Origin of the sequence: Paraburkholderia tuberum STM678 (assembly GCF_902833905.1) — a bacterium.
Taxonomy (GTDB): domain Bacteria; phylum Pseudomonadota; class Gammaproteobacteria; order Burkholderiales; family Burkholderiaceae; genus Paraburkholderia; species Paraburkholderia tuberum.
In genome coordinates, this window is record NZ_CADFGP010000043.1 from 1 (window position 1) to 56,419 (window position 56,419).

Here is a 56,419-nt window from a genome sequence, read left to right on the forward strand (position 1 = left end):
GGTGATCCAAAACCCTTCATCTGGACCGCTAAAGCTTCCGACATTCTGGCGAAAGTCACGCGTGCCCGCACCAAGCTGAATAAGATGCAATCCGTTTGACGCAGACCACTAGATTGGGCGTCGGCAACCCAGAATACGTCGGCCTGGGTCGTTTTCAAACCGAGCAGCGCCTGTACATCGCCGTAAAGATCGGCGCTGATCGCCGCCAGCTTGCGTTCGCGCGCTGAACGCCCCGTGGCGAGAAGCACGCCGGCCGAATGGGCGGTCGCTCCGTCGCCTACCCTGTATCGATCGACGAGCACGATACGCCATCGCGGGTGGCGTAGAGTCGCCAGATACAAGGTCCATGCGCCGACTATGCCACCGCCGACAACCGCCAGATCGTATCTGTCAGTCATCATGCCCACCACACGGAGAAAATCTGCGCTTCGATACCACCGTTATTCCTCGCGAAGTGAGGCTTGCACGATTCGAAAAATACCGCTCGCCTGGCACTCACGCGATGCCATGCATTGTCGTAACAGACATCGACGGTACCCTCGGAGATGAACCAGATCTCCCGGACCGCATGCTCGTCTTCCAGCGTCCTGCAACCGGGTAGGATCGTGAACCGCGAAGTGCGTAGCGGCGCACCGGCCAACCCGCCGGCGAAGCTGTGCATGAACAGCTTCACGCCTTCAATATCCACGGCTTCCTGCCATTCCGGTATGACGGGAAACGGTGCCACCACCGCGTCCGTCGTTGCATCTTCCATGTGATTTTCCATAGCTATCCTTAATCTTACTGTGTCACATAATTAGTTGCGCGCTCTATTGCCGTACGGGAAGAGAGCCATCGTTGCATGAGCCTTAGTCCAAGCAGGATGCGCAACGTGGTAATGGAATCAGGAACGTGGCGTTGAGCGCGCTGGACTGCCCCGGGGGATGTAATCCGGGGGAAGGGCAGACAGCGCGCGTTCAAGGAAGTTTTTTTTATCGCGTCCATCTGATTGCATTCGGAGTCGCTGAGCCATCAGAAACCCATACGCAGCGATACTCAGGGTGGCGTGGTGGTGAAAGCCACGCCAGCCTCGCCCTTCATAATGACCGAGCCCGAACTCCTGTTTCAGGTCCTGATAGTCGCGCTCGATGCGCCAGCGCATTTTGGTCACGAACACAAGCTGCTCAAGTGTCGCCTCCTCGGGCGCGGTAGTGAGAAAGTATTTGAGCGGCTCCGGATCGCCATCAGGCCATTCAATAAGCAGCCACTCTTCGTCGCGAACGGTGCTTCGCCAATAGTCGCGATGTGCGGGACGAACCCGTACGGCGGCAAAGCGCGAGGAAAGTGCTGCGTTGCTGCCTTCGCGCCAGGTTACGGATTGCCAGGCGCTTACGGGTAATTGCATGGCCAGTTCCTTCACGGCGATCGGCTCGTGGCCGGGCGCACGGCGCAACAATGTCGGTGGCTTGCCGCGCCCGCTCCAGGGCTTGGGCGGAAGCGGCGCCGTACCTGGTGCCCACACAGAGGTGCCCGGCCGGATCCCTACCGCGTACAACAAACCCAGTTCCGTTACGCCTTCCCGGAAAGCGGTTTCGTCGCCATACCCGGCATCGGCCAGCACGATGCCCGGTGCAATGCCGGATGCCATAGCCTCGCGAAGCTGGGCCAGCGCAATCTGAGGCTTGGTCTCGAAGGCCAGATCGTCGGGAATGCCCGCACGACGGGCACGTTCCCGGTCGTCAATCCATTCCCTGGGGACATACAGCTGCCAGGCAATCGGCAGGCTGCCGCGTTGCGTCGCGATCGACAGGCTCACTGCAACCTGGCAGTTGTCCTGCTTTCCGAGTTGCCCACAGTACTGACGTGCCACCCCGACCGAATGACGTCCCTTCTTTGGAAAGCCGGTGTCGTCAATGATCCAGTAGTAGCCGTTTTCTTCAGCAGCGTGCGCGTCTAACGCTGGTATCACCCATTCGCGTACCCGCTGCAGAAGCGCGCGGTCAGACCATTCTGCCTTGGCCACAAAGTGATGGAGTGACTGGTGCTTCGCACTCGCGTGAAGTGGGTCAATGTGCGCGGCCATCGGCTCGACGCTCTTGCGCGACAGCGGCAACACCAGGCCCGAACAGTAACCCTTGAGGCCGGCATGGCGATCGGCGTGCCCTAACGCCTGCCCCAGATGATCCAGATACGCGTCAAATTCGTCGACATCTCCACTCATCGCGATCGCCCGAAGTCTGTATTATTCAATACTACCAGGCATCACCTTGCTGCAAATGAATTTTGTGACACAGTAAGACTAATGTCATGAGTTGGAAATTCATTGTATTTCCCAGATCGCTGATTGTCATTCGCACATCGTCCTTTCCCGGCCAAGAGGCGATAATGGAGCATCATGGGGATGATACGCGGGGCCTGCAAAATTCGCCGCAATTGACGTTGCCCCTGTTTCGCGAATCCCATAGCTGAGAGATTTACGCGGCTCGTCCCTGTCGAGCTGCGAGCCAATTTTTCTCGAACGTCATGGGGCTGACGTAGTCGAGCGTCGAGTGTAGCCGGCGAGAATTATAAAAGCCAAGCCAGTCGAAGATTTCATCCATTGCCGCACGCCGGGTCGCGATGTGCCGGCCATGCAGGCGTGCAACTTTCAACGAACCCCACAAGCTTTCGGTCGGTGCATTGACCCAGCAGTCGCCGCGCCGACTCATCGACGAGCGCATGCCGTAAGCCTTCAGCGCGTCCTGGAACAGTCCGCCGCATACTGGCTACGTTCCGAAGTCTGGACATTATGACTATAGTGTCAAAAGAGCTCCCACGCGTGCGACAATCGCGATGACACATGCTCCTACCCGTTCCACGATGAAACCATGACGACGATCCTGATCGCGCCGCGCCCGCTCGATGCGCTGGACCTGCCGCCCGACCTTGACGGTCGTCACGGCATGAACCGGGCGAACGGTCGCCAGCAAATCGCCGCAGCTGACGACCTGAGCGCGATCCGCGCGTGGCTGGCACGCGTCGTCGACACGAAGACCACGTTCGACAACTACCGTAAGGAAGCTGAGCGACTTCTCTTATGGTCCATTGTGCAGCTGGGCAAACCTCTGTCATCACTCACGCATGAGGACCTGCTCGCCTACAGGATATTTCTTGGCGATCCCCAGCCGCGTTCGCGCTGGATGTCGGATGGCGGGCGAAAGTTTCCGCGTCACGATCCGCGCTGGCGACCGTTTTACGGGCCGCTCGCAGTCTCAAGCCAGCGTCAGGCGATGGTCATCCTCAATGCGCTGTTCTCATGGCTTGTGGAAGCGGGCTACCTTGCAGGCAACCCGCTGTCCCTGTCGCGCCAGCGGTCCCGCCGACAGGCGCCGCGCATCACCCGCTACCTGGAACGCGACCTCTGGCAGGAGGTGAAGGTTTATATCGACGGCCTGCCGCGGGATAGCGACCGGGAACAGGAACGTTATTGGCGCGCGCGATGGCTCTTTACCCTGCTCTACCTCGGCGGCCTGCGGATCTCGGAGGTCGGTGGCAACACGATGGGCAAGTTCTTCTGCCGGCGCGACAACGAGGGGAACGAACGGTGGTGGCTGGAGGTGCTTGGCAAAGGCGACAAGGAACGACTCGTCCCCGCATCCGCCGAGATGATGGTCGAACTCGCGCGGTACCGGCGCGCGCGCGGGCTCGCACCGTTGCCGTCCGCGCACGAGGACACGCCGCTGGTGTTGCCGCTCGGCAAATCGACGAAGCCACTCACGCGTGCCGCGCTGCACTCGATCATTAAAAGTATCTTTGCTGGCGCAGCGGACAAATTGAGGCTTCGCGGAGAAGACTATGCCGCGCGAGCGACGCACCTGGAGCGTGCATCCGCACACTGGCTGAGGCACAGCGCCGGATCGCACATGGCCGACGGCAACCTCGATCTGCGACTCGTGCGAGACAACCTCGGACACGCATCGATTTCGACGACGAGCATCTATCTTCATAGCGACGACGACACCCGTCACCGGGAGACGGAAGAAAAACATCGGCTGGACTGGTGATGATGGATTTCACTACCGGCTGCGATTTTGCGCAGAGAGAGGCGGTTCCGCCCGGAGGTCCGCGTTTGCCGCTGCTGCATCAGTATGTTTGAGCGTAATCACCTCAAGTTCGATAGCACGAGCAACGCACATATCATTCGTTATCCATAACAACCACCGCCGAGCGATGGGCCGTACGAGTTGGGCGATCGGTCTAGGGGCTGCCCGAGTGCACTCGCCTGCTGCTACATACCGGCTTCTCAGTTCGTCAGAAAATTTACGGCAACTCCGTTCTCCAGAGAGAGCCTGCGTTGACACTCACACGGCAACAACAGATTTCGGATCGCCTTCAACGGTGTTCGCGGGGGTGAAGACCGGGCAAGCGTCGTATCGCGGCAGCACAGCCGAAACGCTGTATCCCGGTGCTGTCGGCTGATTGACGTGCTCTGGAGGTCGAGGCGAAAGAGACGAAACCGGTCCGTCGCCCGCATTCCCGATAGCGAGCAAAAGCCCTGCATGATGTTCTTCATGTGCAAGGCCGCCGGGTGTGGTGCTGGGCAAAACGCGGATACCTCGCTTGAGCTGGAGCGACATCAGTCGGAATTGTGCGGGATCATCGGGCCGGTCACGGCCCCCCGCGACCACTTCGCGCTGCGGGAAGTCATGGACGGGAAACGGCCACCACACAATGCGCTCATGACTGCGCGCCTGCTGCGCTTCATGGAGGAAAGTATGAAAACTGTCGAGACATGCGATTGCGAACAGATGCAGCGTGAGCCATCGGCTCGTTGACTCGCTCCATTCGCCAGGCGCGATCGGCGCATAACGCGACAGCCAGACGACGATCCCAAGCGGACCGTGCAGCGGTGGATGCAGCAGCGCCTCGGGAACGCCAAAGCCTTCCCATTTCGTGCGCCACCGCAACACAGCCTGTGCGACCGGACAGAACGGCGGCGTCGAGCGGCCATCCATCCTCCTGCGTAGATGGTGGGTGGCCGACGCAATGCACACGTGATGCTGGCCGCCATACTCGCGCATGACCCAGCGCCTGATGGCCTTGTAGCAACTGCGCGCTCCCGCCAGGAGTTCATCGTCACCGGCGGTTGCGTCAGGGAACATCGTACACGATGCATACCCGCTCAGTTCCCTTTCCTCGGGCCGGCGTACGCTCCATACGCCGTCCATGGGATCCGTTTGCGGACCACCTTGTAGGACACGACGCTGGCCGGCGGCCCACCGGGAAAGCAGACGCCGATACGCACCGTCGACCCGCAGGTCATCAAGACCGCGCGACGGTGCAATCCACGGCGTGCCGCAGGATGGACAGCAGAACGGCGCCCTGAAAACGTCTGGTCGCAGCCGGTAGGGAATCTCAAGGGCACACTGGGGGCAACACTCCTCCAGCGGAGTGTGGTGCACGGGGCACGAACGACATGTTCGCAGCTGGAACACCGTCAGGTGGACGCCCTCACGCGCGCACCGTGCGCACCAGCGCAGCGTCGGCACCGCGATCACGTGCGCCAGATGCGACGGCATGACGAACGCGCACGCGATGTCTTCCAGGGGCAGGCGAAGCACATCCATCAGGCGACGGACATCAAATTGCCGTGCGTCGCGCAGGTCCATGCTCCCCGATACCGACCGCCGCCCTTCACGACGGCCGAAACAGTCCGCGAGGCCGGCGCATGACAGCGCGTTGAGCCGCTGGAATTTCGCGAGCAGTGCGAACGCAGATTGCCCGGTGGCGTGCCAGTCATCACGCCAGCACCAAAGGCCGGGCGTTTCCGGCTCATGTTGCGGGACCAGGATATCAAAGCGCCGCGTCATGATCCGTATGCAGCCTCGTCGACAAAGATGATGCGTAACTCCTCAAGTGCGGCGACGAAATTCGATTCCTCCACCGCCTGCGACCAGCTGGCCTGGCTCAGTGCGAAGTCTGCAGCGTCGTGCTGCATGTTGTCCGTCAGCGCGATCTCCACCGTGCGGGCCAGATATTCCGTCGGTATTTCCATCGTGAAATCGAACCGCGCGCGCCGATGCGCGGCATCGAACGCCTCCCACAACACCCCGTGCTGCTTTCCCAAGCGGAAACCCGAATCGAATGCACGTTGCAGAAAAAAGCGCGTATAGGGCCATTCACTGCGATCCGGAAAGGTCGAAGTGTCGTACGCGCCGAGCGACATCTTCAGATCGTCGGCGGAACGGAAGCCTTCAAAGCGCAACTCGTCAATCATGAAACGGGATACGATCTGAGATGTGTCGACGCTTTGCCGGAACGAGCTCTTGCGGTTCAGGATGCCCGGTTGACCGACGAGAAACGTGAACATCCGTACGCCTCGGCGCTCCAGTTCGTCCTGCACATCACGGAGCCATTCGTAGTGCTCAAGTTCCAGACGCTGCGCCTCGTCGACGAACACGATTAGTCTGTTGCCAGCGGCGCGTTCTACCAGTTCAGCCAGCTTGTGATAAAGACGCAGCCGGCGCTGTAACGCCGTGCCGCTATCCGGGCGCTCATGTTGTGCCGCCTTCAGCAGCATGCCGAAAAACAGGGCTTCCGAACGCGACGGATTGCGCGGCATGCCGATCGTCAGGATCGCCGCGCGAGGCAGCTCCAGACGCAGAAGCCGGACGCAGTACCGGATCGCGTATGTTTTGCCCCAGCGGGTGTGCCCATAGATCAGGGCGCCGGCGACGCCACGCCGGATACACTGGCGCACATGCGCGTACATCGCCGCGATCGCCGGCGTGGGCACGATGTACGTCTGGTTCGCGAGCGGATGTTCGGAGGGATCAACAGGACGTGGCAGCGAGTCAGGCATCGGTCACCCGAACGTGAAAATCTGCGTCAGCCACGGTGGCCTCGGTGCGGTTTTCGCAGGCGGTTCCGCCGTCTGCGCTTCACGGGTTACCGCTGCGCTCGCATCGGCGACGTCGGGCGCAGGCAATCCCTGATGCAACTTCGCACGGTCCGACAGCATGCGCGCCAGGTCGTTTGCATCGCGCGTATGGCTTCGCGCCTGATTCTTCTTGTAGACAAACCATGCGCTAACGGGATCGCTGCCCTCCCGGACCGCCAGCTTTCGCTGATGGATCAGCGAAAAGATTTCCTGCCGCACACGCAGCGAATGTGGCGTAAAGCACCAGGGCCGCGCTGCGGTCAGCACACCAAGTTCAGATCCGTCCATATGGAACGCGTGCAGATGGCGGATATCCTTGACGTTGAAATAGATGCGGAGCTGCTTGCCGATCAGTCCCGCGATGCCCGACAGCACGCGGCTGTCATAGCGCACGTGTTCGAAATTGATGTGCGGGCGCTCGCCTCGGCTCACGTTGCCGCGAATGGTGACGACACGAGCCTCCTGGAGAAGACACAAGGTACTGCGCCGGGCTAACGGTAGCGTGCGCAGCAGTCCGTCCTCTCTCGCGAGCAGGAACTGCATCGCCTCCAGCGGGGTTCGCCCGCCCAGTCCTCCGTGCGGTTCGCCGTTGTAGTCGGCGAGAACCACGTCGATCACATCCTCCAGTTCGTCGAGGGTCATCATCAACGAGGTTTTGCCACTGACATCGTTGAGTGCGCGTTCGACTGCGCGCGGATCACGACCCGTGGTGGCCGGCAATCTGTGCGCGAAGTGCGACGCTATCCGGTCAAAGAAGCGCTCGATCAGCGCACGTTCATTCTTCTGGCCGAGTGGCCCGTTGTCGGTCGCGCAGCCGACAACCTGGGTCAGACGCTCGAGCGTCGCAGTTGCGAAGTGGGACCTCGCGGCGTCGAAGCGAAACGTGCCCCAGCATGCCCACGCCGTTTCGGGAATCACCGCGGACGGGAACCCTCCGCCCGGCCGGATAGTCAGCGCCGGAATCTTCGACGCGCGTGCTGTGTGTGGCATCAGGCTGGCCTGCAGGGCCACAGCAATGTCGTCCTTGTTATATTCGTGGCCCAGCGAAAGCGTATAGCCAATCACGGCGCGCGTTGCCACGTCGAGCAGCAGCAGGATCCAGATCCTGTGCAGCACAAGCAGCGTTTCGAAACCAAACGGGTCATCGATGCGCAGTGTCAGGCGCACGTCGACCTTGTGACCGTCGAACTCGACTACCTCGTAGGGACGGGTCGCCGGTTTGCGCACGGTTTCGGGATCGTCGCGCCAACGATGGCCAATCTGCCGGGCACCTGCTGCCCGGGCCGCAGCGTCGAAATTCCGGTTCGCCAGCGTGCGGACATACGTGGCAAGCGATCGCTCGCCGAGGTATTTCTGGTTGAATGGATATTCATGTGCCGGAATGCCCGCCTGCCGGCACTCCGCAAGAAAGCCCCCGTGCAGTCGCCACAAATGGCGGTGCACTTCGGTCGGCTCCGCGTGCTTCCGGCTTCGTTCAGTGACCTTGCGTTCGATCCAGCGCGCGAGGTCCGGATAACGCTGCAGCAATTGGGTGAAGGCGCCGCTGGCGTTACTTGCGACGTCTTGACGGGATGGCTTGACCAGCGAGCGGCGATCATAGGGCCGTGTATGCTGATAGGGAATCAGCGCGCGGCAACCGAAGATGCGCCCGTCCTCGTGCTGCGTGATGCATCGCTCGAAGACACGATACAGGTCGTTAAAACCAATGCCGGTTTGCCGGCTGATTTCGCGCAGGGGAGTGTGCCCATCGACAAACAGTGTCATCGCCCTGATCCGGCGCTGCAGCAGCTCGCGCCCCTCGTCAGAGAGCGCATTGTCGTCAGCGGGTGGCCACTGCCCGACATCCATCAGAGCCTGCGGAATGGACTGGCGATCGAACCGCAACGCACCGAATGCGATCGTTTTCACGGCAGCTCCAGCCGGGTGTGCGGCCCCAGCGGCTCGAGTCCAAGTGCTGGACACCGCATCTCACCGCGCAACACGAGTCTGAAAACCGCCGAGCGCACGAGCATCGGGTCGATGGGCGCTAGCCGCCGCTCGAGTTCGGCCAGAGTCAGGCCGTGATGTAACTGGTCCTGGACGCCACGGATCAATGCCCCGACAGGAATCGAATGAGTGCCCGCGAGGTGCTGCAGCATCGTCATCCTGTTATCGCGCAACACCGGCGGGTCGTCCAGATGCTGTGGATGAATGAGGTCGAGCTGCATCGAAGACGCCCTGCTCCATTTCTCGAATGCAGGAAACAGGCTATCGCCCCGCGCGGCTGCAGTCGACTCCGACGGACGCAGCACGACGCATAATTTCTCTTCATCAGGTGTGCGGACCCAGAAATCGACGGTCCGCGCTGGGTTCGTGCCGGGAATACTCAGGGGCCTCTCACAGTATGCGAATACGTGGGCATCCGATTCGAGGCGGATCCACAGATCCAGCGCACATCGCCCGAACAGTGTTAGCGGGCGCCCCACCTTCGGTCCGAACACGTCGTAACGATGCGCGCCGTAAGGACGCGTGCTGTTGACGGCCCGCACGAAACGTGGTTCGATCATGGTCAAGGCTCCGGTTTTGCCCGATCACCATGTTTTAGTACAAAAACACCGGGTAATCCGCCCTTCCGACGGCCACGCCGTCGAATTCCCCTGCATTCGGCGCCCCATTACAAAATACGTATCAACCACTACACTTCGTCCACGCTCGCATAGTGCATATGCATTTTACGCTTGACTCTGCTGGGGGCCCGCTCGCGGATTACGTCTCATCGTGAAACAATCAGGGTAAAAACAAGCCCGATTGCCGTCAAAGCCCCACCAGTGCTGGGTTCCGTTCGGTCGGTATGTATAACACCTATGTTTCACAAAACGTTCGTTGATCCCGGCCTGCCCGTATTCGACATTTCAGACTTTCTCTTCCGTTCTCTGGCATTTCCGTCTTTCACTTCCTGACGCGAAGAAGCGAAAGTGAAAACGGCACTCCCGGAAACCAGCCTCCGTTCGGTGACGGGCTAATCGGAGGTGCTGCAACTTTCGCTTCAATGCACGACAGTCCGCAGCTCGCCATATCGGCCTGCAGCACCTCGCATTCTTCCGCGGCTATCTGGAGGGGCTCGATCTGGCAGAGCTGGCCGATCAGTATCTCGAGTTCGGCCGGGACGCGCGGAAAGCCACGGCCACGCGCAACTGGCTGGTGACGGCGTTCGTCGCTGCGGCCCGCAAGCGGCAGGATTTTGCGACCGCGCGGCTGCTCGCGATCCGGCCGACGGCGCTGGCCACCGCCGAACCGGCCGCGGCCGCGCCGTCGCTGGAAGATTTCGCCGCGCAGCACGACCCGGACGGCTTCCATACCGAAAAGGAACTCCTCGATCTTTTCACCGCGCACCACGCGGGCCCGGGCGCGGACTTGACCGCGACACTGCGCCGGCAGCAGCGCAATGCGCGACTGCGGATCCGGCAGATGGCCGCGCTCAATGCGCTCGCGCGCCTCGTGGTAGAGGATCCGAAGCCTGACCATCACGTGCTTGGCTGGTTCGACACGGCGGTGGCGCTGCGCCTCTCAGACGTTGGCATCACCACGATCGGAAAGCTGGTCGAAACCATCAACGCTGTCGGCTACCGCTGGTACCGGAACGTGTCACGTCTGGGCGAAACGGGCGCCCGCCGCATTTCAGCGTGGCTCGAAAACTATCGCGACGTCGATGGGCTCAGCATCGCGCAGGAGGCGCTCACTCACCCGTCTGATCAGCGCCTGCCTGTGCCGCGGTTTCGACGTGAACCGGTCACAGCCATCGTACCTTTGGAATATTTTCTGGCGCCGACGGATCTCGACGGCTCGCGCGGCGCGAACCGCAATCTGATCAAAAACAACAGCGGTGCGGAGAATGACCTGCAGGCGATCGCCTTCTGGCTGGCCGACTACGAGAATCCGAACACGCGTGACAAATACCGCGCCGAAGCCGAACGGCTGCTGCTGTGGGCGATCTTTGCGAAGGGCAAACCGCTATCGGGTCTCGACATCAACGACGCGCGTGAGTACATCAACCGCTTCCTCGTTGATCCTCAGCCGGCCGCGCAGTGGGTCATGAACCGGGCCGTACCGCGCGGCGAACCGGAGTGGCGCCCTTTTCGTGGCCCGCTATCGGTCAAGAGCCGCCAGGATGCGCTTGCCGCCCTTAAGAAGTTCTTTGGCGATCTCGTCAACGCGCAGTATCTCGACCACAACGCGTTTGCCAAGATCAAGGTTTTCCTCGGCAGCGAAACTGACGAGGCTGGCAATGAGCGCCGGGTTGCCGCGAAGCCACGGGTGCAGGTGGAGCGCAGTCTGACTAGGGAGGCCTGGTCGTTTGCGATGCGCGTGCTCGACTCCCTGCCCGACTCCGCCGCCGCCGCCCGCATGCGCTTCGTCCTTGCCCTTACATATAGCACCGGCCTGCGCCGCGCCGAACTGTGTGGCGCCTTCACTGACGACATTAGCGTCCGTTACGCCGGCGCTGAGCTTGGCTCGATCCATCTCCTGCGCGTGGTGGGGAAAGGCGCGAAGGAGCGCTTCATTCCGCTCGTGCCCGCCGTGCTGGAGGCGCTCGGCGACTACCTGGAGACGCGGGATTTCCCTCGCGATCCCCTCGTCTGCCCTGTCGGCACTCCGCTTATCCCCGCCCTGCCCGACAACCAGGACATCGGCCGGGTGCGGCGTGAAGCGGCCGAGCGTGGCGACGATGTTCACCAGGCGCTGGCCGCCCTCGCCCGCCAGGCTGGGCCGATCCATCACGACCAGCTCTACAAGGCAGTGAAGCGGTTTTTTTCCGCCGCGACCGCGGCCGCGTTGCGCGAGGACTCGCCGCATGCCCGCGCATTCGCACAGGTCAGCCCGCATTGGTTGCGACACACGTTCGTATCGCATGCGGTCGCGAACGGCATGAGTCTCGAGAGTGCGCGAAATTTTGCGGGCCACGACTCGCTGGACACGACCTCGATCTATGCGACTGCAGAGATTGCCCGTCAGTACCGGGAGGCCGAAGTCTTCCTGAGGCGAGCCGGTGCGTAACACGCTATGCGAGGTGGCCGACCACACGGACATAAGCTAATGCCCTCGTGACCTCGGTACATCCCGTTGGTCGGCCGGCCCTCTAGGGCCATAGTCTTGACAAGCTGGGTTCGGGTGCGCAGCGGCCTTCACGCCCCGCTGTCTTCGTGTAATTCAGTATATTCATTTTCTAACCGAATACCCGGCTGATGATTGACCTTCACATTTTGGAACGGGTTTGCCACCAAGTACCGATGCGCGATGAGATCGTTAAAGCACTTTTTCACTATGTGGAGAGCTTTTTGGCGACTTTCGTCCGAGAGCGGCCCGCGAAAGGGACGCCACGTCGGCTCGTCGCGTGAGCGTCGCCCCCTCATTACCCACACAGATGATGGCTGTGGGTCCAACGTAAATCGATTGATGTACTCGTTCGCATCGTTCACATCGATGCTCGACAGCGGCTTGCCTTTTGCGAAAAGTGCCCATAACAGCAGCCGCTCCAATTCATTTTGATATCTGTTCTTGGTCGCCGGGCTTGTGTACTCGGACAGCCAGCGCTCCAGCGCGGCGCGATCGTCGTCAATCCCTACGGGTGGCATGGCTGTGTCGCGGTTTGTTCCCGCAGACCCGGACAGGTGGGGCGGTACCGAAAGACGAGAAAGGGGAGCTGGTCTGTCAAGCCGCTGCTTCTGTGCAAGATATGGTCGAAGCCGTTCATCCCGCGGCACAATGGCGGCGCTGCCGACCTTCGAACCGCTTCCAAATTCCAGGTTCACTAAGCCCACGAGCGTCTCAAGCCTTGATTCGCTTTCCGGATCCGAAGGGTCAAGATATAGCTCGACGAAAAGTCCGCCTGAACGACCATTTTTCTTCTTCCCACGCCGCACCTTGACTTGAACCGGGGAGCAGTCAATTCCTATAAGGCGACTCAACAAGCGTTGAGGGCTGAGTCGTGGGACGATGTTTTGAACTGAGATCGCTTCTTCGCGAATGACTTTTTCCCCGCGAAGCGCTACTAAGTCGACAAGGGCGCGACCTGTCTCGAAAGTCAGGCCTCCGGTGGGGAGAGCATTCAGTAACTCCTGCGGCAACGCGGCAATAGCCGACGCCATCGTCAGCCTGGAATGCGACATACCCATCGCGTCCGCCGCCTGTCGCACTGTTGACCATAGGCCGGAACGACATCCTTGGACATATCGCTCGTTCAGCGCGAGAGGGCTTTCGCCCGTGTACGTCCGCCGATAGCCGGACGTACTACGGGTGTTGCAAACGTGCGCCAAAATCTCGGACCTCGATTTCCCCGCAGGATTGAGACTAGCGGAGCGCGCGACCATGTCAGCTATGCCCTGCTCGTTTCGCGCTCGGATGAGCTCACGAGCCGTTCGGTTCACCATTCCAACGCTGGCGAATAGAGCCAAGATCTCCGTCGGAAACTCGGAGACCGCCACCGCCTGAACTATCCGATTCTTGCTCGCGCGCACCCCTACCGCGGCCATTGCGACGGCCGCCTCCGTCATGGTCTCCCATTTAGAGCCCAGGCCCGCCCTGTATAGCGCGGCCAGCGCCAGCGGGTCGTCACTCATTTATCTTTCTCGCAATTTTCATTGTCATTAGCCCCTCACTCATTGTCCGCGCCTCCCCGGACCGCAATTCGCCGAAAAGCCAGCCGAAATAGGCGCCAATCCGATGCTTTTCCTCCGATGATTTCCTTCATACTACCGGCGTCGCCCGCCTAAGCAAGAGTTCTCGCCCTACGCGAGAGGATTTTTCCGTCACGCTTGTTTTCCTTGTGAATAGGGGCGACCGCACGGGACAGGCGTTTCCCGGGGAAGCGTGGGCTCTCTCAGTTCGCAGCCCGGTCTGGGGCCAAACTTGGCCCGAACGCGTACGGTCCGTGGCGAGGCCGATCAAAGCCCGAAGGGTGTTACCACCAGCCATTGGTGAACACGTACGGCCCGTGGTGAGGCCGAGCAGAGGCCGAAGGCTGTTACAACCATCCGTCGGCGCAGAGTCTAGCAAGCGATCTCGGCTTTTCTCCGTCCTCACGCTGCTCGCTCGCCCTGCCCTCTCCCAAGGGCCTTTGGCGAGATCTCGCCGGCTTTGTCGGACTCCCGCTCTTTCTCGTCTCTTAACAACCGTCTATGCCGGCGGGAATGCAAAAGGTCACGGTTTATGGGGAGCCGCGCGGCGCGCGCGACCGAAGGACAAGACTCCACCAAGGTCCGGCAAGCAGTTTTAGTTTTGAGGGATGTCGAGGAGCCGGGTCGCGCGACGCTCTGAGCATCAACAGCGTTCGAGTCGTCGACGTTCTGGGGTTGGCAGGAGTGTCGCCACTTCCCTGCCCTCCCGATCTACCCGACCGAATGGCGCCTACGCACGACTTGTTGCTTGGAGTGCCCTGCGTTCGGCCTAAGTGATTGATTTTGCGAACTATCCAATTTGGATGGCCGCCCCAGTCAGACAGTCGCCGGGGACGCCGTTGAGTCAACTAATTCGGCATGACTCCCGCATCGACGGACAAATCAGCCGTCTCGTCACGACCAAATATTCGCGCCCAGAGGTAGGAAGTGTTCAAGCAAATAGTCTCCTCAAGCCAAAGGTCATGGTCTATGGGGACGACGCTAGGACGAACTGGGTGGCTCCGTCAAACGGCAGCCCTGCTGGGCTGGTATCGCCGTCGATGGCGGCCCAAACGCTAAAGGTCATGGTCTATGGGGCGCCCTTCACCCGCGCGACGGAGAAGCAAGGCCCGCAGTAGCGAGCGCCAAAGAGCGGGATTGCGTGAGTTTTGAGGCCAAGCAGTTCGAACCGCCGACAGGCAGCGGTTCGCAGGGAACGGCGCCATCCGATCCCCTTCCGCTCTGCCGGACCGAATGGTGCCACGCGTAACGCGTTGGTTCTAGATACCTTGCGTTCGGCCTAAGTGATTGATTTTGCGAACTATCCAATTTGGATGGCGGCATCCGACCGAGGGAAAGTCGCGGGGTATGTCGTTGATTCGACTAATTCTCCAAGTTGGATGGCGCTGCCTCTTTACTCTCCAGTTCTCGACGGATGAATTCGGCGATGCGCTCCCCCCATGTTTCTGCTAGGGCTTCGCTGTCCTTCCCCGAAAACCTCAGCCCGACCACCCCGCTCCTCACTGTCAGGTCGCAAAACCTTTTTCGACCGATGTTGATTGTCTTGGCGTTTGGAGCGACCGATTTCGGTCGTGTAGGAGTCGCAAGTGTGAGAGCCCTCTCCTGGGTCATGTCTTCCGATTCAACCAAGGCCTTGATTGCGCTTATTACCGCTCCCTCGTGTCCCTGTTGCGCCAGAGCGGCGAACTTGGCCGCAGCGGTCCCGCCAAGCCGATGCGGATTTAGGGCAACTAGCTCTTTGGCGGCAACCGGCAGATTATCGAACGCGAGGATACGTGCGACGTGGCTCTGAGCCAGACCCGATGCGCGAATAATGTCAGCCTGCGTTAGCCCCAAGTTCTCCTGGATACGCTGGAATTGTCGGTACTTTTCGAAATCAGGAAGTGACGGGGCCAACAGATTCGAGAACGCAGCCCCGAGCTCAACCTCCGCGTCGCTCCCGGTAAAGGGCACCGCACGGATCTTTGTGCGCTTAAGATCGTCCCGGTAGATAGCGACCCGGTTGTTTCCCGAAATAATTTCATTGCGACCGTTACCCAGAGGACGATAGACGATCGGATGAATAAGAGGGTTCGCTTCGAGATTCGCTCGCAGCTCGCCGTATTCCTGCCTCGACAACAGTCTTTTACGGCCGGGAACTTCGACGAGGGTCGATATATCGACTTCTTGGAAACTCCCATCGCCGACCGTTTCTAGCTCTTCGATGCGCTTAATCGCCGCCTGAAGCTCTTTCTCCTTCTCTGCCAGTAATGGCAGCGATGCCATCAATTGACCGGGGGCAGTCTTCGGCCTGGCAGGGGTCTCTTCGTTGTTTTTTTGCGGGCGCGGGGACGTTCCAATCGTTGCAGACTTCGCTGCGAGACGGTCTTTGATACTCATTCGGCCTCCTGGTCTGCAAGCCACAGTGCGACAAGCTGCTGATCAACAATTTCCGCGAATCGATCGTAGGCTTCTCGAGCGCGTTGATAGGTTTTCAAACTGCCTTGGTACCGGGAAATGTCGTAAACCGTGCCAAATTCGGCGGCGGCGGTTTGCGTGACAGCCGTCGTAGGGATTTCCACCGGAAGGACGAGTCCTTCATAAGTCTTGTTAATCCAGTCGCGAACGATGGGTGTTGCCGCCTGGCTTTGGTCAACCTTGGCCAATAGGACGTGTATAAAGTCGAAGCTCTTGGCCAATTCCGGCGCGACTTGTTGCATGCTCTCAGAAAGGTCCGAAAACAGATTCCAGAACTGCGTTGAGGAAGCGTAGTCGAGCGCGCTCGGTGGTGTCGGAACGATAAGTCCGTCCGCCGCCATGAAGGCGTTGATCGTCAAATAGGATAGGGCAGGGGGCGTATCAATTACGATGGCATCGTATTCACTCAATAGCGGCTCGAGCCCCTTGTTCAGGACATTCCAGAACTGGAACGACTGGTCCTTCGACTGCTTAAATGGCAGGAAAAACTCCGCGCCAAAGAGCGCTGCACTCGCCGGGATCAGGTCGATTCCGTCCCAGTACGTCGACTGCACAGCGTACTGGAGATCCTCTTCATCGCCGTAAATCAGCGGAAGCACGGTCTGCTCGTCCGAAACTTCGCTGTCCGCAAGGATGCCGTGCAGCGCCGAAAGTGACGCCTGCGGGTCCAAGTCAACCAAAAGCACTTTACGGCCGAACAACGAGAGTCCTTGCGCCAGCGTCATAGCGGTAGTCGTCTTGCTGACCCCGCCCTTGAAGTTCCCAATTGCTATCTTCTTTCCCTTGACGCCAGCGGGCCGCTTGGAATACGGCCCAATTCGATCGATCCATACCCTGGTTTCGGAAAGAGTAAACTCCCTGCTGCGGCTGTGACGGAGGGTACCTTGAGGCAAATCATCCTCACTTCGCGCCAGGTAATGCATGCGCTGCCTGTCGATGCGGCACAACTCACCGACCTGTGCAGTTGTGAAGACCGGTGCATTTTTGCGCGGATGAGGAGCCAGCATGCTTTCGCGTACGTCCACGAGCATGCCACTGGCGTTCTCTGCAATTGCCTTGATGGATGCGAGAGGTACAGGCTTGGGTGCATGCTTCAGCTTTATGGACATTTGCGGCTTTTCGGCACGCCGAACTGCTGTGTTCATCAACCGCTCCCGTTTCGTTGTATCGAGTACCAGCACTTGTTGATTCAACACGCGGAGAAAAAGCTTGCAGTCCGTGTTGAATTTTGCGGAAGCTTAGTGGCTAATCAAATGAAGTGCAAGCGATTTGTGACTGGTTGCGAACCCTGAACAGCACGTCAACCGGCCCTTGCCGGGGAGTTTTGAAGGCAGAACATTAATTGTTCGAGAGTTGCGGCAGCGTATTGGCTTGGCTATGCGCGTTGTTTTTACTTGGAACCATCCATCAAGAAACCAACACCTGTTTGTTGTTTCTTTAGGAAACAAGGACTTTAAAAACGTTTACGGTCGCCGCTTCCTTACCTGGCAAGGGTTTGGCGGGGGTTAGGTCATGCCTTATGGGGCGAAAGGTCACGGTTCATGGGGCGCTGATCGAAGGTGGGTCAGGCTTTGTGGGGTGAAAGGTCATGGTTAATGGGTCTAAGTCAGGGTCTATGGGGCCACACGGGCGCGCGAAGCAAATCATTGATTAATTGCGCTTTTTGGCGTCGGCCAATCTCCACAGGTCATGGTTTATGGGCGCGGGATCAGAGTGTGCAGACGGACGTGGCACCCATGATTTCGACGTCTCGCTCCTTGCATACTCCCGTAGACGCCACGTGAGCACAATTGCAATCCTCGAGACGTAGTTTTCGCAGGGAAGCCCCCACCCGACCGTTACCGCTGATCGGCGAAGCTCCCACAAACCATGACCTTTTACCTCTCCTTTTGTCGAAAGAGCCCCATAAACCATGACCTTTCGCCGGCGGACGCCATCTTCCCCACAAACCATGACCTTTCGCCGGCGCTAATGGGGGCTTCAAAAGTCGGGGTTCATGGGGAATGCAGTGCGTCGGACCCGGGAAAGTCAGTGTCAGATAAGTTGCCGCCATGACTTTTAGCTCCTAAAATCCCGAAAGCCTTAGGAGAGTGCATGCCCAATATCAAGCCGCTTGGTCCTCCCCCTAGCGAACTGAAGAAGCACGTGGCCACGGTTCACGTAAGCGGTGAGCTGTCGCTGCTCGAGCGCAAAATCGTGAACGTGCTGCTACTTAATGCGTTCGACGACCTACTTACAAGGAAGCGCCATACTTTGCCTGTGGGCATCCTTTGCACGATGTTAGGGTTCGACAGCAAGAATTACGACGCATTGAAGCGCGCACTGCTAAAGGTGATGTCGACCCCAATTTCGTTCGATCTCCTGCACGATGGTGGGAAGACGGATTGGGAAGCGTCTCCGCTCATTGCATACGCCAGCATAAAGAATGGCCTTTGCTCGTACGAGTACAGCGACTGGCTTGCGGGCAAGCTCGCGAATCCCGACATCTACACCTTAATCAACATCAATGTGCAGCGGCAGTTCAATGGGGGCTACGCGCTTGCCCTATACGAGAACTGTCTGCGATTTAAACGAACAGGATCGACGGGTTGGATTTCGGTGGAGACCTGGCGCCGTCTGCTTGGCGCAGACGCGAGCATGTATGATGAATTCAAGCATTTTTCGGCCGAAGTGATCAAAAAGGCCGTCAAAGAAATCAACCAGGTGTCAAACATTATCGTGTCTCCGGAGTACAAGCGAGAGGCGAGACGCGTGGTCCAGATACGCTTCCTTGTGGAAGACAATCCTCAGAAGTCGATGTATGACACCAACGAAGACGAAGAACATAAGGCTATTCGACAGTCCGAAGCATTCAAGCGCCTAACTCGCCTTGGTGTCGGAGATCGACTCGCTATAAGCTGGATCCAGCAAGAGCCAGACCGCGCCTTACACACTGCCATTTACGTCGAAGAGAAGGCCAAGAGCCGGCAAATTCGTGGCAACGCTGGAGGGTACGCAAGAACTGTCTTCGAAAAGGGCACTCGCATTGAAGTGAGGCCCAAGGGCGATGGCCAGGTCGAATCAGCTTCTGAACGTCCTGCGGCCCTTGATAAGGATAGCTCTGCAGAAGAGCGTTCACGTCGAACGACTGCGAAGATCAAATCATTGACGCTGGCCGAGAAGCAACAGTTTGTCGGCCAATACATGGCAGAAGGCGGCAAGGGAAACACTTACCAGCCCGAGATGGGAACGTTCAAGAACCCATTGGAGCGAACTGCTTATACGTCATGGCTACGCGCAAAGATCGCGGCCTCGGGGGATTGATTTGGCCCAATCGGGGGGGGGGCCGGCGGCCGTCGGTGCCAGATTTTGCACAAAAAGGACAATTACCCCATCGATCAATCCTATACGCTTCAGGAGTGCGTCAGCACTTTAACGCAGGTCAGTCGCAGCTTGACCGCTCGGCTTCGACAAAACGAGAGGAAGGTCCGATTCTTCAGTGAGTGTTCTGGGGAAATCGGCGCTCCTTCGGATGGACCTATCGAGCCATGCATGACTGTAAGTTTCGGTAGCCGCCATTAACTGTCCCATCACGTGAATGCGATTCGGATCGAAAAACATACCCACTATGATCAGTTCAGGATTCCTATTGAACTGGTCGCGCATCTCTGTAAGGACGCTTGAAAGGGGGTATCCGTACTTTCCGTGCAGTTTCTGGCGGTTTTCGCCGAAGAGCATCGATTGATCAAAGACTTGCTGATCGGTCGTATGCGCAAACGCCGAGAGGTCGCACAGTCTTGATACAAGCGGCTGTTCACGCTGTTCCGCCAGTTTTTTGCACCAATCGACCGAATACCCCGGAATGCGGCTCGGTGCCACACGCCGCAGCGATGGACATCACATTGGCGATCATTGAGGGCCTTTGGACCGAATGCGGTCGCGATCCACAAGACGGCCATGCACTGACGCGAGGGGTGCCGGCTCGAAACGTCGAACGTGCGAGAGAGGTTTTGGGAGGCATCAAGGCTGCTCTTAAGCGTCAGCGGTTCGCGTAGAACGTGTACACGTATAACGCGTTAAAAATCATGGGCGGCCGGACTTGGGATAACCTATTGATCGGAAACGGGAAACGGTGGCAACCGGCGATCACCAGTTATAGACCCAGGGAATAATGGGTGATTCACGTGTACAACCAGTAACACAGGGCCTTCGTTGGTTTCCTCGGAATGATGCGCGAAATTGATGGCCTTTTCGCGTTTAGACCCGTAACGCGTTACACGGCAGCGTTTTGAGAGCGTAAAGCGCCAACGACGGGTTGCTGAAAAGGCAGTTAAATCTCTGTGCCTTTCGCCGCAAAAGCCTGGTTAGAAATTGTTTCAATGGTAGCCATTCATCAAGGGTTGCCATGCGCATTTTCAGGAACAAGCGGCAGGCCGCGCTATCCACGGCCCCCGGCATGTATGCCGAGGAAGATCCATCGAAAGTCATTTTCGAGACGAGCACGCGGCTTAAGGTCGAGAGCAATCGCTGGATGCTCATCGCGTTCGCCTCCGCTGCCGTTGCTGCAGGGGCCGTCTGGACTCGACAGCCTCCGCCGTCGGTTACGCGCGTAGTCGGTGTGTCGGCGGACGTGAGCGGTCATCCCGTAGTCACCGAGCTCATCGCCTACAAGCCAGATTCGCAAGCCGTGCGCACGAGCATGCGAGATATGGCGGTCCGCTGGTTCACGATCGAGCCGGTGCTGACCGACAGCCTGACGACGTCGCGCATGTCGTCAAACATCAACTCGGTGAAGGCCCAGATGATTGGGGCTGCAACCGACCAGTTCAAAAGCTGGCTGCGCGACGACGCCCCGTTCCAGCAGATCACTGCAAATCCGAAGCTGATCCGGGAAGTCAATGTGCGAAACATTGCGCTGCTTGAAGACCAGACCGTCCTCGTTGAATTCACAACGACGACTTCCCAAGCAGGCGCGACTGGCAAGCCGGACGTCAAGTCCTATGCGCTGACCCTGCGCTACCAGATCGTCGCGCCTACCGCTGACGCGGCCCTCACGGCGAATCCCTTTGGCATCTACATCCCGTTTTTCCGCCTCGAGCGGACCGGTGGAGCTTGAACAGCATGACCTCCAGATACCAGCGGCCCACGCGCGGGCTATTCGTGTTGCTCTCAGCGATCATCCTGCCCACAGCAGCGGTGTACGGCAAGCGGCCTGCTGATACCGGCTCCTTCAACGCCGCGATGATCGCCGGGGACCCGATGAGCCCTGTCAATCCGTTTAACGGTGGCTCTGACCCGTTGACGATGCCGGGTGACGCCCGCATCGGCGTGTTTCCCTACAGCCGCGACCAGATTTTTCGTGTGCTGACGGCGCCGCTGAAGCTGACGACCATCGAGCTCGAACGGGGCGAGAAGCTGATCGCTGACCCTGCTATGGGCGATAGCGTGCAGTGGGAAATTGACGACGACAAGATGAATCACGTCTTCATCAAGCCGCACAAGGCGGACCTGGTGAACACGCTGCACCTGACGACGAACCGCCGGGAGTACGACTTCACGCTGATCGCTTCGCCCGCCGGTGGCTTCTTTTACCAGACCGTGCGCTTTCAGTATCCTCGCGCGCCGATGGCACGCGTAAATGTGCGCGACGAAGCCGGAGGGGCTGGCCCGGGTGCGACCGCGACAGAACGCGGCGGCGATTCGGGCTCGATTACGGTGTCGCCCGACAAGCTCAACTGGGATTACACCGTCGACGGTAATGCGGAATTCAGACCTGAGGTCGTATTCGATGACGGCCATTCCATCTGGATGCGCATGCCAGTTAAAGCCCAGACGTGGCCCGTGCCGATGTACAAGGATCACGGCGACCGCGTGGTGGGCAATTTCATCCGTCGCGGCGATTTCCTGGTGTTCCAGCGGCTGGCCGACGAGATCGTTCTCGTCTCAGGCAAGGACGAAGTGACGGTGACGCGTGGCCGCCGGCGCTTCCTCGGGGTGTTCTGATCGTGGCCAAAAAGACCGAACAGGCCACGCCCAATGCGGAACAGGCTGCACTCGTCAAAGGCAAGACGCCACGTAATGCCATCATGAGCATTGGCCTGCTGGCCGCGCTGGTGATTGGTGTGCTCGGTTTCTACTACGAGCTGAAGGCAAGCAACCAGGCACAGGAGGAAGAGCGCCTGAAAAAGGCGTCGGCGCTCAAAAGCAGCACAGAAGCGCCCGCAGCCGGTAGCTCCGATATCGACAGGATGATCAGGCAGCAGCAGGAAGCGGCCGCCGCCGAGGCAGCCGCTCGCGCCGCGTCGGAAGCATCGGCTGCACAGCATCCGACCGTGAAGCCCATGCTGACTGGCAATGACTTCCAGCGCGAGGTTGGAGCTGACGGCACCGATACGCGTGCGCTCGCGGCCAGCAACAAGCTGGATGCCATCTATACGTCGTCGGTCTTCAAGCAGTCCGGCGCCTCCCGCAATGCAAGCCAGCAGGCGTCGGCGGTGCCGGCGGGCGTACCGTCACTGGACGATTTTCGCGCGGCGCGTGCCGCCGCGACATCCGGTGTGCAGAACCCGACCGATGCAATGGCACTGGCGCTCGCTAAACAGGGGCAGGCACCTGAGGACCGCGACAGGGCGTTCCTGAAGGAAACAGCAGGGCAGGGCGGCATCGAGCGGACCACCTTCAATGGCCAGGCAGGCGGTTGCACGCTGACGCCTCCGCACAACATCCACGTCAAGACCGTTGAGGGGCTGAACTCGGACAAGCCCGGCCGCGTCGCGCTCATGGTTGACGAAGATGTGTACGACAGCCTGCGCGGCGACTGCCTGATGATTCCCAAGGGCTCATTCATCAACGGCGCCTACAGCGCCGACATCAAGGTTGGACAGGAGCGTCTGCTCGTGGCCTCCACCAGTCTGCGGCTGCCCAACGGCAAGAGCGTGCCGATGAACGGCATGCAGGGCGCAGACCAGAACGGGTATGCCGGCTTCTCCGGTGACGTCAACAACCATTTCCTCGCGATCTTCGGCGCGGGATTCATCACCGCAGTGCTGCTGAAGACCTTTGACAATAACGCGACTACATCGACCACCTCCAGCCCGATCGGCGTGACGACTTATGGAAGCACCGCCGGGCAGGTGGCCGCCACCACTGCGCAAGCCGTACTTCAGCGGAACCAGAACATCCCGCCGACGATCACCGTGCCGCCCGGGGAAAAGTTCCTCGTACAGGTGACGCAGGACATCGTCATGGAGCCATACCGTGACTAGGCGCGCTATCGTCGCGCTCGTGCTGGCAGGGGCCTGTTCGTCGGCGGGAGCGGCAGTGATCGACGCGGTCATCAGCCCGACGCGCTTCGTCGTTGAAGAGAGCGGCGCGCGGTCCGTGCTCGAAATTCCCGGAACTCCCGTCTATGCGTGCGGCCTTCAACGGTTTCTCACCTGGGCGCAACCGCTGAAAGGACAAAGCGTGGCAACGGGCGCGGGCGGCTTTGCGTCCGTGCTCGTTGATGGAACGCCGGAGAGCCTGCAAGCCCTGCTGGTCAGTAACGGCTGGCTGCAACCGGCCGTGCTGGATGACGACGCACAGGCGGCTTTGACGGAGCGCCGTGGCGGCTGGGCGTGCGCATCCGCACAGGCTCCGTTCGAGGTGATGCACACGAGCGTGGACGCAAAGATTCTTGCTGGCGTTGCGCTCAACGAATCGGCGTACAACGGCCGCGCATGGCCGTGGACACTGAACGTTGCGGGGCGTGGGTTCTTTTTCCGGACGCGCGACGACGCCTACAAGGCGATCCGCTTTCTCATCTCGGATGGGCGCTGCGATTTTGACGTAGGCCTGATGCAGGTGAACTGGTGCTATCACCGGCAGCGCTTCGCGTCGCCGTGGGACGCACTGTCTCCGGCAACGAACATCCACGTGGCCGAAGACATCCTCAACGAGAACTATCGCAAGACGCATTCGGCGGTGAAAGCCGTGGCGTACTACCACAGCGCCAACCCACAGCCAGGCCGCGAGTACCTCGCGCGCTTCATCCAGCATCTTTCCCAAATCGACCGCGGTCTATGAAGCAAACGCTAACCCTTATCGCGCTGTCAGTGCTGTCACTGTCGGCGTCGGCTGCGAGCACCGATCCTCTCGACTTTGACTATCAGGTCAACGGAAACATGACCGAGCGGCCCGCGCTTATTTTCAACGACGGTACGGACACGTATCTCCAGCCGAGAGCCGGCCAGAATCTGAAAGTAGACGGCGGTCACGCTGAGGGCCCATACATCGTTGTGTCAGGCACGCCGGAAGTCATTTCCTATTCGGTGGATGGTTCGATCGCCACAGCCCGATGGAAAAAAGCGAACACCTTCACCTCCGAGGCCGGCAATCGCAGTGGCGACATGCCTGCCGGTTTTGCGGGTTTCTCGAACCGCCTCGCACTGATTGGTCCGCGACCCAGTCTGGAGGCGACCCGTCCGATGAGTGCAACGTTGCCACTAGCGCAGATGGTCAAGTCGCTGGTTCCGCAAGGTTGGAGCGGCTCAGCGCAAAAAGACGTCGACCTCACGAACGCGCAGAGCTTCGCAACGCGAGATGGCGAGAACTGGATGCAGTCCCTGGACCGCCTGCTAGGGGCAGTAAATCTCTATGCTGACGTCGATTTCACTGCGCACCACGTGACGTTGCGTCGGGCACCCGTCAAATCGACGGGAGTGAACTATGTGGCAAACGCCGCGCCTGCGCAGCCTGCAACTCAAACAGCCTCTGCAAGCCTATCGCCCGCGTCGGGGGTAGTAGTCAGCGCGGGCGACAAAGCGCAGCTGCAGGACGGTGGCCTCGCGGCGAAGTTCGGCGCGGTAGCGATCCGGGACGGCGACGACACGCACATTCAGATCCGCTTTTCACAAAGGCCTGCAAAAGAGCTCGTCTTTCGGGACATGGAGGGGCACTCCCTCAAGCCAAAATGGGACGACTCAAGCAATGTCGTGACGATTAACCGGGCGGATCGGTTTGTTGTGTCCAATGGGTCCGACAGCGTTGAAGTGGCGCGCGTTGCCGGCCTCGTCTACGGATTTGACGCGAAGAACACCGCGGGCCTTGAAGCCGTGTTCGACAAGGAAGGATCGACGTACTTCAAATTTGCTGACACGGTCGGCAACGTCAAGGTGTCGGATGTCGCGCACATGGGCTCAGGTGAGCAGCAGGGTCGCTATTACAAGTTTAACGGCACCGCAGACCAGTTCATCGTCAATGCCGATGGCAACGTGGTGAATGTGACTCGCAAGCATGACGTCCGTTTTTTCGACCGGACGAAATCATGAGTCTTCGGGCCGTCGCCACATGCGCGGGCGCGCTGCTCTTAGTGCAGCCGGCGCTCGCAGACTGCCTTGATGACGCTGCGCGGTTCCACCACGTCAATGTCGTGCTGGTGCGCGCAATCGCGCAGCAGGAGTCAGGCATGCGCGCCAACGCGGTGAACAGGAACACGGACGGTTCCGAAGACATTGGCCTGATGCAAATCAATTCGTCGTGGCTTCCGAAGCTGAGGCGCTATGGCGTTTCCCGGGAGTCGCTGTTTAACCCGTGTGTCAACGGATACGTCGGCACATGGATTCTCGCGTCAAACATCAGGCAGTTCGGTCCGACGTGGAAGGCGGTGGGTGCGTACAACGCCGTCTCAACCAACAAGCAACTGGTGTACGCGAACCACATTTATCGGCGCGTTGTGCGCGCGGCCCACTGAATCTCATGAAGCCAATGATCATCATGCCCACCCGTCGTCGCGCCTCGCTCCTTGCGCGGGTCTTCGCCTTGCTCACGATAACGGGCTTCACGACCGCTGCGTTCTCGCAGTCGCACCTCTCGCCGCCTGCGGGGGATGGGTGGCAGATGCTGGCGGCCAACGCAGCCAGTCCGGCCGCCCCTGGCCCAACGGCTTCGCTCGCGATGGCCAACCCTGCAGCGAGTGCGCCTGCGACGTCTCACGCATCGCCGCCGCCGGTACTTGCGCCGTTCCAGGCTGCGGCGCCAACGCTCAGCTCAACTGCCGTCACGCCGGTTGTCCTGCCGGGTGCACAGGCTGCAGCCGGTTCCAGCGCCCTGACGCTCACGATCACCCCGCAGGACATCAATCTGCGGAACGCGCTCGACCGCTGGCTGCAGCAGCAGGGCTGGCAACTGGCCTGGAAAATCGACGATGACCTGCCACTCGAATTCAATGCGACCTTCAGCGGCGACTTCGATTCAGTGCTGACGCAAGTCATGCGCGCGACCAACCACATGCGCACCCCGACTCGCATCTGCGAGCACAGCAACAACGTTATTCGCGTGGTCGCCCGCGCGGCAAATTGTCAGGACTAAACCATGCGAGCAAACCGCTTCCAGGCCGCTGTATCACTCCTTGCAGCAACCATGCTGACGGGTTGCGTTGTGTCCCAATCGGACGTCAACCGGGCCTATGACGCAGCTACACACGACGCGACGCGCGCGATGGCCGGCATGGGCGATTCGATGCCGCTAGTCGAGCACGTTTCGACCGCGTTTCTCGGCGATCGCCTTGTGCCCGTTGCGTATGAAGCGACGCTGCCTGCCGTATTCCGCGACAAGACAATCACGCTTCCGGCGAATCTGCCAATCACAAAGATCGGTACGTACATCTCGGATGCGTCGGGCTATCCCGTCCATATAAGCCCGGATGTTTTTATTCCGCGCGAAGCTCTTATCGATGCGGCGTCGGGAAATGCAGGCAGGACGGTGATGCGGACGACCTCAATGGCCGGGGCGGCAAACCTTGAGCCAGTCTACCGGCAACCGGGCAATGCACGGATTGGACAGTATCTGCATAGCGTGACTGAAGACCTCGGTCTCGCCTGGGACTTCGATGGAGCAACGATCAACATATCGCGCTTCGTAACTCGGACGTTCCAGATTGCTGCCGTTCCGGGCGCAGTCAGTATCAAGTCCTCGATGTCGAAGGGCACAGACACCTCAACGGGTACCCAGTCAACAGGAACGGGGACGACGAGCGCTAACACTGGCTCTTTTGCCGCGGTGACATCGACTGGGCGCGACGGCACCTTCAATCAGATCGACATGATCACGAAGGAGCTCCAAAGCCTCCAGACACCCCTAGGCAAGATCACCGTCAATCCCCAAAGCCGCCTCGTCATGGTGCGCGACACGAAAGAAGCCGTCGATCGCATGAGCGAGGTGCTAAAACATGAGAACGCCATTTCGACGCGTCAGGTCATGGTCCGGGTGCGCACGTTGCAGATTGCGCTTAACGACGGGTCGCAGGCCGGCGCAAACGCGGACATCGTCTTCAACAGGATCTCCGACGGCCTATCGAAATACGCGATCAGCATTACCTCACCGACGTCGCTAGCGACTGCCGCTGGTTCCGTCGGCCTTTCGATTCTCAACCCGGGCGCGCCGCTCAATGGCACCAACGCGGTACTCAATGCGCTAAACACCTTTGGCAAGACCATCGCTGACAACACGCAGACAAAGATGACGCTCAATGGTCTGCCCATGTCGATCGGTTCGTTCGAAACGAAGGGCTATCTGGCGGCAACGACGCCTGCAACAGGCTCAATCAGTGGTAGTGCTGGGGCGCCTGGACTGACGCCTGGATCGGTAACGGTGGGCGACTTCGTGAACGTCCTGCCATCGGTCAACGACCATAACCAGATCATCCTTTCGTACTGGAGCGATAACTCCAAGCTCAATGGCCCATTCACCACCATCGGTACGGGTTCCGGCGCATCGTCACAGCAGATCCAGTTGCCGGACATCGTGGGCAGTAAGGATGACCAGACGATCGCGTTGTCCGACGGGCAGACGGTGGTCATGTATGGCGCCGTCACCAACAACTACGACGGTACCAGTAACAGCGGGATTCTCAGCTTCAGCGGCGCATGGAACAAGGCCAAGACATTCCAGGTGATCATGCTGACGGCCTCCGTCGTCCCGTCGATGTGAGCGGCGCATGCACTTCGAATCGATTCCCAACGAAAAGAAGGCACGTCTTGTCTTCGGGCTTGACTGGCGCGCATATGCGACCAAGGGCGCGACGGGCGAACGCCGTCGTTACGCTAACGAGCTTGACGCGACGCACTACGTTGAGATCAAGGGCAAGGAAGAAACGGTTGCAGGTTTCTGTGCACCTGAGCCTGCCGAACGCAAGGGTCTAAAGCTGTATTCGGCGGCCGCACGGGTCGCGGGTCTTGATCGCGTGCGCTCGAAGCCCGCGGTGCTCGTTCTGGTTCAGGACGGGCAGCGTGTGCATGTCATTTTCGTTGTCCGCGGCGCGGTGCGCATAGACCAGACGGTAGCGCTCAATGCGCTTGATGCCAGCCTCGATACGGTTGAGGACGAGTGCGCAAAGGACCGTGTCCCCCTGCTCACAATTGGCTACGGCACCGACCTCACGGGCCTGGACGAGCCGTTCACACCAGCCGAGCTGCTGCGAGGCAAAAGCGTTGGTCTGATCAGGAAGGTGCCCGTCAAGGTGCCGACGATCATACCGCTCGCTGTCATTGGCGCCACCGCGATCTATCTGGGGAGCGAAGCGCTCACCTATATCAATCCGCCGCCGCCACCGCCTGCACCGCCGCCGACCTACATGCAGGACTATCAGGCCGCCGTTGCGCGGACCTTCAATGGCGCAGTACCGCTTGCTTCGTCACTTGCGCCCGCGCTGATAGACATGTTCGGCAAGCAGGAAACGAACGTCGCCGGTTGGCAGTTCCTTAAGGCGTCATGTGGCGTGACCGGTTTCTGCTCGATCACCTACAAACGCGAGGGCGGCACCTACAAGGAATTCGATGCGCGGGCACCGGCAGAGATGCGTCCAGTGGTGTTCGATCCCAACGGTTTGCTGTTGCAGGCCAAGGGGCCGGCCGTGCCGCATGTCCAGAAGCTCGCGCTTACTGAACAGAAGCAGTGGCCGACCGCGCAGGCGCTTATCAAGCAGCTTCAGACGGACCCGCAACGGCTGTCGACGAAGCCCGATCAGTTGATGAGTCACGGCTACGTGGTCACGCTGCGCCCGCCCCAGCGTCTGCTCGCCCGCCAGCCGAACGCCGGAGAGATCAACGGACCGATCCTTCAGGCTGGCGACTGGTCGATCGACGGATATATGTGGCAGAGCCGGCTGCTAGAAAAGCTGCCGGCCAACATGGCTCTCGACGCACTTGAACTCGAGCTTAAGGACGACGGAAGCGGCGTTCATTTCACCGCGAAAGGTAAATACTATGTTCTCCAGTAACTCCGGCCGGTTCGCGGCAGCATCGGCTCTTGTGCTCTGTATCGCTGGACTCGCGCACGCTGACGAGAAGCACCTAACGCTCGATGACATCGACGGGCTTGCGCGACAGAACCTGGTCAATTCGATGCGCAAAGCGGACGGCGCACAGCCGCCTGCGGGCGGTGTCGCATTGAGCGCTCCTTTATTGACTGCCCCGGCCCCGGTCGCGACAGCAACCATCGTTGCGAAATCGCCCAAGCGTTCTGATACCCCGGCGCGAAAGGTCATACCCGTTTCATTCGTTGGAGCCTACAGCGATTACGCTGGGCCGCACGTGCTTTACGAGTACCAGGGCGGCGTCTATGCAGCCGGCCGCGGAGAGAAGCTGCTCAACGGTTGGGTCGTGACGCACGTCGATGGGTATCGCGTAACCGTAGCAGAAGGAAAGCGTACGTGGTCGGACGTCATCTCGCAGCCCGCCGGCGCCGGTTCGACGGGAGATGGGCCCGCCATCCAGGCGATCACTGATCTCGGCGGACCTCTTCCGATGGCAACGAACATTGGCGCATTTGGGGGAGGACGGTAAGCATGGGTATTTTTTCAGGCGTTGAGACGGACGACACTCAGGCGAGCGGCGGCTTTCTGAAACGGTTCCGCGGGGTCAGGCCATCGGCATTCGTTGAGGCAGGGCAGGCGGCGCCGCAGCCAGCTGGCCAACCCGGGCAGGAGCCGACCTTCAGGGAGCCGACGCGCGCGATCAATCCGACAGTCTCGTTTCTTGGCCGCCGGCTTTCCGGCGACGATGTAGAGGACGTCGAGTCGTACATAGAATCAGACAAGCCGGTCGCAGCGCCGGCCAGCCCGCCCGAGGCAGTCTACGCGCCTTGCGTGCAACAGCCCGAGCACGTAGGCGTAAATGTCCATGCCCCTTCGGGGGAAGGGGTCGCTGAATCAGGCGCAGACGTAGCCGGCCGCCTGGGCGATGAATATGTAGAAGGCGAGAAGGCGCTGCGTGAGCTGGACGAGCTGATAGCCGCGCAACGGGGATCGCCGAGTCAGACCGCCGCCGGTCATTCTTCAGCCACTGAGACAGCGAGCGTCGCGGCCTTCGGTGCCGAGCCGGTGACCTCTGTGCAGCCTCGAGCGCAACCACACCCGGAACAGCAATTCGCCCCTGGCGCAACGCCTCGGAACGAGCCCCTACCGGCAGTCGCGTCCGTGCCCGTGTCATCGAACCCGCGCTATCCTACGCCGGGAGCGCACGGCGCTACAGCGCCCGGTGAGCACAACGCTGACGACGAAGAGGATGACAATGAAGAGCCGACGAGCGCATTAAACGGCAGACCGGTTCTGGTGTCGGCCGATGCGCTGCCCGACTTCAAACGGATCGTCACTGGCACGGACGGCGACGCAACCCTAAAGCTGTCGACCGCCGCACGAAAGGAATTCGTGGCAGTCGAGATTCAGCCCGGTATCGCTATCGTTGCGGCGACCGCGCGGTTCAGTGAGCGGGCGCAGTTCACAACGTTCGTCAAAGACCTTGCCGCACGCGATCTGCTCGTGCAGGAAGAAATGATCGCGACAGAGGAAGTGATCGCGGCAATTTACGAAGGGAAACGGCGCGAAGTAACCGGGACCGTGGAACGCGAGGCGTCGCGTGCCATCGGCAATTTCCGGGACATCATCGAAGCCGCGCACGCGTACGGCGCAAGCGACATCGCGTTTGAGCCACGGGACTTTCGCGGAGAAGTGGAAGTTCGCTTCCGGGTAAACGGCGATGTGTATACCTATCGGCGTCTGCCAAAAACCATCGTCCGCCGCGCGCTGTCTGCCGCGTATTCCGACCTGGTTCAGAAGAACACTAACTCGGGCAACTCGTTTCAGCCCAGCGCGACGCAGTCCGCAATGATCCCGCTGGTGGCGGGGCGCGACACCATCAATCTGCGCTGGCAGTCCGCGCCGACAGTGGGCGGCTACGACGTCGCCCTGCGTTTGCTCGATGGGAACTTCAAGAATTACTCGGTGTTGATGCCCGGGCAGATGGGCCTCGCGCCGAGCCAGTTGGCCCTGATCGACACGCTCAACTATGTGAGCGGCGGCATTACTGTTCTTACGGGCGAGACGGGTTCGGGAAAGACAACGTTGCTCCGCGCACTGTCGTACATGTTGCCCGACCGCGAGCTAAAGAAGCAGTTCGCCGTTAGCGAGCCGTCCGAATACCCGTTGCCGTGGCTTTCGGAAATCTCGATCATTCGCCGCCCGGACGAAACCGACGACGAGGCGAACCGCAAATACGCGGAAGTGATCCGCACCCTCATGCGGATGGACCCGGACGATGTGACGATTTCAGAAGTGCGCGACCGCGTGGTGATGGGGCTTGTGTCGGAGCTTGCGCTCACCGGACATCCTGTGCGCTTCTCGCTGCACGCGGGCGACATCATTTCTGCGTTCATGCGGATGGCCGGCGGCCGTCTCATGCTGCCCATCGACGAGCTGGCCGCCGAAGGGTTCGTTAATGCCGTCGGCAACCAGAAGCTCATACCTACGCTATGCCCGCACTGCAAGCTCCCTGCTGAAGATGTGATGCAGGAAGCCGATCTCGAACTGCTGCGCTCGAAGTTCGGACTCGACACGTCGCGAATGGCTTGCCGCAACCATGCCGGTTGCCAGCATTGCCGCCTCGACGGTCTCTTTTCGCGTGACGGCAAAGTGGCCGGCGGAACAAAGCGGCCCACGCTGGTTGCAGAACTGTATAGGCCGACCGATGAATTCCGTCAGCGAATTGCGGTTCGCGACTGGACGGGAGCACGCGAGGTATGGCGTCGGGAGCGCAAGACCGCCTTCGATAACGAGGACATGACCGGAAAGACGGTATATGAACACGCTCTTTTCAAGGCTTCCCGTGGCGAAATAGACCCACAATTTATCAACCGTTCGATGCAGTCGTTCGGGCAATACCGCGTGTTTCCAGGCGCGGACGGAAAACTTTAAGAGGCTGACGGGTCATGTTTAGTTCGTTGATTGCGCTCCTCCCCGAAGCGACACAGATGCGTATCGCGCGCTGGCGCTTCCAGAGCGTGCGCGAGACGTTCTACAAGGAAACGCGCCTCGACATCGAGAAGAAGGGCTTGCGCGACGTCGAAACGCTGCGCGAGCGGCTCGAGACGTATGAAAACCGCAACCGGAAGCGCAACCGCATCGTGTGGAAAGTCTTTACCAAGGTACGGGAGCGGCTGGTGAAGGGCGACTCATTCTCGGCCGCAATCAGGCCGTTCATACCGGGTGACGAGTACACGCTGTTCGATATTGCTGACGAGTCGACGCAGAGGGACGCAGTGGTGCGGGGATTCGAGCTTGCCGAAATGGCGGCGTTCGCCAAGCGCACTCTGTCGTCACAGACCGCGCTACAGGTTGCTTATCCGACGTTTCTGCTGGTCTACCTGTACGGCTTTTGCATGATGTTCGGCGGCATGATCTATCCGCAGGTCGTAGAGATCAAGCCGCTCGAGCAGTGGCCTGATGCCGGGCGGCTGCTGTACCACATCGACACATTCGCCTACGACTACTGGTGGTTATCCACGTCGGTCGTCGTCGGAACCATAGCAGCCTACTTCTACAGCCTGAAGCGCTGGGTCGGGCCGCTGCGCATCCGGTTCGACGGCTTCCCATTGATGTGGCGCAACCGGCGCGACATGCGCGCAGCGCTGTTGATTGTGTCGCTCGCTGGCCTGTTCGATTCAAACCTGACGTTGCGCGCGGCGATCAACCGGGTCGCCCATACGGCCGATCCATGGATGCGGTGGCATCTGACGACGATGAACAAGCGCCTCACGCAGCGACCCGATCAGCCAATGCGTGCCCTTGACACGGGCATCTTCTCGGAAATGATCGTAGACACGATCACCGATGCCGCCGGTCGGGATCAGTTTGAAGCGGCGATCAAATCGCTCGGACGCGATTCGCTTGGCAGAGTCGTCGAAGCGGTGAAGCGCAATGCGCGAATGACTCACTACGTGCTTCTTGGATTTGCTGTAGTCGTTTTCCTGACGATCGGAGTGGGCTCGTACGTCGTCACGGGAGCGGTCAACATGAGTGGTGGCATTCCGGTAGCAGGCGCGCAGTAAGCGCTCAACCAGCAGTCATATCTAGGCACGCTGATAAGGCGTGATCTTCGGGAGAAATCTGATGCAACAAAAAAACACCAACGCTGTCCGTCGTTTGAGTCTTCTTCGGATGGGCCGACGAAAAAAGCAGTCAGGTGAACTGTCGCTGATCGAGGCGGGGGCATACATGGCGGGCGCTGCGCTGCTGGCCATAGCGGTCATTAAAGGCAGCACCTATGTCTACACGCTGATCAAGTCCTCCGAGTTCACCAGCGAAGCGCAGATGTTTCACACCGGCATCCTCAATGCGACGCAGAACGATGCTGACTTTTCTGCTGAGACGCTAACTACGTTGGCGACGAACAGGGCGTTCGACTCGGCCGGAACGCGTCTGGCTAGCGACAAGTCGTCGCTGAAAGGGATCTTCAATCAGGCCGTCACTGTCAGTGTCGGAACACTCAGCACGGCGAACGACTCTCTGATTCTTAACTATCAGGTGCCTGCCGCCGTATGCGCAATGAGCGTTGCCGCGTTGACCAACACGTTCTCGCAGGTCGGTGCGAACGGCACGACGCTCTCGGGGCCGACCACAACGTTCAGCAGCACTACGGCGGGCACTGCGTGCGCATCTGCGGGGGCCTACGCGACGCTTCAGCTTTACACGTCGCGCACGTAACGGGGCGATAGGACCATGGGCAGCTTGCTCGAAATGATGTTCGTCCTTTTGGGCTCAGCGATCCTGACAGTGCAGGGCATCAAGCTAGACATTGAGCATCAGCGCGCGACGATGCTGGCGCTGGAGGGACAGAACGAAGCGACGCTGGTGACTGCCTTTCAAGGCTGGATCACTGATAACTTCGGCACGATCCTGACGCAGTACGCCGCCTCCAATATCGCGACCGTCACGCCTCCGACGATCGCTCAACTTGTGACGGCGGGCAACCTCAAACAGGCACACAAAAGCGGGCCGTATTGGGGTGGTGCGTACGTCACAACGATGACGATGGTGCCGTCAGGCTGTACGCAGACAGCGGGCGACTGCCACGTCGCCTTCACGATGTATCCGAACACGCAACTGCTCAAGGGCGGCAAGCCGGACGTCGCTGGTGCTGCACAGATCGCCCTGGCCGGTTCGAAGCTGGCGGGCACGAGCCAGTTCGGCTATTCGAACGCACAGAGCCCAGCGCAGATCACAGGCATCAACGGGTCATTCACGGCAAGCAACCCGTTAGGATCGAAAGCTGCGTCGATCATGGCGACGAACGGCCCCGACACAGACGGCAACTCGGTGTATATCCGGCGCGATGGCAGCTTGACCTGGACCGGCGATCAGGATGTCAACAACGTCAGCCTTAAAAACGTCAACGACATCAAGGCACAGACGCTTGAGGCAAGCGGTGCGGTGACCGCAGCGAGCGTAGCGGCCACTGGTGCGGTTACGGCCGCGACCATGACTGCAACGGGGGCCATAAAAGGAAATTCCGTCACGTCGACGACCACATTGCAGGCAGGAAACATCGCAGTGCCACGCGCGGCTTGTACGCCTAATGGACTGATCGGAAGCAATAGCGATGGATCGGGACAGCAGCTTACCTGTCAGTACGGTATCTGGCTTCCGACGGGGGGGCAGCTATTGAGAATGGGCTATTTCCCGGTGAATAACGGCTCGACTGTCCCGAAGCCTACTTGCCCAGCAGGGGGGACGCCAATCGTGGAACCCACGCCGTGGAGCTGGTATGTCAACACATCGGCCACTGTGAACTTCAACGCCACCGACTACGGAACCTACTGGTACATCACCATTACCGATGGCGGTGGTGCTGGTATCCAGGGAAGCGGGACGGCCGGAACCTACTGCTCCTACTGACACACAGACATGACTGAGAAAACGGTAATCCCGTCGCTGCGCGCGGCAGTTCTTTGTTCGGCGCTTCTAGCGCACGTTGTGCTGGCCAACCCTGTCGTTTGTTCGCCGGGGTATTGGGACGCTACCTGCAATCCGAGAATCGCGGCAGGCTATCAGGCGCCGCCTACATGCTCGCAGGACCCGGGATGGACGACTGGCTCGGCCGCGCAGTGGCAGGGCTCGCATTTCTCGTCGCCGCAGTGTAATTACCAAGCGCCGCCGAGTTGCCCTGCTGGTTACTCTACGATTTCCGGCCCGTCATGGAACGGTTCATCATGGGTTGGGCTCGCATGTGCGATACCACCGCCACCAAGTCAAGGTACATGTCAGTACGGATTTTTGAGCGGACCCACGTGGACCGGCAGTTCGTGGTCATACACCTGTAACGCACCGCCGCCACCGCCGCCTCCTGTTGGAGACCGTTCAGCGATTTGTTCGGATGCGATTACCGCAGGAATGGCGGCGCTACGTCCCGTGAGATTTGGCACATTCTCTGCACTAGATGCGCAAGGTTATGTCCCGCCTGAGAAGGGGGGCGGATATCAAATGTCCATGTATGGCGGCGACACTCACTATTCTGGAGCTACTGACGGGATTTGGGCATATGACGCAAACAACCCCGGTGGGGCTGGTGGTCCCACTGGAAGCGGTGGCATTGGTTCCTGCATATTTCGGGCGGGAACGTCGAATCTGCTTATGTGGGAATATGACATTGTGGTCAGCTATGACGGCGGTTAAAAACCGATACCGCTGACGGGTTAGGAGCGGAACAACGAAAAGGGGTGCAGTCCGCAAAGGCTGCACCCCTTTCTGTATTGAAGCGTGTCTTGCGGGATAGTGTTAGCCGACGATGTTTCCGGTCGTGAAGGTGAAATTACGCGAAAAAGCCGTGCCGTTGACCGTGCCAGTGACCGAAACGCTGTATGTCGTATTCGCCGTCAAAGGAGTAGCCGGATAAGCCACCGCTGCATACGGCTGCGTGATCTTGTTCGGATCGTTGGCCGAATAGAGCAGTTGCAGGTTGATGACGTTGCCGGACGGGTCGGTCATCGTGCCCGAAGTCAGCACAATCGTATCGGTCGCGTTGCCGATGACAACAACCGGCGTGCCCCACGGACCCGATGTATTCGGCGGCGTAGGCGATTCCGAAACGGCCTTGTACGGAACGCCGGTCGTGCCTTGACACGGAAACGTCATGGGTCCGCTTGTGGTGAGTTGCTGCATCGACGTGTCTGCGAGAGTCAGTGAACCCCAAGCCACCGGGAAGCCATTCAGTGCCGTCTCGTATTCGCCAACGCCCATCTTCGTAACGGGGGTCAGCAGAATCTGAGAGTGGTACACGGTCGAAATCCACTCATTCACCAGTGTCTGGCCGTACTGCGTTTCCGAGAGTGCCGACGTGGTGTAGTAATTCGCACTTACGCCACCAGTGTATGCGACAGCAGACGGGAATCCGAAATGAACGTCCCGATCAACGTAACTCACGCCGGTAAAGCCTTGCTGACCAGCCGTTTCGTTGTCGGCCACCGTGTTGTTCAATCCTTCCCACATCGCATGCGCTTGCGCAGCTTGATCGAGAATCGTGTTTTGCTGAACTGCCGGGAAACCGCATTGCTGACGGTAGGCGTTGACCTGATTAAACATCGCAAGCGTGGCGCTGTTCGCTGCGTATTGCGGGGTGGGTTGAGTGCCCGTTACCGGAGAGCTGGCCGAACTCGGAGAGCTGGCCGAACCCGGGGCGCTTGCCGGCGTCGCGGCGCCGGTAGAGCTGCTCCCCCCGCCACCGCCACCACCGCATGCGGCGACGAGGATGCTGGCTGCAACCGCAGCCGAAGTCAGTGCGAAAGTGCTTTTGATGGTCATTTTTCTGGCCCTAGTCGTTAGTGCAGTCGCCCCCGCGATCTGCTTACTTTCATCTTATCGAGCGCAATCCAAAGTCAAGGCAGCGTCGGCCGCAACCTTCGGAAAGCGTGAATGCTTACCGCAATTTTCACGTGCGCAGGCATTGTAAAGAGCGGTAAGCACTTGCGGCGAGCCCGTCGTTGTGTAGACGCAACCGTTTGCTACCGTCGCCCGGAGCGGTTCCTTCGCCGGTTTATGCGAATTGCAACGAATAGCGCGGCGAGTAGGATGCCGGCGATCGCTGGCTGTTGTTTTCCAACCGTTGAGAGCAGCAGCGACCCGCCCCACAGAAGCGCGAGGAAGAACACAACACGCTTGAATGTCTTGCTGTCAAGCACGCGCAAGATGCGGCCACCTGACTGCGCGCACCGTTTCGAGTACTGTTCGTTGGATCGTTCAAGGTCGAAGGCTTGCGTGTCCTGCGTCGCCTGCCGCTCGGCTTTGTAATGCCGCTCGTACCGTTGAAACCTTGCGTCGCCACGGCCCCTGAGCCAGGCCGCGACGCTGTCACCGAAGAGATAGGCGAAGTCCTGCATATCAGTGGATGACGTCCGAGCAGAACTCCACCGCGCCAATGACATCCGGAATGCATTGGCCGTCGGCTTCGGCGTGGAACTCGCCAGTCTCAATGTCGCGCCAGCCGAACTGTGCCCGGCCATCGTGAGAGAAAACCACCAACCCAATTTGAACCGCGAAATCCTGATGCATGACGCACTCTCCTTCAGTGTGACTGCTTGCGCTTGCTGACCTGACTCTTTGGAGAGAGAAGGTAGTTGCAACCGGGGCAGCTAAAGTCCTTCGCCAGTTCAATCTTCCCTTCGCCGTTGGACAGGACGTAGTCCGTGCCGCAGCTGCGGCAAGGTGCCATCGTCAGACGGGAGTCAAGCGCCATCGCCCTCGTCAGGTGATTGCCGCGATCGGCCGTAATCACGAGACTTTTGCCGAAGGTCTTGGCCATGATGTCGTTAGCCGCAATGAGCGCTTCGGGAATGTTCCCGCCGTTGTCCAGCGCACTGCGATAGAGCCACACGTATGTCGTCGCCTGAAGCCGATGAACGGATTGCTCGACGTACCAGATCAACGACGTAGGGTTGCATCCGCAAGGCGAACTCACGCCGTGGATGTGCTTGTATGTGGCGCGAGCCTTGCCCGGGTTCAGGCTAAAGAGGTTTGTTGCGGTCGATGCCCGGCAGCCTTGACCCATCATCATGCGTGCGAACACCTCCTTTTCGCTTCGCTCAAGCCGCAGGTCTGTCCACGCGTGCTGATAGGGAAGGGAGGCGGTGCGAACGGGGGAAGTGCGCATCAGATAGTGAGCGACCGTTTCTTCGGTGAGCCACCCAGCGCCGAATTCCATCCAGAAATTCGAGTCGTGGAAACGCCACCGGAAAAGCGGAAACTTGATCGCGCCGATCGCGTTGTCAAGCCGTGCCATCGGGAGCGATTTGAGATACGACGCGAGTTCTTTGGAAATGCCGAGTAGCGGTATGGCGGCGACATTCATGTGCAGCACGTCCTTAAGCAACTGAACGTAAGCCTGGTTGTAGTGGTAGATGTCCCGACTGGTGATCTGGTCCACTCGCGGCATCTGTTCGGTCAGCTTCTCGACGTTGGGCGAAAACATGGCGCCGTCGACGAACGTCTCCCAGTCGCGCGGATCGTCGAGGACTGGAGCAAGGGCAACGAACGGGAGGTTCATAAGCGTTGCCTTCGCGGCGGTCTGCTGCCGGAAAGTATCCATGTTGGCGTGTGAAACGCCGAAAATGCTCTCCAGCTCGCTATGGCCGGCAAGGGCGAGAAACATGAAGTCGGTAAGGGAAAAGTTCGCGCGCTGTATTTTCTCGGCCAGCCAGGGCGTGAGCAGTACGTTGCGCGCGTCGGTGCTGAGCGATTTTTCGGTAGACATTATTTGATTTTCTCTCTTGTTAATCACGGCGCCCGGTCTAAGGCGCCATCCACTGAGCATCGGTTTATTACCGCTGCAATGCCGAATCGATTTCGGCGACATATTTGCGCAACTGCGCAGCAAGTGCTTCAAGCGCTGGGTTGTACTGTTTGGGGTCCGGGGATGCGAGGACGGCCAGCTGGAAAGTGCTCATCTTGCCGCTGACGTCTTCCCAGGCCACGGTCAGCGCTTCAAGAGAACTCTGCACTGCCTTCCCCGCATTCAGTTCGGCTTGCTGGCGACTGATTTCCGCCTCAATGTTGGCTTGATCAATCTTAAGCGCCTGCGTTTTGCTCTTTACCTCTTCGAGCTCCTCGTAGGCGTCCATCACGGCCTGCTTGGCGGTCTGATATCCCGCGGGAAGGGTCTCGACGGGAATCTCGACCTTTTCTACTTTTGCCGGTGCGTTCAGGGCCGCCTTGAGTTCCAAGGAAAGTTCCAGTACTTTCTTGTTTTGGACAGCCAGTTCCTGTTCCATCGTCGGATAGCCGGCAGTGCGTTCGGTAAGAGCCTGGCGAAGGTTGGCGATGCTGCTTTCCTTTTCGGAAAGGTGACGCTCGTAAGTCGCAAGTTGCTCTCTCAGATGCTGACTTTCGCGCTCTGTGACATCGAGTTGCGTCTTGTGATCCTCAAGGATCTCGTGGATTTTTTCCAATTCGCGAGCGGCGTCTTCGGCCTCTTCCTCTTTAAGCTGGAGTTCTCGCAAGAGCCTTTCGACGTCGTCCTTGGTCATCTTCTTGCCGTTGGGAAGCTCATTGGCTTCCTTCTTCTTCAGCATGATGGTTTCGATCTGCTCTTCCGTGACGTCTTGCGCGGCCAGCAGATTAAGCTCTCCATAGCTGAAGACTCGGATTGCTTCCGCATTGTCGGCAAACTTCTGATGGCATCGAATGTAGCCGCGCGCGCTGGGCTGTGTGATCCCCATCGCCTTATGGAAAAACGCAAAGCACAGTTGCGCCGCCTTCCTGCGAGCAGGAAACGTATCGCCGACCTTCCCGGTGTGGTGGGTAATGGCCATCTTCACCATCTGCTGAAGGTGACCGCCGAGGATAATGAGTTCTTGTACAACCTTCGAGCGGGACTCGGACACCGACAGCATGTGCTCTACGAGCTTGGCGATGAAGTCGGTGTGTTCCGGCCCGGTGCCAAAAACGTCTCGGGCGGCTGCGGCAATGTTATCGCGGGTTACCGCGTTCGGATCTTGGACGCTAAAAACGAATTCATTGATTGGGTCAAAAGAGACCATATCCGCGGCATTCCCCGCGCTATCGTCGTGTGGCGTGATCCCCGGCAGCAGTCCCGGAACTGGCCCTCGGCTCGACGGCATCAAGTCAGTACTGGACGTCTTGCGATTTTGCATTCTTCTCTCCAGAAGTTAAAAGAAAACGACCACCCTTGTTGTCGTCGTGGAAAAAGAGCATGTGCTCAAGACGCGACTGGGCGAATGTCCCGCTGTCGTTTATTGCGCGGCGTTGTTGGGTCGATCGTGGCTGCGGGCGCCTGTCAACAGCTTCAGAACCGCCAAACCAAACGTGAAGACCCTTGCCGCGCCAGGGTTGTCGCCGAACTTTGATGACAGCGTAGGTCGTCGCTTTCGTCTCGCGCATGTTGTGCCCCGGTCTGGCGTCTATGAGCAGACGCTGAGTAGTAAGAGAGAGTAACGCTGTGTAACTGCGCTCAACCTGCGAAAGGCGGCGTTTTTATACCGGCTTTCCGCCATGGGAACCGCGTCATATTCGTCTGACGAAAGCCTCAAGGTAGGTTTAACGGTTACATTTCTGAAACATTTAGGGAAATCGGTGGAAGATTTGGTCTATCGCTCCTTGTCGGCCACGTAAGAATTACCACTCACGCGTGCGAGATGCGCGTCCATCGCCGCTCGGGTGGTCTGTAGTAAGGGAGCTATCGCGGTGGCAGCCTTCCTGACATCAATTGCGGGTAACCCGCTGAAGCTATCGCGGCGCGCGCGAAGCCAGTGCGGCAGGTCGCCAAGAGAAAGAAGGTCGGAGTGCAGCGCGGGGCTAAGGTGCGCGTCGTCGGAAACAAGCAGCCCTGCGCCGGCGACTGGCCATAGTGTTGGCAGCCGACTGCGAAAAAAGGCGACCTTGGTCCGGTTCTGTTCAAGAGGGGATCGACGGTCCTGAGCACTGCCGTCGCGGTCGGTTCTCGTCAAAAACCCCTGCGCACTCGACGGGCTGATGTGCCCCGACCAGTTCTTTGTCTCGAACACGAAGATGCCGAACGGGGTCACTGCGAGGTGATCGATCTCTGCGCTGGGGAAGTCGGTTCCCGGCGCATGTTCAATGATGATCGGTCCTTCGAAGAGGTGATAGTCAGCGCTGCAAAGCGCGATCAGGGTTTCGCGTAGCCTGGCCTGCGCTTTGGCTTCGCCCGCCGCGCCGAGTGCCGCGCTACGGTCTTTAGGTTTTTGCCGAAGCCATTGGAAGGATGGGCGTTTCTTGCGGGTGAGGAGTTGCCATGCGCCGACGCCTAAAAGGATCTCGAAGAACATCTGTTGCCCCATGCAGTGTGATGTGTAGGACCAGCTTGACACGCTCACATCGAAGTCAAGGAAGCTAAAGACGTCGAATCCACATCGCAAAGGCGAAAGCGCACCTGTTTTCTGAAGCTTTACCGTCGCTCGGTCGCGGTGAGATGCGTAAAGTGGCATTCATCCCCGCGTCTCCGACGCATCGACCCGAGTTACTGGCCTTGTTGGACACGCGGCCGGCCTCTATCCCATCTCCCATCTGTTTGCTTCCGCCGATAGCTGCTTTTGTCACGCCTTGCTGAGCCGTGAGAAAAGCGTCTCTCCGCGCGCCCGTTTTCCCTGCTCGTTTGAGCATCGAAACGGTCCAGTGCCTTCCAGCCTGGACATCCCCTAGTGCGTTATTTTTCTGGAGAGAAAAATGCCGAAGCAGTTCGTTATGAAGGCGACCCAATCGCCGTTGTCGTTCCTTGCTGTGTGTTTTGGCCTTTGGTTTGCGGCTCATTCATTTTTCGCTGCTCTTTTCGTCGGTTTCGTTGTCTACCGGTGGATCAAGGCATCGATTCGCAACGCAATGAAAGACGAAAAAGAAGCAAGCGATGCAATAGCAGCAACCTCCGCGACTGCGCAGCCTCAGGCTGAAGCGGTTAAGGCGGCGGCTGTCACTCCTATAAAACGACAGTACGCCAAGTCACCTGTCGTTGTTCCGCTTAAGACAGGCACCGACGAATAGTCGGCCCGCCACTGACCGCAAAGATGCCCGTTCGGGCGTCTTTGCACCTTCACCCCAACGGGAACCAACCCGTTGCGGGCATGGGTTCCCGTTCACCGGAGACTACCCATGGAAACCGAAATCACGGCATGGCAACTCGATATGTTCGGCGGGGATCAGCCAATCCTTGCCAACGCACCTCCCAAGCCTGACCCGCTACCTGATCCGCAGTTCTGGAGCGAAGCGGTGCGCGACAAGATGGTCGACGCGCTGGTGGAGCTTGCTACCGACAGTCGCCGTGGCGACAACATGCCCGAGTCGTTGATGGATTGCTGCACGCTACTGAGCGACCGACTCCGCAACCGGAAAAAGCTCGAGCTTGACGACTACCGCGCAACGCTCGGTTGGGTGATGGAGTTCTGGGACGGCGCCTTGCCGTACCGATACGTTTGCCTCATCAACGGCGTCGATCCTGAGATCCTGCAGGACGTCATCATGAGCAATCCGCTCCTGAAGCGCGACATGGAAGACGTCCGTCGTGGCTGCTTCGGTTCGTTGCTGTAGGAGAGCCGAAATGACGACAACGACATTTAGCAGGCTCCTCGGCGGCCTCTTTGGCGCAGGCGAAAGCAAACAATCAACGCCAGCAGCGCCTCCTGGACCGGTAGTTGTGGGACAAGGAGGGCGCAACGAGCGGCACGTCGTGATAGCGGGCGAGGCACGGCTCTTTCGCGATGAGGGCGACGTCGTCGTCCAGTTCCGTCCGGCGTTCGACTACGAGCTACGCGACACGCCAGTCGGTATGAAACTCGTTCCCTCACTGGAGCCTCATTGGGCCGTAGTCAGCGAACATCAGGGCTCGCTGAGGGACGCGATCGCGGCAGCAATCAGGAGTGCCGCTTCGCCGTTTGCTGTCGAAGCCGACGCCAGAGAGATCCAGCCTCGCACGCGATCGCCCGTCGTATCCGGCCCCGCGACAACTGTCATTGACAACGAAGCGCCTGCCTTGGCGTCGCTTGCAAAGGCACCGACCGCACGCCGGACGGAGCGTTCACACTACGGCGTGGTGAAAGAGTGGGGCGAACGTGAGTTTCCGGACGGCAAGCGCCCGGGCAAGACGTACGAGTCGTTCTGCTTAATGCTCGAACACCGCGGCGAGACCAGCGTGTTGCAGGGGGAGGGTCTGCGCGATGCGATAGCGGAAGCGCACTGCCGCATTGGCGATCGCGTCGAAGTCAGGCGTCTCGGCAAGACGAAGGTCCCCGCAGTCGACAAACGCGGGCAGCCGAAGCTCGATGCCTCCGGCGCGCAAATCCTCTGGGACAAATGGCTGTGGTCCATCACAAAGAAGTAGTGATCGTTCTGCATCACCGTTGATCCCGAAAATACTCACCGTCGATCCTGTATCGGCTCACCTTTCGTTGTTGTGCCCGTCCCCCACGGATGGGCATGGCAACGGAGGTGAGTTTTCTCCTTCCCGGTCCCGGCCGGAACCCCAATAGGCAACGCCTTCCTTGCTGAAAAAAGCCGTATTCCTTCACCGCTGCGTGATGGACGGCTTTTTTGAGCACGGTTTCACCGCCTGTAAAGGCATCGACCTCAACCACACCACTACTGGAGTGACATATGAATGTTAAGGACCTCAGGCTGTCCCCGGAACAGTGGATTGCGTTGCTCCAGAAGTACGGGGTGCCCGCAACGTCATTGACCGGAAAGGGCGCGCCCTGTCCCATTTGCGGCGGTAACGACCGCTTTACCTATGACAACAAGCGCGAGCGCGGCGATTGGGTTTGCCGTAAGTGCAACGACGGAAGCATGAAAGCCGGTGACGGCTTCGAGCTCATCTGCAAGAGCGCGGGAATCACATTCCGTGAATTGATGCTGGAACTGGACGGTGGCATCCCTGCCGCTATGCCCAGCGGGCAGAGTCGATTGGGCAAAGCGCCAGCGGCCAGCCGCAAGGCCGACCCGGCGTGGGCGCGCAAAAGGCTCGAATCAATGTGGGACAGCGCTGTCGTCAACGGTCGCGATGATCTTATAAGCCGCTATCTGCGCGCACGCGTTCCTGGTCTTGAAGTCTCGCCATCGTCGGCGCTACGTCTGGCAATGCTCGAGTACCGGCACGAGAAGAAGGTGATCGGCAAGTGGCCCGGCATTCTCGCGAAATTCACGCTGCCCGACGGCCGCCTCGGGACTCTTCACCGGACGTTTCTTGACCGGACGAAACCTGCAAAGGCCTCGATCATCACTAACGATGGCGAGGTTTTGCCTCCGAAGCTGAACGACGTGACTGTGAACAGGTTGAACGGCGGCGCAGTCCGGCTGATGGAGCCGGTCAATGGCGAGATCGGTGTAGGCGAGGGTCTGGAGACAGTGCTCGGCGCGCACATGCTGTTTGGTTCGCCTGTCTGGTATTGCCTGAACCGCATACTGCTTTCCGACTTCGTTGTCCCGGACGGGCTTGGAATCCGAGTCGTGCACATCTTCGCGGATTTTGATGCGGTCGATCCGAAGACGCGAAAGTCTCCGGGGATGGCTGACGCACTGGCGCTTGCCAGGCGTCTGCGCTCCGACGGCTACACGGCAATCGTCCATCGGCCGAGAATCCGGGGGACTGACTTTGCTGATGAGTGGCTGGCGTCGTGTAAAGAGCCTCGCGGCCCTGCGGTCCCGGTTCGGGCCGGAAGGACGCCCGAGGCACTGCATTTCTGATTAACAGCGGGTTCACCCGCTCGTAGTTTTTCTTAAACCGCCCGGTGGGGATTCGTCCCCGCCGGGGCCGCAATCCGTCTGGGCTTTCCTCATGGAGAGAAGCATGTTCAAGATGATTGTTGGCCGGTTCGAGATTGTCGCTACGTCGGGAGTCAGGAATGGTTCTGTACGGGTCGGAAAGTCGGACGCACAGGCCTACGACGTGATCGATCGACGTCGGATTGGCATCGTGATCCCTGACAAGATCGGGGTGGAGCTTGACGACGCGTGGTCCTATTGCGTTCGCCATCAAGGTCGAGCTCAAGGCATCGCTCTATTGCATTAAACCAACCCCATGACGACAAAACCCGGCCACTGGCCGGGTTTTTTTTCGTCCTGACATTGGGTGGATCAAGGGCGTCACCACGGGGAGGTCTTGATCCGGAACACAATCTTCAACAGGAGCATCATCATTAAGAGGAAAGGACGCAGTATGCCAATCGCCCAAAGGAATCCGATGCCGCACACTAGAAAGACGGCAACAGTGAAATCACATTTTGGCAACAGGACATCGATGCCGATCAACCCGAAAAGTGCTGCGGCGATGACTGCGCGGCGTGCGAGCGGATCCAGATTCCGGAATTTCTCAAGCATGATCGCGGTCCTTGCGAAGCCATGACAGCGCCGCACGGCGCAGATGATATGCCGACTCCCACGCAGCAACGGCCGCTGCCACAAGAAGCCAGAAGCGCGTAGCGCGAGTCCAGTCCGCATTAGCGAGAACGTGTAAAAGGTCCATTGCTTTACTCCTGCTGTTGGGGGCCTGCTATTGCAGACCGATGACCTATCTTCGCAGATGCGGCGCGAAGTCAAGGCCATCGGCCGCAACTAGCTAGAAACCAGCGAACTGGTCGGCAATTGCGTCCGTGTCGAAACGCTTGGCGCCGGTGACCGTCGGATCGACGGCAAACGGTTCTATCGGTTGCACTGCGGCTAACGAGGCGGCACCAGTTGAGAAGGTAGGTGCTGGACCGCTTTCTACTGTAGCTGTTACCTCCGTGACGCGCCGGGGCGTTGGCGCGTCAGTCATGCGCATGAACGGCGCGTCGAACGGGGCGGCGGATGTGCCTCGTCTCGCTTCTCCTCCATTGAGCGCCGCTCGCGCAAGTGCACGGAGGGCGCCGGCGCGCATGCGCTCGTTGTCGAACTGTTTGACGTAGGCGAAGAGATCAGGGTCCGTCGCTTCGTTGAGCGTGACTTTGACCACGGCCTTTCCAATCATGCAGCGACTCCGAGTGCCTTACGTTCGCGGGCAAGGGTTGCTTCGCCGACGATCAGGAACCCTTTGGCGTTGGCATAGCAGGGGGCGTCAAGCACGTCGAGTTGTACGCGTGGGAATGCTGCCCGTATCGCCGGCTCGTACAGAGCTGCGCCGCCTCCGGTGAGAACGATAGAGCGCAAATCCGCGGTGCGGCCGACACGATTCTGCATTTCTTTGACCGTTGAATTGATGATGGCCTGGGATTGGTCCAGATAAGAGATGAGGTCGATGTCCTTGCCGTAGAACAGGAGCGGCTTTTTCTCGCGCAGGCACTTGTCGATGCGCTCGATATCGTCGACCGGCTCTTTTTCGTTCTTTGCGATCAACGACGCAATGCTCTTGTAGACCTGAGACGCCCCGCCCGGAGCGCCGCCGCTGCGGCGGTCATTCATCGTGAAGCCGTGAGCGACCACCCAGTCCGTCGTGAAATATCCCACGTCGATAACCATATGGGCGTTCTCGCGATCAAAGCGGCTGCCACCATATTCCGAGAAGGAGACCAGTGATCCGAGCGGTTGCGGCACAACCTTGACTGAGTGAATCCTGATATCGCCATGGCCGAAGTTGAGCGTACCGGTGAAAGCATCGCGCAGATGCGCCGAGAACTTGTTAATGGTGTGAACAGGGAGCCCTAGCACCATGCGCTCCACCTCAGTCACGCCAGCAAACTGGAGCGAGCCGCCGAGTAGCGCTGCATAGTTCGCCGTGAGGCAGAAGTCCTCCGATAGCGTGCGGCCTGCGTTGCCATAGGCCGACGACAGTTCTACGCCAGGACCGATTTCATAGGTCGCGCCGTCCACTTCAATTGGCAACACCTTGCGAGAGTGCAGCACGCCTTGTCCGTAGCTCGATACTGCGTCGCTCACCGCGATCGGCGCCACCGACGGAAACATCTGTGTGGCGATGTCTGAACCCATACGGAACGCGCTTTTGGTGTTGCCGTAGCCGACGTCGACTGCGAATACTGATACTTTCATTGACTCTCTCCAGAGTTGTTGGACGTTGTCATTTCCGCTGGGGCCAAACAGGGACCAAGTTCGGGCCAATGTCGTTGTCCTTATGACATGCTCTTTCTCTTGGCCCGAGCTTGGGCCAACGTTGGCCCCAAGGCCGGGTGTGACGGTCCAACTCTATCGGCCCGGGAGCAAAGTCAAGGAAGGTAAAGCTCGCAACATTTAGGCAGCTTTAGGAATACCTAACAGCGACGCCGGCGTTTATTCTCTACGTTACCCACCGCGCAACACGCGCATCGACCTCTGAGTTTCACCATTGAAGGGATCGCTTTGCCTGGCGAAAACCCCTCCTGTCACAGGCCGCAAATTGACGCGGCCTTTTTCTGAAACAAATCAAGAGCAACCCGGGGCAATCTGAGGACCCCGGACACGCGATATCCATTGGGTTAGCGGGCGGTTTTGCCCGAATCTGCGATATGAGACGAGTTGCCACCGGACAGTCGGACACTTCCGGCACCAACGGCAATGACTCAAGATCGCATGGACACACCCTTTCAGCACACGGAGTTGGGACCGTTACATGAAGCCCGACACACTGCGGCCGATTGAGCGGACTTGGGGGTGGGGGTATGTGCTCGCTGAGGTGCGAGCACATCCCTGTACGGAAGACGAACGGCGGGCGCAGCCGGAGAAAGAAGGGCGCAAAAGGTATTGCCGGGCAGTTGGCCGTAGTCGTGCGAGTCGAAAGACAGGCGCACACCGCCACGCGAGAGCGTGTCGAGGCCGGCACGGTAGCCGGAGCAGTCGGCACAGCCGGGTTCGCGAAGCGATAAAACGCTCGGGCCCGACCAGCGAAAAGCGGCAAATGCGGTCAACGACGATGGATCCTGCAAAGGCAGGTCCGGTTCGGGGTGCGCGACAGCAGCAGGTTTCGCAGGCAGCGAGTCGCGCGTAAGCGTGGCGGTTGGCAGCAGACAGCAGATGGACGGTCGATGCACGTTTCTTCCACGTGCGGGGCTGATCGAATGGAATCGCTAAAGGACAGGAAGGCAGGGCCCGGCGGGGTACGCAGAGCGCGCCGACAGGAAGTTCAGGGGATAGGCTCCCGGGGCACTGTAAGCGGCGAGGGATTGAAGGCTAAGAGTGCGGCGTGCGGCTCTCGGACGTCGGGCTACATAACGAGCGTGAGGAAAGAGGATGTCTGCGATATTGAACGTGCGCGCGGTGTTACGAGATTACTGGCTACCTGCGGATTTCAAGGGGGCGCTCGAGCAACTATTGCTTGATAACGTGAACCGTGTCCACAGTCGAACGCGCGTTAGCGCTAAGTCGCTGTCAATCAAGACACAGACGGTTAGGACACAGCAGATCTGTCGTTCGTTCGAGGAACTGCGGCAGAACGGCTACGCGTTGCAGTCCCCTTACTCGCTTAAGCCAAAGCATGTGAAATTTCTGGTTGAACTGTGGATCAGGGAGAAGCTGAGCGGCGGCTCCATCGAGAACAAGCTGACCTATCTGCGCGCACTGGCCAGCTGGATAAAAAAGCCGCATCTGGTAGGTACGCTCGCCGATTACGCCGACCGTGAAGCTTGCAACCTGGTTCGCTCCTACGTGGCGCTGAAAGACAAGTCGTGGGAAGGCAACGGGATCGATGCCGTTGCGAAGATTGCGGAGATAGGACTGACGGAGCCGTGCGTCGCGGTGCAACTCAAGCTGCAAGCGGCATTTGGGCTGCGTGTTGAGGAAAGCTTTCTTCTGCGGCCCGGTGAGGCAGTGCGCGATCACGCCCTACTGAGCGTCACGCGAGGCACGAAGGGTGGCCGCGATCGCGTTGTGCCAATCGAGCTCAAGTACGAGGTCTTGGAGGAAGCGGCGAAATTGGCCAATCCGGTGACCGGTTCAACGATCCCCCTTGGAATGACCAAGCAGCAGTGGAAGTGGCGCTACTACAAGGTTCTTGCGAAGCATGGCGTGAAGCAGTCGGGGCTCGGTGTGACAAGCCACGGCCTGCGCCACCAGTTTTTGCAGCAGATGTACGAGCGAATGACCGGAGTACAGGCGCCGATCAAGCAGCCGGTCGAGCGGGTCGACCGATGTACTCATAAGGAAGCGATGCAACGCATTGTCGAAGCTGCAGGACACAGCCGTGCAACGAAGGCGAACGCCTATCTGTCAACGCATAACGCACTGGCTGCGCGCAAGAACCGCTCGTTGACACGCGAAATGGCGCTGGAGGCCGTCGCGAAGGCTGGCGGGATAAAGTCCCACGCGGCCACTGCAATGGGAATTTCCCGTCAGGCGCTTTATAGGCTCTTGGAGGAGTGAACCCGGCGATAAGTTTCTGTACCCGTCTTACCGCACCTGTACACGTGAATCACCAATTATTGCCTTGGTCCATAATTGGTGATTCGGAAAAAACATAAGAATCAAAGGCTTGTATGGCGCGCTCTTTTAACGCGTTATACGTGTACATGGCTGCGGTGCCCTGACAGGCCGCTCACTGAAAAAGCCAATTGAGCGCCGGGCTCGTCAGTGCGTGGTAGGTGACGATGATGCCGAGGGCTAGAAGCGTCATCAATTGCGGCATCAGCTTTTCGCGGTGGCGGTACGCGGCGCGAATGTATTCGACAGGGGACATGTTTTCTCCGGTAGTTTCGCTCACCGATCTGGCGAGAGTTGAGCCCAGTATGGCGCGGCTCCCAGGAAGTCAAGTCACCAGCGGCTGCGATCCGGCAAGTCGTCTACGGCAGCAGAGACGCGAGTCTCAAAAGCGCATTCCTCGTCACCTCCCGTCGCCGGGATCCGCGGGAACTGGACGGACGCTACGCCATCGATATAGACGAAGCGGGCCATTTGCTGGAGCGTGCGATAGCGCGCGGCGTCCTCGAGCACGGGATCTATAGGCCAGAAATCGCGAGTCGTGATCTTTCCGTCGACAACCTTCTGGGCGAGCATTGCAAAGACGGGACCTCGCTTCTCCCACTCTTCGGTGGTGCGCGCCATCAGATCGAGAATGTACGGAGCGTCGATCGGCGAAACCTCTTTGCGCACGAGATCGAGTAGTTCGCCCTCCGTCGCCGCCGGCCGGTTCAATCTTTGATTCCAGATCTTCCCCGCTTCGTCGAGCGCGGCGTTCTTGTCCTGGTCAATCACAATCCATGGCGTTTGCATCCCGCAGTCCTCGCAGACGATGCAGCAAAGGCGCTCCGTCGGCGGTTCGGAGAGCGAGCGTGCTTCCATGTCGTTCATGATCGGCGCACGGCTTGAGCCGATCTGCAGAAATTCGGTAGAAGGCCTCGACCGGCTTCCTGTTACCCGTTGGGACCAGCCGAAAGCCCAGTTGCCGCCGCAGTGTGCGCAAGGGAAGAGTTCATCAGTCATGGCGGCTTTTGTCGGGTCGGTTTGGCTTGACCAATTGTAATGTTGACCGACCGGCGATACGACACATAACGACAGAAAAAAACACTAATTGGGACAAGTCAGACCCTGAAAGTGTCGACGGCGCGGTTATGCACCTCGTGGGATAGCAGCCGCAGAGGGCGCAATGAGACGGCGTCAAACATCAGACGATATGTGTGTCCGACCGGTACAGAGAAAAGCTGCCCTATAAGGACTTCCCTTTTTTTGCAAGCTGGGGTTGATTTATCCATCCATCCTCGTCCATCCATTCGATTGCCATGTCATCGGGGTACACATTCGGCATTCAGCGGCGAGACAGACTGCACACCTATAAACGGCCTTGTTGAGCACTATCATTGCGGGTGCCCGGGCCCGGATAGTAACCGCGCAGCAGGACTCCATCCGTTGGACGGCGAATACATTTCGTGTAGCGCCTCACAGCTTTTCGAGTTCGCCCGCTGCCGGTCTGACCTGTCGCTATCCTTGCCTTTGCGTCCTGGATTACGAAGTCACGCTTTTAGGTGACGCTGCGAATTTACCTGTTCATGCTGTTGTCCTACCGTGGCTGGGCCGGTGTTGAGGGAGTGGAGACATACGAGGGATCGAAGCGCTCGCCCTTGGCCAGAATTGCCCAGAGGATGCGCGCGTGCTTGTTGGCGACAGCCACCAGCGTTCGATACCAACCCACGCGTGCCTGGAGCTGAACGATCCAGCGCGAGAGCCGGTCGGTTCGTCGATGGGCGCTCGTTACTGCCGAGCGCGCGCCTTGGAACAGCAGCGTGCGCAGATACGTGTTGCCCTGTTTGGTGATGCGGCCCAGGTGGGTCTTGCCGCCGCTGCTCTTCTGTTTGGGCACCGTGCCGATCCAGGCGGCAAATTGGCGGCCGTTTTTGAACAGGCGAGCGTCGCCGACGGTAGCCACCGTGGCCGACGCGGTGAGCGGCCCGATGCCGATGACCGCCATCACGCGCTGCGCGTTGCTGTCGTGCTTCACGTGCGTGGCGACTTGCGCGTCGCACCAGGCGATTTGCTGGTCGAGGCCCTGCAGGTGCTCCCAGCCTCGCAGCAGCGCAGTGCGCGCGACACCGTTCAGTTCGGTGGCCCCGTCCTCCAGTGCCTCGACGAAGTGGGCACGAAATGCATTGATGCCTTGCGGCAGGAACACGCCGAACTCGACCAGCTCACCGCGCAGCCGGTTGACGAGCGCGGTACGCTCCTCAACGAAACCGTCCCGCATCCGGTGCAGCAGCAGCACGTTTTGCTGCTCTGCCGTTTTGACGGCCACGAAGCGCATGTGCGGTCGGCCCGCGGCCTCGCAGATGGCCTCGGCATCGAGCCTGTCGTTTTTCACGTGTTTGCCGCCCTTGCGGTAGGGCGCGGCGAGCTGCGGCGCGATCAGCCGAACCTCGTGGCCGAGCGCGCGCAGCTTGCGCCCCCAGTAGTGGGCTGCGCTGCACGCTTCCATTGCGACCAGGCACGGCTCGAGGTTGGCAAACCATTCGAGAAACTTCTGCCGTGAAATGGCTTTCCTGACCACCACGCGTTCCATGCTGTCCACGCCGTGTACCTGGATGATGTTCTTGGCCAGATCCACGCCGATACGAGTAATCTTGTCCATGACTTTCCCCTTCCCAGATGAGTTGTCTAGCACCAACCATCCTGGCATATCGCTATGCCACGAGATCGGGAAAGTCCTTACTAATTCGTTGGAAGACCGGATCGGCTTACCCTTCAGCGCGCACGGATGGGTTCCGTCGCGGACCTTGGTCAAGACGAGTCGGGCCTCTCTCTGAACAGAGGCAAGATGATCGACGCAGGACAGGTCGATGAGGTCTGAGGCGGCGGCTTCGGCCTTTGACAGCCGTTTTTCTTGCCGCGCGAGACGTTCCTCTTCTTTGGCTTTTTCGGTTGCGTCGCAGGCGTGGCAGTACTTGCCTTTGCCCGAATGACCGCAGGCGAACGTGCGCTTCATGGTGATCCTTCTCGGCTAGATGGTTCACCATTCGACCACGAAGGCACGGCCTGTCAAGTTCAGGTTGACGCGGGTTTTAAGCGCCCTTTTGTCCGTGTCTGGCCGTCAAGTTCGGCTGACAGTTCGAGAATGCGGGAATCCGCGCAGGCAAGCCTGTCCTCAAGCCGCCTTGCATGATTCAGCGCGAGTTCGTACTGTTCAGCGAGCATGGTCAGCGCCCAGAAGGGAGAAAGAGACGCGCCGCAATCGCGACAGGTGACAATGCCGCCTCGCGGGTCGAGCTTGATGTTGTGATGCGCGCATTCACCGGGGCGGTGGGTCCGATTGTCGGTGGTGACGCGCAGGCGCGCGAACGGGATAACACTGCTCATGGCCTGTCGCTCAGCAAGGGGAGTGGTCTATGGGGTGAGGCAACCAGAGTGCAACGCGAACGGGGCCTCAGCCGGGAAAAGGGCGCGCGAGATTGCCTCGTCGCGCCGGTAATGCTGCTCAACCGTGTCGAGGTAACGACGAAACGCTTCGGTGTCGTGCGGCGCAACGCTCGCGCTGCCGCCGGCGAGGCGCACGTCGGTCGGCGCATGCGCATAGCGTTCGATGCTGGCGAGCGCGGCGACGTCTGGCAGCCACCAACGGTTCCACCGGGTTGTGAAAGCAAGCCAGCCGCGCGTAGCCGCATCCATCTCTGTCCATGCCGCACGGAAATCGAGGATCGCGCCCAACGAACTGAAAAAGGCCATTCGGATTGTCGCGTCATCCGCGGCCGCGACGACAATCTGCTTTCGGCGTTCGTCGACCGGATCGGTCGAGCTCGCCATACAGAGGGCCGGATAACTGACGTGCCAGTCGGCGCCGCGTGCTACGGCGCGCCGCAGAAAAAACGAATTCGATTCCATCTTTGCGATCCTGTTATGAGCTATGCCTGCCCCAACCTATCGGCTCGGGCGGCAAGTCAAGTCGCCGGTGGGAGCATGACAGAGCCGAGCGGGGAAGGCGGGACCCATTCGACGCACGGCTCGCTACCCCGCGCATACAGAGCCTGCTTCTCCGTCTTGCGGGCGCGGTAGGCATCGTTCGACTCCATGCCATACACCTCGATAGCGGTGGGTGGCGTCGTATCCATCAGCCGGAAGTCAGGCAGCATTTTATCTGCGTCGTCGCGACGGATCGGTTTCAGGAAGCGTCGGCGCTCTTCCACCAGCCGGTTCGCCATGTCCACCTCGTAGCTCGAGTCACACGGAATGAACGAACGGTTGCACAGTTGCAATGCGAGGTCGATCGCGCGCAGGTTGTCGTCCTTGGTACGCTCAATGATGAGCACGGCGACGATACGTGCCTCGGCCTTGCCAATCATCGGCCACGCATGCCGGAAGGATCTGGCTGCACTTTCGACAAGCTGCTTCGACGCGTAGAACGTTTCGAAGGTCTGGCGCAGGCGAAGGATGAAGCCGTACTTCGAGGGATCGATTGACTTGACCTCGGCGATGACCACGCCGCGATCTGATGCGGCAGGGGTTGTGCGAATCCGGTTGAGGAAGGAATCGAACTCGGCCTTGATGGTCGCCTGTTCGCTTTCCTCATATCGGCGCATCACATGCACGACATCCTGAATTGGCTTGCCGTTGATCTTCCCCTCGCCAAGAACGGCAAGAATCTGTGAACTGCAGGTGCCCCAATTACGCTGAAGCCCGCCGGACCACTGGTTGAGGCCCGCGTCCTCCCATACACGTTGCAGGAAACCGAGCAGGGGCGCCGTGCGGCGAGACGCTGACCGACTGGTGGTTTTCGCCGTGCCGTCTGCCTTAACCGTGCCGACAGTCCGGACGGTCAATGAAACGTCGAGTCTGGCATTCAGCCCAGCAGGCGTACTGCGGATCGCGTCCTGTTCATCGCCAGCGGAAGCGCTGGATTCGGTCGTTTCGGCGAAGAACGAGCAGGTTTTCGAGTTGTGATGGGTGCCTTCCTCCGGCCAGCGAGCGAGATGGAAGAGCGCGCCATACCGGCGAACGACGAGCCGAAGTGGCTTTCCCCCGCTCGCGCTCTGGCAGAGACACTCGGCAAAGCCTGGTGAGCGCTTTGCGCGTTCAAGTCGCGTAGCGAAGCGTGCGGGGTTCTCTTGCACCTCTTCGAGCGAGGTCACCAATCCGTCGAACGTGACGTCTGTCATCGTTTAATCCTTCTGAAACCTGCGATCGCCGACGCCGGCGGTGCCGCGGAACGCGTAAGTGCCGAGCAGCTTGCTTACCTGACGGACACTGCATGCGAACTGGTCGCGATGGTCCCGGGTTGGGAAGCGGGCAACGACGCGTCGGAGAATGCCCGGTGCAATGTAGTCCCGATGCTCGATATATCCGTCGCCAATCAGAGCGTCCATCCAGCAATCGGGCATGCCCAGCGCAGCGAGACCGAAAGGGCCCGACTGACCGCGGCTCGTGTCAAGGAATTCGAAGACGATGGTGATCATGGCTGAACCTCTGAGGTCCTGAGTGCGTCGCCACGCTGGGCCATGCGCCCGAGCGGAACGATGCGCTCGATCGTCGCGACGTCGATCACATGGCGGACGCCGGACGCGTTCTGGAATTCGAGGAAGGTGACGCCCTCGACCACGTGCCTCTGGATAAAGGTCCGTTCAAGCACCGGGCCGGGAAAGTAGCCATTTGACAGTGAGACGGCGCGCGTCTCAATGCAATAGCCCGTTGCGGGTTGCAGTTGTTCTTTGGTCTGCAGCATGCGTTTCAAGACGGTGGGTGTCCGCGCTTTGCGCGATACGCGTCGAAGAGCGAGATCGCGCCGAGTGCAGTGGCGAAAGCGTTGAACAGGGCGAGCGCGATAAGCGAGGCCGAACGCCTGTCGCTGGATGCGAGCTCATTGGCGCGCTGGCGCTCCGCTGTGGCGAGGTTGGCCCTCTGCGCGTTCAGCGACTCATTGAGTGCCTGTTCCGATTGCACCTCGTGCCGCGCAAGAACTCCGGCGCGTAGCGCTACCGGCATATCCCTGATCGCGTCAGAGACGCCGGTCAGTTCGGAGACAATTGCCGTGTCGATCACCACATCGGCTGCTGCGCGTTGATGTCGCAGTTGAAGTCCGGCGACGCCAATGGTCGCAACCGACGTAAGCACGGCGATGGCGAGGATGGAAAGCGTTGCGCGTTGACTGAGTTTCATGATGACCGATGTTGAGCGTGCCCGCGAGCGCGGCGCTGCGCCTATTTTCGGACGAGTCGTCAGGCATGGGCGGGCGCAAAGCTGCGAGAAAAACGGAGCATTAGGATCGTTGGAGAATGCTGGTTCGAAAGGGCGGAGTAATGATGTGCCCGGAAAGACATAGCAAAAGCGCAAGCATTCTCCGGGTGGACCTGTAACGCGTTAAACGCTGCCGGTCCGATCGGTCGAATTCAGGGACATCGGACCGGTGAATTCGCCGGGTCGTTCGCTGCGCTTGCAGCGCGCTGACGCGGACCCACGGCGACGGCTTATCCACAGCTTTGCGCACAGAAACTGTTGATAACTTGTGTCGAGCTTTCCGAAGAGACGGGCCCAAAACGCAGCCATTAACCTTGGCCGACACGTCTGCGCGCCGGTATGTTTACGCATCACCCGCGCATCCGCGCATCGACTACCGCGCATCCGCGCAATCATCTGACGGCTGCTTCTCGCGGTCGCTCATTCAACCCAGACGGGAATCATCCCGCTCTGGCGTGGTGTCCCGTCAATTCCATTGAGGGATACACCATGTACACAGCACTTGTTCAGCAGTTCAAGGACGCACAGGCGAAAGCGGCGGCTGCCTATCTCGAAGTAAGCGCAGCA

At 59.6% G+C, this 56,419-nt stretch carries 54 protein-coding genes and 3 pseudogenes (1 of these 57 cut by a window edge); 24 read left to right on the plus strand and 33 right to left on the minus strand.

Annotation, left to right across the window (positions count from 1 at the left end):
- Positions 1–170: 170 nt before the first annotated feature.
- The 4 genes and pseudogenes from HWY30_RS29410 to HWY30_RS29425 form a co-directional block, all read right to left on the minus strand.
- Positions 171–401 (minus strand): annotated as a pseudogene (locus tag HWY30_RS29410) (FAD-dependent oxidoreductase); the annotation flags it as partial.
- Positions 398–754: a cupin domain-containing protein gene (locus HWY30_RS29415; RefSeq protein ID WP_244145056.1), complete on the minus strand. Its 357-nt coding sequence runs from the start codon at positions 752–754 to the stop codon at positions 398–400. The gene HWY30_RS29415 and the pseudogene HWY30_RS29410, both read right to left, overlap by 4 nt.
- Positions 755–883: 129 nt before the next feature.
- On the minus strand, positions 884–2,200 hold the full coding sequence (locus HWY30_RS29420; RefSeq protein WP_090812771.1) for an IS701 family transposase: 1,317 nt from the start codon (positions 2,198–2,200) through the stop codon (positions 884–886).
- A gap of 253 nt (positions 2,201–2,453) precedes the next feature.
- A pseudogene (locus HWY30_RS29425) lies at positions 2,454–2,738 on the minus strand (integrase core domain-containing protein); the annotation flags it as partial.
- 108 nt (positions 2,739–2,846) lie between these two features.
- On the opposite strand from HWY30_RS29425, the gene HWY30_RS29430 reads away from it, so the two are divergent.
- Positions 2,847–4,022, plus strand: coding sequence for a tyrosine-type recombinase/integrase (locus HWY30_RS29430; RefSeq protein ID WP_143037376.1), 1,176 nt, complete (start codon positions 2,847–2,849; stop codon positions 4,020–4,022).
- Positions 4,023–4,319: 297 nt separating this feature from the next.
- Here the strand turns inward: HWY30_RS29430 and HWY30_RS29435 are convergent, their stop codons facing one another.
- The 4 genes from HWY30_RS29435 to HWY30_RS29450 are packed head-to-tail and all read right to left on the minus strand — an operon-like array spanning position 4,320 to position 9,444.
- Positions 4,320–5,828 carry a hypothetical protein gene (locus HWY30_RS29435; RefSeq protein ID WP_143037377.1) on the minus strand — a complete coding sequence of 503 codons (1,509 nt, stop codon included), beginning with the start codon at positions 5,826–5,828 and terminating at the stop codon, positions 4,320–4,322.
- Positions 5,825–6,820, minus strand: a complete 996-nt coding sequence (locus tag HWY30_RS29440) for an AAA family ATPase (protein WP_090812774.1) — start codon at positions 6,818–6,820, stop codon at positions 5,825–5,827. Before HWY30_RS29440 ends, HWY30_RS29435 begins: the two co-directional genes overlap by 4 nt.
- Before the next feature lie 3 nt (positions 6,821–6,823).
- Entirely contained in the window at positions 6,824–8,782 is a 1,959-nt protein-coding gene (locus tag HWY30_RS29445; RefSeq protein WP_244145057.1) for an integrase core domain-containing protein, read from the minus strand.
- A 20-nt stretch (positions 8,783–8,802) separates the two neighbouring features.
- The gene (locus HWY30_RS29450; protein ID WP_090812776.1) at positions 8,803–9,444 is read right to left on the minus strand and encodes a hypothetical protein; all 642 of its coding nucleotides are present in this window, start codon (positions 9,442–9,444) and stop codon (positions 8,803–8,805) included.
- A gap of 634 nt (positions 9,445–10,078) precedes the next feature.
- Here HWY30_RS29450 and HWY30_RS29455 point away from each other — a divergent pair.
- Positions 10,079–11,932: a phage integrase family protein gene (locus HWY30_RS29455; protein WP_244145058.1), complete on the plus strand. Its 1,854-nt coding sequence runs from the start codon at positions 10,079–10,081 to the stop codon at positions 11,930–11,932.
- A gap of 128 nt (positions 11,933–12,060) precedes the next feature.
- Here the strand turns inward: HWY30_RS29455 and HWY30_RS29460 are convergent, their stop codons facing one another.
- The 3 genes from HWY30_RS29460 to HWY30_RS29470 form a co-directional block, all read right to left on the minus strand.
- Positions 12,061–13,050 carry a hypothetical protein gene (locus HWY30_RS29460; RefSeq protein WP_143037378.1) on the minus strand — a complete coding sequence of 330 codons (990 nt, stop codon included), beginning with the start codon at positions 13,048–13,050 and terminating at the stop codon, positions 12,061–12,063.
- 1,863 nt (positions 13,051–14,913) lie between these two features.
- Entirely contained in the window at positions 14,914–15,930 is a 1,017-nt protein-coding gene (locus HWY30_RS29465; RefSeq protein WP_090812779.1) for a ParB/RepB/Spo0J family partition protein, read from the minus strand.
- A complete protein-coding gene (locus HWY30_RS29470; protein ID WP_090812941.1) occupies positions 15,927–17,153 on the minus strand; it encodes a ParA family protein in 1,227 nt (408 codons plus the stop codon). The genes HWY30_RS29465 and HWY30_RS29470 overlap by 4 nt, the downstream gene beginning before the upstream one ends.
- A 949-nt stretch (positions 17,154–18,102) precedes the next feature.
- On the opposite strand from HWY30_RS29470, the gene HWY30_RS29475 reads away from it, so the two are divergent.
- Complete coding sequence (locus tag HWY30_RS29475; protein ID WP_090812780.1) at positions 18,103–19,311, plus strand: replication initiation protein; 1,209 nt, start codon at positions 18,103–18,105, stop codon at positions 19,309–19,311.
- Positions 19,312–19,419: 108 nt separating this feature from the next.
- Here HWY30_RS29475 and HWY30_RS29480 read toward each other — a convergent pair whose 3' ends face one another.
- Entirely contained in the window at positions 19,420–19,866 is a 447-nt protein-coding gene (locus HWY30_RS29480) for a hypothetical protein (RefSeq protein WP_143037379.1), read from the minus strand.
- Between the two features lie 526 nt (positions 19,867–20,392).
- On the opposite strand from HWY30_RS29480, the gene HWY30_RS29485 reads away from it, so the two are divergent.
- The 14 genes from HWY30_RS29485 to HWY30_RS29550 all read left to right on the plus strand — a co-directional run bounded on the left by HWY30_RS29485 (position 20,393) and on the right by HWY30_RS29550 (position 35,191).
- The gene (locus tag HWY30_RS29485) at positions 20,393–21,103 is read left to right on the plus strand and encodes a VirB8 family type IV secretion system protein (RefSeq protein WP_090812782.1); all 711 of its coding nucleotides are present in this window, start codon (positions 20,393–20,395) and stop codon (positions 21,101–21,103) included.
- A gap of 5 nt (positions 21,104–21,108) precedes the next feature.
- The gene (locus HWY30_RS29490; protein WP_090812942.1) at positions 21,109–21,990 is read left to right on the plus strand and encodes a TrbG/VirB9 family P-type conjugative transfer protein; all 882 of its coding nucleotides are present in this window, start codon (positions 21,109–21,111) and stop codon (positions 21,988–21,990) included.
- Between the two features lie 2 nt (positions 21,991–21,992).
- Positions 21,993–23,252: a TraB/TrbI/VirB10 family type IV secretion system protein gene (locus HWY30_RS29495; RefSeq protein WP_090812783.1), complete on the plus strand. Its 1,260-nt coding sequence runs from the start codon at positions 21,993–21,995 to the stop codon at positions 23,250–23,252.
- Positions 23,245–24,051 carry a transglycosylase SLT domain-containing protein gene (locus HWY30_RS29500; RefSeq protein ID WP_090812784.1) on the plus strand — a complete coding sequence of 269 codons (807 nt, stop codon included), beginning with the start codon at positions 23,245–23,247 and terminating at the stop codon, positions 24,049–24,051. Before HWY30_RS29495 ends, HWY30_RS29500 begins: the two co-directional genes overlap by 8 nt.
- Positions 24,048–25,295, plus strand: coding sequence for a TrbG/VirB9 family P-type conjugative transfer protein (locus HWY30_RS29505; protein WP_090812785.1), 1,248 nt, complete (start codon positions 24,048–24,050; stop codon positions 25,293–25,295). Before HWY30_RS29500 ends, HWY30_RS29505 begins: the two co-directional genes overlap by 4 nt.
- Positions 25,292–25,717, plus strand: a complete 426-nt coding sequence (locus HWY30_RS29510) for a lytic transglycosylase domain-containing protein (protein WP_090812786.1) — start codon at positions 25,292–25,294, stop codon at positions 25,715–25,717. The genes HWY30_RS29505 and HWY30_RS29510 overlap by 4 nt, the downstream gene beginning before the upstream one ends.
- 5 nt (positions 25,718–25,722) lie before the next feature.
- Positions 25,723–26,334, plus strand: a complete 612-nt coding sequence (locus HWY30_RS29515; protein ID WP_244145060.1) for a toxin co-regulated pilus biosynthesis Q family protein — start codon at positions 25,723–25,725, stop codon at positions 26,332–26,334.
- Between the two features lie 3 nt (positions 26,335–26,337).
- Positions 26,338–27,954, plus strand: a complete 1,617-nt coding sequence (locus HWY30_RS29520; protein WP_090812787.1) for a type II secretory pathway protein — start codon at positions 26,338–26,340, stop codon at positions 27,952–27,954.
- 7 nt (positions 27,955–27,961) lie between these two features.
- Positions 27,962–29,242, plus strand: a complete 1,281-nt coding sequence (locus HWY30_RS29525) for a type IV pilus inner membrane component PilO (protein ID WP_090812788.1) — start codon at positions 27,962–27,964, stop codon at positions 29,240–29,242.
- Entirely contained in the window at positions 29,229–29,807 is a 579-nt protein-coding gene (locus HWY30_RS29530; protein ID WP_090812789.1) for a hypothetical protein, read from the plus strand. Before HWY30_RS29525 ends, HWY30_RS29530 begins: the two co-directional genes overlap by 14 nt.
- A gap of 2 nt (positions 29,808–29,809) precedes the next feature.
- Positions 29,810–32,212: an ATPase, T2SS/T4P/T4SS family gene (locus HWY30_RS29535; RefSeq protein ID WP_090812790.1), complete on the plus strand. Its 2,403-nt coding sequence runs from the start codon at positions 29,810–29,812 to the stop codon at positions 32,210–32,212.
- 14 nt (positions 32,213–32,226) lie between these two features.
- Positions 32,227–33,345, plus strand: a complete 1,119-nt coding sequence (locus HWY30_RS29540; RefSeq protein WP_090812791.1) for a type II secretion system F family protein — start codon at positions 32,227–32,229, stop codon at positions 33,343–33,345.
- A gap of 61 nt (positions 33,346–33,406) precedes the next feature.
- Positions 33,407–34,000 carry a hypothetical protein gene (locus HWY30_RS29545; protein WP_090812792.1) on the plus strand — a complete coding sequence of 198 codons (594 nt, stop codon included), beginning with the start codon at positions 33,407–33,409 and terminating at the stop codon, positions 33,998–34,000.
- 15 nt (positions 34,001–34,015) lie between these two features.
- Positions 34,016–35,191 (plus strand): hypothetical protein, encoded by a 1,176-nt coding sequence (locus HWY30_RS29550; RefSeq protein WP_090812793.1) that lies wholly within the window; start codon positions 34,016–34,018, stop codon positions 35,189–35,191.
- Between the two features lie 879 nt (positions 35,192–36,070).
- Here HWY30_RS29550 and HWY30_RS29555 read toward each other — a convergent pair.
- The 7 genes from HWY30_RS29555 to HWY30_RS29585 form a co-directional block, all read right to left on the minus strand.
- Positions 36,071–37,093 (minus strand): CAP domain-containing protein, encoded by a 1,023-nt coding sequence (locus HWY30_RS29555; RefSeq protein ID WP_090812794.1) that lies wholly within the window; start codon positions 37,091–37,093, stop codon positions 36,071–36,073.
- Positions 37,094–37,293: 200 nt separating this feature from the next.
- Positions 37,294–37,668 (minus strand): hypothetical protein, encoded by a 375-nt coding sequence (locus tag HWY30_RS29560; RefSeq protein ID WP_090812795.1) that lies wholly within the window; start codon positions 37,666–37,668, stop codon positions 37,294–37,296.
- Between the two features lies 1 nt (position 37,669).
- The gene (locus HWY30_RS29565; protein WP_167368889.1) at positions 37,670–37,840 is read right to left on the minus strand and encodes a hypothetical protein; all 171 of its coding nucleotides are present in this window, start codon (positions 37,838–37,840) and stop codon (positions 37,670–37,672) included.
- Between the two features lie 13 nt (positions 37,841–37,853).
- Entirely contained in the window at positions 37,854–39,038 is a 1,185-nt protein-coding gene (locus HWY30_RS29570; RefSeq protein ID WP_090812944.1) for a FlhC family transcriptional regulator, read from the minus strand.
- A gap of 67 nt (positions 39,039–39,105) precedes the next feature.
- Entirely contained in the window at positions 39,106–40,437 is a 1,332-nt protein-coding gene (locus HWY30_RS29575; protein WP_090812796.1) for a hypothetical protein, read from the minus strand.
- A complete protein-coding gene (locus tag HWY30_RS29580; protein WP_143037380.1) occupies positions 40,409–40,684 on the minus strand; it encodes a hypothetical protein in 276 nt (91 codons plus the stop codon). Before HWY30_RS29580 ends, HWY30_RS29575 begins: the two co-directional genes overlap by 29 nt.
- A gap of 206 nt (positions 40,685–40,890) precedes the next feature.
- Entirely contained in the window at positions 40,891–41,589 is a 699-nt protein-coding gene (locus HWY30_RS29585) for a nuclease-related domain-containing protein (protein ID WP_090812945.1), read from the minus strand.
- Between the two features lie 397 nt (positions 41,590–41,986).
- Here HWY30_RS29585 and HWY30_RS29590 point away from each other — a divergent pair, with 397 nt between their 5' ends.
- From HWY30_RS29590 to HWY30_RS29610, 5 genes are all read left to right on the plus strand, one after another.
- Complete coding sequence (locus tag HWY30_RS29590) at positions 41,987–42,298, plus strand: hypothetical protein (protein WP_090812797.1); 312 nt, start codon at positions 41,987–41,989, stop codon at positions 42,296–42,298.
- 108 nt (positions 42,299–42,406) lie between these two features.
- Positions 42,407–42,841: a hypothetical protein gene (locus HWY30_RS29595; protein ID WP_090812798.1), complete on the plus strand. Its 435-nt coding sequence runs from the start codon at positions 42,407–42,409 to the stop codon at positions 42,839–42,841.
- Positions 42,842–42,851: 10 nt separating this feature from the next.
- Positions 42,852–43,631: a hypothetical protein gene (locus tag HWY30_RS29600; protein WP_090812799.1), complete on the plus strand. Its 780-nt coding sequence runs from the start codon at positions 42,852–42,854 to the stop codon at positions 43,629–43,631.
- Positions 43,632–43,903: 272 nt separating this feature from the next.
- Complete coding sequence (locus HWY30_RS29605; protein WP_090812800.1) at positions 43,904–44,989, plus strand: DUF7146 domain-containing protein; 1,086 nt, start codon at positions 43,904–43,906, stop codon at positions 44,987–44,989.
- 103 nt (positions 44,990–45,092) lie between these two features.
- The gene (locus tag HWY30_RS29610) at positions 45,093–45,314 is read left to right on the plus strand and encodes a hypothetical protein (RefSeq protein ID WP_090812946.1); all 222 of its coding nucleotides are present in this window, start codon (positions 45,093–45,095) and stop codon (positions 45,312–45,314) included.
- 74 nt (positions 45,315–45,388) lie between these two features.
- Here the strand turns inward: HWY30_RS29610 and HWY30_RS29615 are convergent, their stop codons facing one another.
- The 3 genes from HWY30_RS29615 to HWY30_RS29625 form a co-directional block, all read right to left on the minus strand.
- Positions 45,389–45,622, minus strand: coding sequence for a hypothetical protein (locus HWY30_RS29615; protein ID WP_090812801.1), 234 nt, complete (start codon positions 45,620–45,622; stop codon positions 45,389–45,391).
- A gap of 238 nt (positions 45,623–45,860) precedes the next feature.
- Positions 45,861–46,250 carry a hypothetical protein gene (locus HWY30_RS29620; RefSeq protein ID WP_090812802.1) on the minus strand — a complete coding sequence of 130 codons (390 nt, stop codon included), beginning with the start codon at positions 46,248–46,250 and terminating at the stop codon, positions 45,861–45,863.
- On the minus strand, positions 46,247–47,266 hold the full coding sequence (locus tag HWY30_RS29625) for a PRTRC system protein D (RefSeq protein WP_090812803.1): 1,020 nt from the start codon (positions 47,264–47,266) through the stop codon (positions 46,247–46,249). The genes HWY30_RS29620 and HWY30_RS29625 overlap by 4 nt, the downstream gene beginning before the upstream one ends.
- A 1,173-nt stretch (positions 47,267–48,439) precedes the next feature.
- Here HWY30_RS29625 and HWY30_RS29630 point away from each other — a divergent pair.
- Positions 48,440–49,567 (plus strand): integrase domain-containing protein, encoded by a 1,128-nt coding sequence (locus HWY30_RS29630; RefSeq protein WP_090812804.1) that lies wholly within the window; start codon positions 48,440–48,442, stop codon positions 49,565–49,567.
- A gap of 172 nt (positions 49,568–49,739) precedes the next feature.
- Here the strand turns inward: HWY30_RS29630 and HWY30_RS29635 are convergent, their stop codons facing one another.
- The 11 genes and pseudogenes from HWY30_RS29635 to HWY30_RS29675 form a co-directional block, all read right to left on the minus strand.
- Positions 49,740–49,880, minus strand: a complete 141-nt coding sequence (locus HWY30_RS29635) for a hypothetical protein (protein ID WP_167368890.1) — start codon at positions 49,878–49,880, stop codon at positions 49,740–49,742.
- Between the two features lie 74 nt (positions 49,881–49,954).
- Complete coding sequence (locus tag HWY30_RS29640) at positions 49,955–50,623, minus strand: Lar family restriction alleviation protein (protein ID WP_090812805.1); 669 nt, start codon at positions 50,621–50,623, stop codon at positions 49,955–49,957.
- 98 nt (positions 50,624–50,721) lie between these two features.
- Complete coding sequence (locus HWY30_RS43320) at positions 50,722–50,910, minus strand: ParE family toxin-like protein (protein WP_482052342.1); 189 nt, start codon at positions 50,908–50,910, stop codon at positions 50,722–50,724.
- 287 nt (positions 50,911–51,197) lie between these two features.
- Positions 51,198–52,259 carry an IS110 family RNA-guided transposase gene (locus tag HWY30_RS29645; RefSeq protein WP_090812806.1) on the minus strand — a complete coding sequence of 354 codons (1,062 nt, stop codon included), beginning with the start codon at positions 52,257–52,259 and terminating at the stop codon, positions 51,198–51,200.
- A gap of 294 nt (positions 52,260–52,553) precedes the next feature.
- Positions 52,554–52,613, minus strand: a pseudogene (locus HWY30_RS43105) (DUF7682 family zinc-binding protein); the annotation flags it as partial.
- Between the two features lie 59 nt (positions 52,614–52,672).
- The gene (locus tag HWY30_RS29650) at positions 52,673–52,984 is read right to left on the minus strand and encodes a hypothetical protein (protein WP_244145061.1); all 312 of its coding nucleotides are present in this window, start codon (positions 52,982–52,984) and stop codon (positions 52,673–52,675) included.
- A 27-nt stretch (positions 52,985–53,011) separates the two neighbouring features.
- A complete protein-coding gene (locus HWY30_RS29655) occupies positions 53,012–53,506 on the minus strand; it encodes a hypothetical protein (protein WP_232064492.1) in 495 nt (164 codons plus the stop codon).
- 56 nt (positions 53,507–53,562) lie between these two features.
- Positions 53,563–54,777, minus strand: coding sequence for a DUF1173 family protein (locus HWY30_RS29660; RefSeq protein ID WP_090812807.1), 1,215 nt, complete (start codon positions 54,775–54,777; stop codon positions 53,563–53,565).
- 3 nt (positions 54,778–54,780) lie between these two features.
- Positions 54,781–55,074: a hypothetical protein gene (locus tag HWY30_RS29665; protein WP_090812808.1), complete on the minus strand. Its 294-nt coding sequence runs from the start codon at positions 55,072–55,074 to the stop codon at positions 54,781–54,783.
- Complete coding sequence (locus HWY30_RS29670) at positions 55,071–55,349, minus strand: hypothetical protein (protein ID WP_167368891.1); 279 nt, start codon at positions 55,347–55,349, stop codon at positions 55,071–55,073. Before HWY30_RS29670 ends, HWY30_RS29665 begins: the two co-directional genes overlap by 4 nt.
- Positions 55,346–55,774 carry a hypothetical protein gene (locus tag HWY30_RS29675; protein WP_090812810.1) on the minus strand — a complete coding sequence of 143 codons (429 nt, stop codon included), beginning with the start codon at positions 55,772–55,774 and terminating at the stop codon, positions 55,346–55,348. Before HWY30_RS29675 ends, HWY30_RS29670 begins: the two co-directional genes overlap by 4 nt.
- Positions 55,775–56,191: 417 nt before the next feature.
- Here HWY30_RS29675 and HWY30_RS29680 point away from each other — a divergent pair, with 417 nt between their 5' ends.
- A protein-coding gene (locus HWY30_RS29680) for a hypothetical protein (RefSeq protein ID WP_244145062.1) crosses the window boundary here: on the plus strand, positions 56,192–56,419 show its start. 717 nt of this gene lie beyond the right edge of the window; only the first 228 of its 945 coding nucleotides appear in the window; its start codon is at positions 56,192–56,194; its stop codon lies beyond the right edge, outside the window.

What these genes read in the sequence shown, in the direction of transcription:
- HWY30_RS29415 (WP_244145056.1), bottom strand. Translation starts at nt 754, where the DNA reads ATGGAAGATGCAACGACGGACGCGGTGGTGGCACCGTTTCCCGTCATA.
- HWY30_RS29420 (WP_090812771.1), bottom strand. Translation starts at nt 2,200, where the DNA reads ATGAGTGGAGATGTCGACGAATTTGACGCGTATCTGGATCATCTGGGG.
- HWY30_RS29430 (WP_143037376.1), top strand. Translation starts at nt 2,847, where the DNA reads ATGACGACGATCCTGATCGCGCCGCGCCCGCTCGATGCGCTGGACCTG.
- HWY30_RS29435 (WP_143037377.1), bottom strand. Translation starts at nt 5,828, where the DNA reads ATGACGCGGCGCTTTGATATCCTGGTCCCGCAACATGAGCCGGAAACG.
- HWY30_RS29440 (WP_090812774.1), bottom strand. Translation starts at nt 6,820, where the DNA reads ATGCCTGACTCGCTGCCACGTCCTGTTGATCCCTCCGAACATCCGCTC.
- HWY30_RS29450 (WP_090812776.1), bottom strand. Translation starts at nt 9,444, where the DNA reads ATGATCGAACCACGTTTCGTGCGGGCCGTCAACAGCACGCGTCCTTAC.
- HWY30_RS29460 (WP_143037378.1), bottom strand. Translation starts at nt 13,050, where the DNA reads ATGGGTATGTCGCATTCCAGGCTGACGATGGCGTCGGCTATTGCCGCG.
- HWY30_RS29465 (WP_090812779.1), bottom strand. Translation starts at nt 15,930, where the DNA reads ATGAGTATCAAAGACCGTCTCGCAGCGAAGTCTGCAACGATTGGAACG.
- HWY30_RS29470 (WP_090812941.1), bottom strand. Translation starts at nt 17,153, where the DNA reads ATGAACACAGCAGTTCGGCGTGCCGAAAAGCCGCAAATGTCCATAAAG.
- HWY30_RS29475 (WP_090812780.1), top strand. Translation starts at nt 18,103, where the DNA reads ATGCCCAATATCAAGCCGCTTGGTCCTCCCCCTAGCGAACTGAAGAAG.
- HWY30_RS29485 (WP_090812782.1), top strand. Translation starts at nt 20,393, where the DNA reads ATGCGCATTTTCAGGAACAAGCGGCAGGCCGCGCTATCCACGGCCCCC.
- HWY30_RS29490 (WP_090812942.1), top strand. Translation starts at nt 21,109, where the DNA reads ATGACCTCCAGATACCAGCGGCCCACGCGCGGGCTATTCGTGTTGCTC.
- HWY30_RS29505 (WP_090812785.1), top strand. Translation starts at nt 24,048, where the DNA reads ATGAAGCAAACGCTAACCCTTATCGCGCTGTCAGTGCTGTCACTGTCG.
- HWY30_RS29510 (WP_090812786.1), top strand. Translation starts at nt 25,292, where the DNA reads ATGAGTCTTCGGGCCGTCGCCACATGCGCGGGCGCGCTGCTCTTAGTG.
- HWY30_RS29515 (WP_244145060.1), top strand. Translation starts at nt 25,723, where the DNA reads ATGAAGCCAATGATCATCATGCCCACCCGTCGTCGCGCCTCGCTCCTT.
- HWY30_RS29520 (WP_090812787.1), top strand. Translation starts at nt 26,338, where the DNA reads ATGCGAGCAAACCGCTTCCAGGCCGCTGTATCACTCCTTGCAGCAACC.
- HWY30_RS29525 (WP_090812788.1), top strand. Translation starts at nt 27,962, where the DNA reads ATGCACTTCGAATCGATTCCCAACGAAAAGAAGGCACGTCTTGTCTTC.
- HWY30_RS29530 (WP_090812789.1), top strand. Translation starts at nt 29,229, where the DNA reads ATGTTCTCCAGTAACTCCGGCCGGTTCGCGGCAGCATCGGCTCTTGTG.
- HWY30_RS29535 (WP_090812790.1), top strand. Translation starts at nt 29,810, where the DNA reads ATGGGTATTTTTTCAGGCGTTGAGACGGACGACACTCAGGCGAGCGGC.
- HWY30_RS29540 (WP_090812791.1), top strand. Translation starts at nt 32,227, where the DNA reads ATGTTTAGTTCGTTGATTGCGCTCCTCCCCGAAGCGACACAGATGCGT.
- HWY30_RS29545 (WP_090812792.1), top strand. Translation starts at nt 33,407, where the DNA reads ATGCAACAAAAAAACACCAACGCTGTCCGTCGTTTGAGTCTTCTTCGG.
- HWY30_RS29550 (WP_090812793.1), top strand. Translation starts at nt 34,016, where the DNA reads ATGGGCAGCTTGCTCGAAATGATGTTCGTCCTTTTGGGCTCAGCGATC.
- HWY30_RS29555 (WP_090812794.1), bottom strand. Translation starts at nt 37,093, where the DNA reads ATGACCATCAAAAGCACTTTCGCACTGACTTCGGCTGCGGTTGCAGCC.
- HWY30_RS29560 (WP_090812795.1), bottom strand. Translation starts at nt 37,668, where the DNA reads ATGCAGGACTTCGCCTATCTCTTCGGTGACAGCGTCGCGGCCTGGCTC.
- HWY30_RS29565 (WP_167368889.1), bottom strand. Translation starts at nt 37,840, where the DNA reads ATGCATCAGGATTTCGCGGTTCAAATTGGGTTGGTGGTTTTCTCTCAC.
- HWY30_RS29570 (WP_090812944.1), bottom strand. Translation starts at nt 39,038, where the DNA reads ATGTCTACCGAAAAATCGCTCAGCACCGACGCGCGCAACGTACTGCTC.
- HWY30_RS29575 (WP_090812796.1), bottom strand. Translation starts at nt 40,437, where the DNA reads ATGCAAAATCGCAAGACGTCCAGTACTGACTTGATGCCGTCGAGCCGA.
- HWY30_RS29580 (WP_143037380.1), bottom strand. Translation starts at nt 40,684, where the DNA reads ATGCGCGAGACGAAAGCGACGACCTACGCTGTCATCAAAGTTCGGCGA.
- HWY30_RS29585 (WP_090812945.1), bottom strand. Translation starts at nt 41,589, where the DNA reads ATGTTCTTCGAGATCCTTTTAGGCGTCGGCGCATGGCAACTCCTCACC.
- HWY30_RS29590 (WP_090812797.1), top strand. Translation starts at nt 41,987, where the DNA reads ATGCCGAAGCAGTTCGTTATGAAGGCGACCCAATCGCCGTTGTCGTTC.
- HWY30_RS29595 (WP_090812798.1), top strand. Translation starts at nt 42,407, where the DNA reads ATGGAAACCGAAATCACGGCATGGCAACTCGATATGTTCGGCGGGGAT.
- HWY30_RS29600 (WP_090812799.1), top strand. Translation starts at nt 42,852, where the DNA reads ATGACGACAACGACATTTAGCAGGCTCCTCGGCGGCCTCTTTGGCGCA.
- HWY30_RS29605 (WP_090812800.1), top strand. Translation starts at nt 43,904, where the DNA reads ATGAATGTTAAGGACCTCAGGCTGTCCCCGGAACAGTGGATTGCGTTG.
- HWY30_RS29610 (WP_090812946.1), top strand. Translation starts at nt 45,093, where the DNA reads ATGTTCAAGATGATTGTTGGCCGGTTCGAGATTGTCGCTACGTCGGGA.
- HWY30_RS29615 (WP_090812801.1), bottom strand. Translation starts at nt 45,622, where the DNA reads ATGCTTGAGAAATTCCGGAATCTGGATCCGCTCGCACGCCGCGCAGTC.
- HWY30_RS29620 (WP_090812802.1), bottom strand. Translation starts at nt 46,250, where the DNA reads ATGATTGGAAAGGCCGTGGTCAAAGTCACGCTCAACGAAGCGACGGAC.
- HWY30_RS29625 (WP_090812803.1), bottom strand. Translation starts at nt 47,266, where the DNA reads ATGAAAGTATCAGTATTCGCAGTCGACGTCGGCTACGGCAACACCAAA.
- HWY30_RS29630 (WP_090812804.1), top strand. Translation starts at nt 48,440, where the DNA reads ATGTCTGCGATATTGAACGTGCGCGCGGTGTTACGAGATTACTGGCTA.
- HWY30_RS29635 (WP_167368890.1), bottom strand. Translation starts at nt 49,880, where the DNA reads ATGTCCCCTGTCGAATACATTCGCGCCGCGTACCGCCACCGCGAAAAG.
- HWY30_RS29640 (WP_090812805.1), bottom strand. Translation starts at nt 50,623, where the DNA reads ATGACTGATGAACTCTTCCCTTGCGCACACTGCGGCGGCAACTGGGCT.
- HWY30_RS43320 (WP_482052342.1), bottom strand. Translation starts at nt 50,910, where the DNA reads ATGGATGGACGAGGATGGATGGATAAATCAACCCCAGCTTGCAAAAAA.
- HWY30_RS29645 (WP_090812806.1), bottom strand. Translation starts at nt 52,259, where the DNA reads ATGGACAAGATTACTCGTATCGGCGTGGATCTGGCCAAGAACATCATC.
- HWY30_RS29650 (WP_244145061.1), bottom strand. Translation starts at nt 52,984, where the DNA reads ATGAGCAGTGTTATCCCGTTCGCGCGCCTGCGCGTCACCACCGACAAT.
- HWY30_RS29655 (WP_232064492.1), bottom strand. Translation starts at nt 53,506, where the DNA reads ATGGAATCGAATTCGTTTTTTCTGCGGCGCGCCGTAGCACGCGGCGCC.
- HWY30_RS29660 (WP_090812807.1), bottom strand. Translation starts at nt 54,777, where the DNA reads ATGACAGACGTCACGTTCGACGGATTGGTGACCTCGCTCGAAGAGGTG.
- HWY30_RS29665 (WP_090812808.1), bottom strand. Translation starts at nt 55,074, where the DNA reads ATGATCACCATCGTCTTCGAATTCCTTGACACGAGCCGCGGTCAGTCG.
- HWY30_RS29675 (WP_090812810.1), bottom strand. Translation starts at nt 55,774, where the DNA reads ATGAAACTCAGTCAACGCGCAACGCTTTCCATCCTCGCCATCGCCGTG.